Annotated in this window: 48 protein-coding genes and 1 tRNA gene (1 of these 49 running past the window's edge); 21 read left to right on the top strand and 28 right to left on the bottom strand. The window is 39.3% G+C overall.

Going from position 1 to position 57,671, the window contains the following annotated elements; genetic code table 11:
- The 4 genes from HOD97_00990 to HOD97_00975 form a co-directional block, all read right to left on the bottom strand.
- Positions 1 to 544 carry the beginning of a TonB-dependent receptor gene (locus HOD97_00990; GenBank protein ID MBT4280185.1) on the bottom strand. It extends 1,598 nt beyond the left edge of the window, so only the first 544 of its 2,142 coding nucleotides appear in the window; its start codon is at positions 542 to 544; its stop codon lies off the left edge, out of view.
- Positions 541 to 1,140 (bottom strand): TetR/AcrR family transcriptional regulator, encoded by a 600-nt coding sequence (locus HOD97_00985; protein MBT4280184.1) that lies wholly within the window; start codon positions 1,138 to 1,140, stop codon positions 541 to 543. Before HOD97_00985 ends, HOD97_00990 begins: the two co-directional genes overlap by 4 nt.
- A gap of 74 nt (positions 1,141 to 1,214) precedes the next feature.
- Positions 1,215 to 2,075 carry a hypothetical protein gene (locus HOD97_00980; GenBank protein MBT4280183.1) on the bottom strand — a complete coding sequence of 287 codons (861 nt, stop codon included), beginning with the start codon at positions 2,073 to 2,075 and terminating at the stop codon, positions 1,215 to 1,217.
- Positions 2,062 to 2,478: an Rrf2 family transcriptional regulator gene (locus tag HOD97_00975; GenBank protein MBT4280182.1), complete on the bottom strand. Its 417-nt coding sequence runs from the start codon at positions 2,476 to 2,478 to the stop codon at positions 2,062 to 2,064. Before HOD97_00975 ends, HOD97_00980 begins: the two co-directional genes overlap by 14 nt.
- A 572-nt stretch (positions 2,479 to 3,050) precedes the next feature.
- Here HOD97_00975 and HOD97_00970 point away from each other — a divergent pair.
- From HOD97_00970 to HOD97_00940, 7 genes are all read left to right on the top strand, one after another.
- Positions 3,051 to 3,647, top strand: a complete 597-nt coding sequence (locus HOD97_00970; protein ID MBT4280181.1) for a TetR/AcrR family transcriptional regulator — start codon at positions 3,051 to 3,053, stop codon at positions 3,645 to 3,647.
- Positions 3,648 to 3,658: 11 nt separating this feature from the next.
- A complete protein-coding gene (locus HOD97_00965; GenBank protein ID MBT4280180.1) occupies positions 3,659 to 5,440 on the top strand; it encodes an acyl-CoA dehydrogenase in 1,782 nt (593 codons plus the stop codon).
- A gap of 9 nt (positions 5,441 to 5,449) precedes the next feature.
- A complete protein-coding gene (locus HOD97_00960; GenBank protein MBT4280179.1) occupies positions 5,450 to 6,577 on the top strand; it encodes a thiolase family protein in 1,128 nt (375 codons plus the stop codon).
- 7 nt (positions 6,578 to 6,584) lie between these two features.
- A complete protein-coding gene (locus tag HOD97_00955) occupies positions 6,585 to 7,238 on the top strand; it encodes a hemolysin III family protein (protein ID MBT4280178.1) in 654 nt (217 codons plus the stop codon).
- A gap of 38 nt (positions 7,239 to 7,276) precedes the next feature.
- Positions 7,277 to 9,622, top strand: coding sequence for a 3-hydroxyacyl-CoA dehydrogenase/enoyl-CoA hydratase family protein (locus HOD97_00950; protein ID MBT4280177.1), 2,346 nt, complete (start codon positions 7,277 to 7,279; stop codon positions 9,620 to 9,622).
- Between the two features lie 72 nt (positions 9,623 to 9,694).
- Positions 9,695 to 10,843, top strand: coding sequence for a Na/Pi symporter (locus HOD97_00945; GenBank protein MBT4280176.1), 1,149 nt, complete (start codon positions 9,695 to 9,697; stop codon positions 10,841 to 10,843).
- A gap of 3 nt (positions 10,844 to 10,846) precedes the next feature.
- Positions 10,847 to 11,521 (top strand): hypothetical protein, encoded by a 675-nt coding sequence (locus HOD97_00940; protein MBT4280175.1) that lies wholly within the window; start codon positions 10,847 to 10,849, stop codon positions 11,519 to 11,521.
- 54 nt (positions 11,522 to 11,575) lie between these two features.
- On the opposite strand, the gene HOD97_00935 is transcribed toward HOD97_00940, so the two are convergent.
- From HOD97_00935 to HOD97_00920, 4 genes are read right to left on the bottom strand one after another with little or no spacing between them, the layout of a single operon-like run.
- The gene (locus HOD97_00935; GenBank protein MBT4280174.1) at positions 11,576 to 12,862 is read right to left on the bottom strand and encodes a hypothetical protein; all 1,287 of its coding nucleotides are present in this window, start codon (positions 12,860 to 12,862) and stop codon (positions 11,576 to 11,578) included.
- 33 nt (positions 12,863 to 12,895) lie between these two features.
- A complete protein-coding gene (locus tag HOD97_00930; protein MBT4280173.1) occupies positions 12,896 to 13,642 on the bottom strand; it encodes an outer membrane lipoprotein-sorting protein in 747 nt (248 codons plus the stop codon).
- A 1-nt stretch (position 13,643) separates the two neighbouring features.
- Positions 13,644 to 15,962 carry an MMPL family transporter gene (locus HOD97_00925; GenBank protein ID MBT4280172.1) on the bottom strand — a complete coding sequence of 773 codons (2,319 nt, stop codon included), beginning with the start codon at positions 15,960 to 15,962 and terminating at the stop codon, positions 13,644 to 13,646.
- A gap of 3 nt (positions 15,963 to 15,965) precedes the next feature.
- Entirely contained in the window at positions 15,966 to 16,589 is a 624-nt protein-coding gene (locus tag HOD97_00920) for a TetR/AcrR family transcriptional regulator (protein MBT4280171.1), read from the bottom strand.
- Positions 16,590 to 16,705: 116 nt separating this feature from the next.
- Here HOD97_00920 and HOD97_00915 point away from each other — a divergent pair, with 116 nt between their 5' ends.
- From HOD97_00915 to HOD97_00860, 12 genes are all read left to right on the top strand, one after another.
- Positions 16,706 to 17,326 (top strand): thiamine diphosphokinase, encoded by a 621-nt coding sequence (locus HOD97_00915; GenBank protein MBT4280170.1) that lies wholly within the window; start codon positions 16,706 to 16,708, stop codon positions 17,324 to 17,326.
- The gene (locus HOD97_00910) at positions 17,323 to 18,717 is read left to right on the top strand and encodes a sodium:solute symporter family protein (GenBank protein ID MBT4280169.1); all 1,395 of its coding nucleotides are present in this window, start codon (positions 17,323 to 17,325) and stop codon (positions 18,715 to 18,717) included. Before HOD97_00915 ends, HOD97_00910 begins: the two co-directional genes overlap by 4 nt.
- A 160-nt stretch (positions 18,718 to 18,877) precedes the next feature.
- Complete coding sequence (locus tag HOD97_00905; protein ID MBT4280168.1) at positions 18,878 to 19,519, top strand: hypothetical protein; 642 nt, start codon at positions 18,878 to 18,880, stop codon at positions 19,517 to 19,519.
- A gap of 13 nt (positions 19,520 to 19,532) precedes the next feature.
- Positions 19,533 to 20,006 carry a CYTH domain-containing protein gene (locus tag HOD97_00900; GenBank protein ID MBT4280167.1) on the top strand — a complete coding sequence of 158 codons (474 nt, stop codon included), beginning with the start codon at positions 19,533 to 19,535 and terminating at the stop codon, positions 20,004 to 20,006.
- 109 nt (positions 20,007 to 20,115) lie between these two features.
- Positions 20,116 to 21,597 carry a hypothetical protein gene (locus tag HOD97_00895; protein MBT4280166.1) on the top strand — a complete coding sequence of 494 codons (1,482 nt, stop codon included), beginning with the start codon at positions 20,116 to 20,118 and terminating at the stop codon, positions 21,595 to 21,597.
- Positions 21,597 to 23,108, top strand: a complete 1,512-nt coding sequence (locus HOD97_00890) for a C4-dicarboxylate ABC transporter permease (GenBank protein MBT4280165.1) — start codon at positions 21,597 to 21,599, stop codon at positions 23,106 to 23,108. Before HOD97_00895 ends, HOD97_00890 begins: the two co-directional genes overlap by 1 nt.
- A 22-nt stretch (positions 23,109 to 23,130) precedes the next feature.
- Positions 23,131 to 24,927, top strand: coding sequence for a Na/Pi cotransporter family protein (locus HOD97_00885; GenBank protein MBT4280164.1), 1,797 nt, complete (start codon positions 23,131 to 23,133; stop codon positions 24,925 to 24,927).
- Between the two features lie 4 nt (positions 24,928 to 24,931).
- Positions 24,932 to 26,710, top strand: a complete 1,779-nt coding sequence (locus HOD97_00880) for a Na/Pi cotransporter family protein (GenBank protein MBT4280163.1) — start codon at positions 24,932 to 24,934, stop codon at positions 26,708 to 26,710.
- 27 nt (positions 26,711 to 26,737) lie between these two features.
- Positions 26,738 to 28,003, top strand: a complete 1,266-nt coding sequence (locus HOD97_00875; GenBank protein ID MBT4280162.1) for a hypothetical protein — start codon at positions 26,738 to 26,740, stop codon at positions 28,001 to 28,003.
- 24 nt (positions 28,004 to 28,027) lie between these two features.
- Complete coding sequence (locus tag HOD97_00870) at positions 28,028 to 29,380, top strand: lamin tail domain-containing protein (protein MBT4280161.1); 1,353 nt, start codon at positions 28,028 to 28,030, stop codon at positions 29,378 to 29,380.
- Positions 29,381 to 29,492: 112 nt separating this feature from the next.
- Entirely contained in the window at positions 29,493 to 30,146 is a 654-nt protein-coding gene (locus HOD97_00865) for a hypothetical protein (GenBank protein ID MBT4280160.1), read from the top strand.
- A 216-nt stretch (positions 30,147 to 30,362) separates the two neighbouring features.
- On the top strand, positions 30,363 to 31,637 hold the full coding sequence (locus HOD97_00860) for a T9SS type A sorting domain-containing protein (GenBank protein MBT4280159.1): 1,275 nt from the start codon (positions 30,363 to 30,365) through the stop codon (positions 31,635 to 31,637).
- 227 nt (positions 31,638 to 31,864) lie between these two features.
- On the opposite strand, the gene HOD97_00855 is transcribed toward HOD97_00860, so the two are convergent.
- Positions 31,865 to 32,890, bottom strand: coding sequence for a fructose-bisphosphate aldolase class I (locus tag HOD97_00855; GenBank protein ID MBT4280158.1), 1,026 nt, complete (start codon positions 32,888 to 32,890; stop codon positions 31,865 to 31,867).
- A gap of 13 nt (positions 32,891 to 32,903) precedes the next feature.
- Positions 32,904 to 34,103 (bottom strand): pyrophosphate--fructose-6-phosphate 1-phosphotransferase, encoded by a 1,200-nt coding sequence (locus HOD97_00850; GenBank protein MBT4280157.1) that lies wholly within the window; start codon positions 34,101 to 34,103, stop codon positions 32,904 to 32,906.
- Between the two features lie 104 nt (positions 34,104 to 34,207).
- Here HOD97_00850 and HOD97_00845 point away from each other — a divergent pair, with 104 nt between their 5' ends.
- Complete coding sequence (locus tag HOD97_00845) at positions 34,208 to 36,160, top strand: acetoacetate--CoA ligase (protein ID MBT4280156.1); 1,953 nt, start codon at positions 34,208 to 34,210, stop codon at positions 36,158 to 36,160.
- A gap of 121 nt (positions 36,161 to 36,281) precedes the next feature.
- On the opposite strand, the gene gap is transcribed toward HOD97_00845, so the two are convergent.
- The 5 genes from gap to HOD97_00820 all read right to left on the bottom strand — a co-directional run bounded on the left by gap (position 36,282) and on the right by HOD97_00820 (position 43,710).
- A complete protein-coding gene (gap, locus tag HOD97_00840) occupies positions 36,282 to 37,283 on the bottom strand; it encodes a type I glyceraldehyde-3-phosphate dehydrogenase (GenBank protein MBT4280155.1) in 1,002 nt (333 codons plus the stop codon).
- A complete protein-coding gene (locus HOD97_00835; GenBank protein ID MBT4280154.1) occupies positions 37,280 to 38,299 on the bottom strand; it encodes a type I glyceraldehyde-3-phosphate dehydrogenase in 1,020 nt (339 codons plus the stop codon). Before HOD97_00835 ends, gap begins: the two co-directional genes overlap by 4 nt.
- 63 nt (positions 38,300 to 38,362) lie before the next feature.
- Positions 38,363 to 40,012: a Mur ligase gene (locus tag HOD97_00830; protein MBT4280153.1), complete on the bottom strand. Its 1,650-nt coding sequence runs from the start codon at positions 40,010 to 40,012 to the stop codon at positions 38,363 to 38,365.
- A 51-nt stretch (positions 40,013 to 40,063) separates the two neighbouring features.
- Positions 40,064 to 42,859: a cyanophycin synthetase gene (gene cphA, locus HOD97_00825; protein ID MBT4280152.1), complete on the bottom strand. Its 2,796-nt coding sequence runs from the start codon at positions 42,857 to 42,859 to the stop codon at positions 40,064 to 40,066.
- Positions 42,860 to 42,870: 11 nt separating this feature from the next.
- Positions 42,871 to 43,710, bottom strand: coding sequence for a cyanophycinase (locus tag HOD97_00820; GenBank protein MBT4280151.1), 840 nt, complete (start codon positions 43,708 to 43,710; stop codon positions 42,871 to 42,873).
- A 273-nt stretch (positions 43,711 to 43,983) separates the two neighbouring features.
- Between HOD97_00820 and HOD97_00815 the strand changes: the two genes are divergently transcribed.
- The gene (locus HOD97_00815; protein MBT4280150.1) at positions 43,984 to 44,427 is read left to right on the top strand and encodes a hypothetical protein; all 444 of its coding nucleotides are present in this window, start codon (positions 43,984 to 43,986) and stop codon (positions 44,425 to 44,427) included.
- Positions 44,428 to 44,606: 179 nt separating this feature from the next.
- Here HOD97_00815 and HOD97_00810 read toward each other — a convergent pair whose 3' ends face one another.
- From HOD97_00810 to HOD97_00750, 13 genes are all read right to left on the bottom strand, one after another.
- Positions 44,607 to 46,019 (bottom strand): sodium:proton antiporter, encoded by a 1,413-nt coding sequence (locus HOD97_00810; protein ID MBT4280149.1) that lies wholly within the window; start codon positions 46,017 to 46,019, stop codon positions 44,607 to 44,609.
- A gap of 117 nt (positions 46,020 to 46,136) precedes the next feature.
- Positions 46,137 to 46,213: transfer RNA gene (locus HOD97_00805), tRNA-Val, on the bottom strand.
- An 18-nt stretch (positions 46,214 to 46,231) separates the two neighbouring features.
- On the bottom strand, positions 46,232 to 48,625 hold the full coding sequence (lon, locus tag HOD97_00800) for an endopeptidase La (GenBank protein MBT4280148.1): 2,394 nt from the start codon (positions 48,623 to 48,625) through the stop codon (positions 46,232 to 46,234).
- A 132-nt stretch (positions 48,626 to 48,757) separates the two neighbouring features.
- Positions 48,758 to 49,375 carry a hypothetical protein gene (locus HOD97_00795; GenBank protein ID MBT4280147.1) on the bottom strand — a complete coding sequence of 206 codons (618 nt, stop codon included), beginning with the start codon at positions 49,373 to 49,375 and terminating at the stop codon, positions 48,758 to 48,760.
- Positions 49,368 to 50,252: a lipoyl synthase gene (lipA, locus tag HOD97_00790; GenBank protein MBT4280146.1), complete on the bottom strand. Its 885-nt coding sequence runs from the start codon at positions 50,250 to 50,252 to the stop codon at positions 49,368 to 49,370. The genes HOD97_00795 and lipA overlap by 8 nt, the downstream gene beginning before the upstream one ends.
- Positions 50,252 to 51,502 (bottom strand): 2-oxo acid dehydrogenase subunit E2, encoded by a 1,251-nt coding sequence (locus tag HOD97_00785; protein ID MBT4280145.1) that lies wholly within the window; start codon positions 51,500 to 51,502, stop codon positions 50,252 to 50,254. Before HOD97_00785 ends, lipA begins: the two co-directional genes overlap by 1 nt.
- Positions 51,502 to 53,505 (bottom strand): tungsten formylmethanofuran dehydrogenase, encoded by a 2,004-nt coding sequence (locus HOD97_00780; GenBank protein MBT4280144.1) that lies wholly within the window; start codon positions 53,503 to 53,505, stop codon positions 51,502 to 51,504. The genes HOD97_00785 and HOD97_00780 overlap by 1 nt, the downstream gene beginning before the upstream one ends.
- Before the next feature lie 3 nt (positions 53,506 to 53,508).
- Positions 53,509 to 54,144: a lipoyl(octanoyl) transferase LipB gene (gene lipB, locus HOD97_00775; protein MBT4280143.1), complete on the bottom strand. Its 636-nt coding sequence runs from the start codon at positions 54,142 to 54,144 to the stop codon at positions 53,509 to 53,511.
- Positions 54,141 to 55,529, bottom strand: coding sequence for a dihydrolipoyl dehydrogenase (gene lpdA / locus HOD97_00770; protein ID MBT4280142.1), 1,389 nt, complete (start codon positions 55,527 to 55,529; stop codon positions 54,141 to 54,143). The genes lipB and lpdA overlap by 4 nt, the downstream gene beginning before the upstream one ends.
- Before the next feature lies 1 nt (position 55,530).
- Positions 55,531 to 56,088 carry a GTP cyclohydrolase I FolE gene (gene folE, locus HOD97_00765; GenBank protein MBT4280141.1) on the bottom strand — a complete coding sequence of 186 codons (558 nt, stop codon included), beginning with the start codon at positions 56,086 to 56,088 and terminating at the stop codon, positions 55,531 to 55,533.
- Positions 56,085 to 56,744: a queuosine precursor transporter gene (locus HOD97_00760; GenBank protein ID MBT4280140.1), complete on the bottom strand. Its 660-nt coding sequence runs from the start codon at positions 56,742 to 56,744 to the stop codon at positions 56,085 to 56,087. Before HOD97_00760 ends, folE begins: the two co-directional genes overlap by 4 nt.
- Complete coding sequence (locus HOD97_00755) at positions 56,741 to 57,163, bottom strand: 6-carboxytetrahydropterin synthase (protein ID MBT4280139.1); 423 nt, start codon at positions 57,161 to 57,163, stop codon at positions 56,741 to 56,743. The genes HOD97_00760 and HOD97_00755 overlap by 4 nt, the downstream gene beginning before the upstream one ends.
- 398 nt (positions 57,164 to 57,561) lie before the next feature.
- The coding region (locus tag HOD97_00750) for an IS3 family transposase (protein MBT4280138.1) at positions 57,562 to 57,671 on the bottom strand (110 nt) is incomplete at its 5' end.

Here is a 57,671-nt window from a genome sequence, read left to right as displayed (position 1 = left end):
CAAGCAGTACTAGTACGCGGTTATTATAACCTCCTGGCTTGTAATCGGACGACCCCCGGATAGATACATTTACGTTTCGACCATTAGAATGAGCGAATTGAACATCCACGCCTGGCAAAGTCCGTAAAATATCTGAAATGGAATTTTTTTGAGATTCAATAATTTCATTTTTAGAAATGATATCAACCGATTCGTACCCAAGCCGTGTAGAAAAAACACCCTGTACATTTATTTCATCGAATTCAAGAATGGTTGATTCCATATCAATAAGGATATCAGAAATATCAATTTTTAAATCGAATTCTTTAATGATAGGCTTGAAGCCAATCATAGAAAATTCAAGCGCATATAATTTATTATCAAGATTTAGATGAAACTTCCCATATGGATCAGAAACCGCACCTAAGGAAGTGCCGAGAACAGAAATATTCACATTTGGGATTACTTTATTTGTCCCTTTATCTATAATTGTTCCAGAAATTTTTGCAGCATAAATAGAAGATATTATAATAAGTGTTAATAAAATAAAGCGTCGAAAAATCATGATTGATTTGGGTCTGCAATTAATTGGTTCAATAATGTTTCAATATCATCACTGGTGATATTTTTATTTTGTTCACCCATAAAAATGAGTCCTACAAATAGACCACCAATAGCTTTAAACATGAGGTCGGAATCCAATTGCGGAAATTGACCTAACGCTATTCCCTTTTCTAGTAACTCTTTTAGCGAAGTATAAAGCCTTTGCTGGTAAGATTTCCATATTGGTTTTTTTTCCTCAAGGCTCATGATTGTTTTTGGTGCATTGAATAAAAATTCGTATTCATTTCTATTATTTTGTGTTTTCTGTGCAAGTATGGTAAGAATTTTGATAAAAGATTCCCGAGGATTTTTGTCAGAAAGAAAATCGTCTTCCAAGCTTTTCCATAATGCTGTCCACCCTCTATCTAGGATGCTGGAGAATACTTCTTCTTTTGAACGGAAATAATAATATAGTGTCGCTTTTCCAAAATCCGAAACACGGGCAATTTCATCCATAGTTGTTCCATTAAGTCCATTTTCGTGGAAGACAGTTAAGGCGCCGTCTAATATTTGTTTTTTTCGAAATTCCCGTTCTTTTTCTTGTCGCTTTGTTACCATATAAACTCTCTATTTTTAATTTCGACTCACCGGTCGAAATTTAATAATAAGAGTTTATTATCTGCAATTCCTTTTTATACCTTAATTGGTTTTCTACCTTCAGGTGTCATAACCGTAAGGATTGTTACTACTATAAATGCTGAAAATATGAGCCCCATTTCAAGTGCATATTCTCCTGGATGAATCCAAATTTCTTTGAAGAAATTCCAACGACCTAAAATTTCGATAGCATTCCAAAATATTATAACTGTTGGTATGGCATAGCGTATTGCCGGGGCAATCTTTTGAAATTTTAATAATCGAATTATCAGGTACATTGACCAAATTATCGAGCCATAAAAAACAGAAAACGTTACCCAATGCCTATCACCAAAAATCGAATTATCATAAATCAACAATAATACAATATAAAAAAACCAGGTAACATATATGGTTTCCATGGCGGTAATTGTGGCAAAATTTCTTGATTTATTAGGAGTCGCTTTTCCAATGTTCATAGTAAAATTTCGATGAAACCACCTGAAAAAATGGCAGCGTGTTTCTTTGTTAAAAAAGAAATACAATAGCGAGGCTAACAAAACACCGATCGATGAAGGTAAGATTAAATATTCCGGTTTGGTAACAATTTCACCATTTTCAATTATAGGCTGCACTCCAAGGTGATTAGCATAAAATACAAACGAAAACTCCACCCAGCCGGTCCAAATAAAAAGACCGGCAAAAAGCCCAAGCCAGGTTCCTGTATTTTCCTTCTCATTTTTCGCGCCAATAAATAAGATAACGGATCCTAACAATCCAAGTAATATAGCAGCATTATATTGATGATTTTCTCCAAAAATATTTTCCATTAAAATCATAACTGCATGACCAATGGGCATGGTAAGAAATACAATTAAGAATGCCGAAATTCCTACGAAAGGCTTACGATTTATCATGATTGAGTATTTCCTCATTTAATAGTTGTCTTATACTTCTTTTATAAAACTCATTTGCAAAACTAGTTCGGAAACCTCTACAAACAGAGCAAGGTATTATATCAGTACAATTTTTTTTCCCAATCAAACATTCGTGATATTTTTCACTATAACTGCCCACGCTGGTTACAACATCTTTCACTGTAATTTGATTTGCCGGTCTAGCAAGTTTTATTCCACCATTCCGGCCCCTTTGTGTAAGCAATAGCCTTCTTTTTGCCAATTCATTCGCTATTGTTGCTAAAAAGCTACTCGGCATTCCGCTTTTTAGTGCTATATCATTTACAGTTAAATAATCCTCTTCCGATTGATCCAAATGGATCAACATTTGTAAGGCATATTGTACTTGTTTTGAGTAAGTCATTGTTTATTTATTAATTTGGCAATGTTCTATCAATTATTGAATTCAAATTGTAGGGCATTCCTGTAGAACATTTTGTTATCTCTCCCTGGCTTAATAGATATTCCTTCTGCACCATACTTTTTGCTTTAATAAGCAAATTTTTAAGTTCAATAAATTCATTATGTGATATTTTTGTATAAACACTTTTACCGATCAGTGGAATAATAATATACTCATGAAATATCTTTTTTGGTCTCAATCGTTCGATATATTTTATAAATTTCCAAAACTGACAAGTTTCCAATTCAATGATTGTATTCCCGAACTCTATATGTATCCGAGAGCATTTACTGCATTTGACAACTGATCCGTTTTTGCTTTTGATAATAAATGTACCCATGTATTTATGTCTTTTTGCTTCATATTCCTTATTTCTGATAAGTTTAATATTAATCAATCATTAATAATGCAATTGAGATTCATTCGCAATAGAATATTATGAATTAATTTTACAAGTTGCAAACACTTTTTACATTTTGCTTAGGATAATACGCTATCAGTTCTTAATATTGACTGACCGGTCGGTTTAGTATATGAATATTTCATTACAAACTCAACGCAAGGAACAAATTTTAGGCGCAGCATTGACTGTGCTTGTATCCAATGGCTATGAAAAATCCCGAATGGATGACGTGGTCAAATTATCTAAATTGAGTAAAGGTACACTCTACTGGTATTATAAATCCAAAAAGGAAATGTACTTGGATTTGGTTGATTTCTGGGTTCACAGATATAGCGTTACTCTAAACTATATCGTCGAAGAAGACGCTCCCCCCTCTCAACAGCTTAAAGACCTGTTTCAATATTTTATTGATCAATATGAATCAGATCCACAACCCTTTAAAGCGCTAACAGAATTTTGGTCCATGGCGCAGAAGGAAAATGATTTCCGGGAAAAATTGCAAAAAGTCTATACCAATTTTTTGGAATTAATCGAAGATACTATCAATCGCGGAGTCCAATCTGGGGAATTCAAAAACCTAGATGTGCGCATGACCGCCCTGTCAATCATGGTAAATATTGAATCCATCAACTGGTTCACCCTGTTTGAAGTTCATGGTGTTAGTGCAAAAGAATACATACACACAATCACAGATTTTATTCTTTCCGGGATTCTGAAAAAACATTAGGAGATACTCACATGGAAAATTCAAAAACATCATACAAAACGGGCGGCACTTTCCTAGTTGAGCCCATTACCAATGCAACGGTTTTTTCCAGAGAAAATTTTAGCGATGAACATCGTGAAATTTATGAAATGGTTAAAGAATTTGATAGAGATCGCATCCGAGTCCAAAAAGAAGAAATTGAAAAATTCGATAAAAATTTATCCCTCTCATTGATAAAGGAAATGGGTGAACTTGGACTACTTGGGATTGATATACCGGAGAAATACGGTGGTATAGAACTTGATAAGGTCACAACAGCGATTGTTGCCGAAGCATTAGTTTCCAGTCCATCTTTCGCCACTACTTGGGCTGTTCAAACAGGAATAGGTTCATTGCCAATCGTCTGGTTCGGCACGCCGGAACAAAAAGCAAAGTTCCTACCCAAAGTTGGATCTGGAGAAATTATTTGTGCTTATGGTTTAACGGAGTCGTCGGCAGGTTCGGATGCATTGGCCGGAAAAACATCTGCCGTCCTTACCGATGATGGAGAATATTATGTACTAAACGGTGAAAAGATATTCATTTCTAACGGTGGGTGGGCAGACTTATTTATTGTATTCGCCCAAGTTGATGGAGACAAATTCACGGCGTTTATTGTTGAACGAGAAACCGAAGGATTCACCATAGGCGCAGAAGAGAAAAAAATGGGAATGAAAGGTTCTTCAACAACATCTCTCATTTTTCAAAACGCAAAAATCCCGGTAAATAATCTGTTATATAAAGTTGGAAAAGGTGCAACAATTGCTTTTAATGTGCTAAATATAGGCAGGTTTAAGCTGGGATCCGCAGGAGTTGGAGGTGCCAAAATGGCAATTGAGGTTACCGCTCAGTATGCCCGAGACCGACGCGCTTTTGGGAAACCTATTTCCCAATTTGATGCAATTATTAAAAAGATCGCCGATATGACGGTGCGAACTTTCGCCGCTGATAGTATGCTATACCGCACCATTGGACTCCTTCAAAATGAAATTGATTCTTTGGATAAATCAGACCCGGATTATTATATCCATTTTGGAGAAGCTATGGAACAATATGCCATTGAAACATCTATGGCTAAAGTGTATGGTAGCGAAACCAGCCACTTTGCTGTGAATGAAGGATTACAGGTATTTGGAGGATATGGATTTTTAGAAGAATATCCAATGGCATCTGCATATCGAGATGATCGTATTAATCAAATATGGGAAGGGACCAATGAAATTAATCGTCAGATAATCACCGGGTTTATGATGAAAAAAGCACTAATGGAAGAATTGCCCATCCGAGAAGCAATCACCTCAATCGATAGCTTTTTGACAAACGAGAAACTCGAAATGAATAGCGGGCCTCTTTCGCCGGAGTGCGATACGATTGAAACCGGAAAACGCCTTGCACTCTATATTTTCAACGAAGCTTTGAACAAGTTTGGTCAAGATCTGAAACATGAGCAGCAAATAACAGAAATTTTTGCAGATATTTTTATGGATTTATATACGGCCGAGGCTACTGTTGTAAGAGCGCAAAAAATTATGGAAAATGAAAATCATGATAGAACCGTATGTAGTATTGCAAAAATTTTTACCGCAGAAATGGTATTACGCTTGTTGAATATGTCGCTTACAGCATTAAATGGAATCTACGGAGGACATACAACTCCTGAAGTCATTGATCGATTACGTCATTTCCAAGGGCGGATGTTATTGCCAACAGATATTATCAACTTGAAACGTGAAGTAGCAAAACGAATTTATCAATCTAATCAATACCCATTTTAGGAGTAAATCATGAAAAAGTCAGTCATTATCGACGCAGTAAGATCGCCTATTGGAATCAAAAATGGTCAATTAGTTGGCATACGCCCCGATGACCTAACCGCACAAGTCATCAAAGGCTTAATGGCGCGAAATAAAAAAGTGAATCCGGAAGATGTTGAAGATGTTGTGGTAGGTTGTGCCTTCCCTGAAGGACCACAAGGAATGATTATCGGAAGGTCAGTAGCCATATTGGCTGGAATCCCAAAAGAAGCCGGAGGAAAGGTGGTAAACCGATTTTGCGGTTCAGCCATGGATGCAATTCACCAACTTAGTACAGCTATTGAATGCGGTGATATTGATGTCGGAATGGCCGCTGGTGTAGAAGATATGTTTTCGGTCCCTATGGGCGGTTTTGCCCCAGATTTCCATCCTGAACTCGCAGAACAAGAATTTTACATTGGAATGGGAGAAACTGCAGAAAATCTTGCAAAAGATGGAAATATTTCCCGTGAGGATCAGGATGCTTTTGCCATCGCTTCACACGATAAGACGTTAAAGGCTTATGCTGAAGGAAATTTTGATAATGAATTAATTCCGATTGACGTTTACGGAGAAACCACAGTTGAAAAAGACGAGGGTCCGCGCGAACCGGATGTAGAAAAAATTAAAAGCTTAAACCCGGCATTTATGGAAAATGGAACCGTCACCGCTGCTACAAGCAGTCCTATTTCTATTGGCGCATCGGCAGTGCTCATCACAAGTGAATCCTTTGCGGAAAAAGCAGGGCTTACTCCTAGGGCGGAAATTGTAGCTAGAGCCATTGCAGGAGTAGATTGGACGCGCATGGGCGCCGGTCCCCTTCCGGCTACAGAAAAGGTTTTGAGCAATGTCGGTATGACTATGGACGATATTGAAACCATCGAATTAAATGAAGCATTTGCAGCCCAATCTCTTTATGTGATCCGTGAAGGCGGATGGGACATTAATAAAATTAACCTTAATGGAGGAGCCATTGCTTTGGGACATCCTTTGGGTTGTTCAGGTGCTCGCATAATTACTACACTAATCAATGTCATGGAACAAAATGATACTCATGTCGGTCTTGCGACTATGTGCATCGGCAGTGGCCAAGGTATTGCAACAATCATTAAACGATAATAAAAGCATGATCAAATATTTAAAAGATCCTATGAGCGGGTTAACTCATTTCATTGGTGCAATCCTGTCGGTTGTCGCTTTGATATTGTTGATTTTAAAAGCTGTTAATCCGATAGATCCATGGAAATTAGTTTCTTTTTCAGTGTTTGGTGCCGGATTATTTTTAGTCTACACGGCAAGTACCCTATATCATTGGATTCCCGTATCCGGACGGGCTGAATCCATCCTAAAGCGATTGGATCACATGATGATTTATGTTTTAATCGCTGCCACTTACACACCCATTTGTCTTATTCCCTTACGAGGACCTTGGGGATGGAGTTTGTTTGGTATTATTTGGGGATTAGCCACATTTGGAATCTTTTGGAAATTATTTCAATTCAAATTTCCGGAATGGTTTTCTACCGTTTATTATGTCTTTATGGGGTGGTTAGCGATTATAGCGATTTGGCCTCTTTTTACACGCCTTCAAGTTGGTGCTTTAATATGGTTATTTCTGGGTGGAATTTTCTATTCCGTTGGAGTCCTATTTTATACTTTTGATCGACACCAGTCGCCACGCAAAGGGTTCGGATATCATGAAATTTGGCACGTGATGGTTTTAGCAGGGAGCTTCAGCCATTTTTGGGTCATGTATCATTATGTAACACAATTTGTTTAGTATGAAAAATATAAATCCTAAAAAGAATTGAGGAAATTATGAGTCATCATATAGAAAAAGTAGCTGTTCTGGGTGCAGGTGTTATGGGGTCGCAAATTGCCGGACATTTGGCAAATGCCGGAATTCCATCTTTCCTTTTTGATATCAACCAGAATTTGTCCGAAAAAGGAATTGAAACATTAACTAAACTGAAACCGGCACCGCTTTTTAAACCAAAGAATGTAGAATTAATTACGCCCTGCAATTACGATAATCATATAGAGAAAATTAATGAAGTAGATTGGGTTTTGGAGGCCGTTTCTGAACGTCTGGACATCAAGCATTCGGTTTACAAAAATATTACACCTCAATTAAAGTCTACGGCGATTGTTACCTCCAATACTTCCGGAATTCCACTGCTAGAATTAATCACTGTTTTTCCTAATGATGTCAAATCCCGTTTCATGATAACTCATTTTTTCAATCCACCCCGATATATGCATTTATTAGAATTAGTGAGAAGTGAATTCACATCAGAAAATGTCTATAATTCAATGGCAGAATTCGGTGAAGATGTAATGGGCAAAGGGATCGTCCATGCAAAAGATACACCGAATTTCATTGGGAATAGAATCGGTGTTTTCAACATGGGTGTAACTATTCATACTGCCTTACAACAAGGCTTGACAGTTGAAGAGGTGGATAAACTAACCGGTACTATTGTCGGCCGCCCCAAAAGTGCCACATTCCGAACAGCTGACGTAGTTGGCTTGGACACAATGGCGCATGTAACAAATACAACGTACGAAAAAGTAGTGGATGACAATGAAAGAGAGATTTTTAAAATCCCTGAAATTCTTCAAACCCTTGTAGACGATGGCCGATTGGGTCAAAAAACAAAAGCTGGTTTTTACAAAAAAACTGACGAAGGAATTTTATCAATTGACCTTAAAACAGGTGAATATAGCCCACAAAAAAGAGTCCGATTTGATGGCTTTCGATTGGCGAAAGACCACACTGTTACAGGCGGAAAAATTAAAGCACTAGCTTTTAGTGAAGATAAAGCCGGAAAGTTTTTCTGGGAAACATTGGCAAGAGGTTTGATTTATAGCGCCAATCGCATCCCGGAAATCAGTGATGATATTGTCAATATTGACAATGCCATAAAGTGGGGTTTTGGCTGGGAACTAGGTCCCTTTGAGGGTTGGGATGCCATCGGTGTTCAGGATTCCGTTGACAAAATGCAGGCAGAAAAAAGAGACGTTCCAAAATGGATCTTGGATATGTTGGCTAGCGGAAGAACCTGTTTTTACGAAACGAAAGATGGTGTTAAAACGTACTGGGATGTTTTATCAGGAAAAGCAATTCCAATACCTACTGCTGAAAAGGAAATCAATCTTAATCTGCGAAAATCCGGCGGAAACTTGATAAAACAAAACTGGAGTGCTAGCCTGATTGATCTGGGCGAGGGAGTATTAAATGTAGAATTCCATTCTATTCTACAACCAACTCTAAATCCAATTGACGGTTCGCTTGCTATGACTATCAATGAAGGAATGGATCTTCTAGAAGCAGGTAAATTCAAGGCTATGGTTATTGGACATACCAATCAGAATTTTTGTGCGGGGGCAAATCTGGCCAGTATTCTTGAAGTATGTGAAGCAAAAGAGTGGGATACATTAGAAGGTGTTGTAAAAGATCTTCAAGACTTAACTCAACGTATTCGTTTTTCCAAGGCACCGGTTGTGGCAGCGCCCTTTAACTTGGCCTTAGGTGGCGGTTTTGAACTCATTGGACCTGCCGCACATCGAGTGGCTGCAGCTGAATTGTATGTAGGTCTCGTCGAAGTTGGCGTAGGGTTAATACCTGGTGCTGGTGGAAACCTGCGACTGCTTTTAAATATGATGGAAAACGGCGGAAAAAGCCGAATAAATACTTTTCAAATCGCCCAAAAGGCATTTGAAACCATTGGGTTTGCTAAGGTGGCAACAAGTGCGGATGAAGCAAAATATATCGGCTATTTATTGAAGACAGACACGATTGTTCTCAATAACGATCACCGCATTTGGAAAGCCAAACAAAAAGCTCTCGAACTGGCAAAAGGATATGAACCACCGCAATACAGGGATGATTTGAAATTACCGGGAACCGGTGGACGAACCGCCATGGCTATAGCACTAAAAGGATTTAAAGCGCAGGGGAAAATATCCGATCATGATGAATTCATTGCTAAAAAATTAGCGTATGTCCTTACCGGTGGCGATAAGGGCGGACTGACAAAAGCAGTTGATGAACAATATCTATTGGATATAGAGCGGGAAGCATTTGTTTCTTTAGCCGGGGAAAAACTGACCCAAAATCGTATTCGATTTATGTTAAAAAAGGGGAAGCCACTTCGGAATTAATACCTTTAAAATTTATTTACGCACTTTTTACTGATATTTCTCTTTAATCTCTCAGTCTAAATTCATTCTTTTATGGATAAAATTCGAGAGCTGAAAACAACTTCGCGCTGGATTGACTGGGCTAAAACACTTACAATCTTTGCTATTCTCTATTGCTTTTTAGTTTCAATTGGTATGATTGGCTCAGCCTTTAAGGGCCTTGGAGGAGGCTTTGCCAAAGAATTGATCCAGAGTGAGGCAGGACCGCTCATTGGTTTATTCATCGGAATCCTTGTTACTAGCTTGGTTCAAAGTTCATCTACAACCACATCCCTCGTTGTTGGCATGGTTGCCGCAGGTACCTTCGGGCAAGATCCGAAAATCGCCGTTGCTGCGGCGATTCCATATATTATGGGAGCAAACATCGGAACTAGCATTACGAACACTATTGTTGCTCTAGGACATATTGTAAACAAAAATGAATTCCGCCGCGCTTTCGCCGCCTCTATTATCCATGATTTTTTCAATGTAATTGCAGTAATAATTCTGTTTCCGCTTCAACTTAAGTTTGGTTTTATCAGCAAAAGCGCAAATTGGTTGGCAGAAATGGTGGTAGGTTCTGGGACTCTCACTTTTAAAAGTCCTGTAAAAATGGTCACAAAACCTACAGTGAGTGCCATTGAGGACTTTTTTAAACTGCAGAATATTATGGATTACAACTGGCTGTTGCTGATTGTGGCATTTGGCATTCTATTCTTTTCCCTCAAATATCTGACAAAATTAATTCGAAGTCTGATTATGGAACGATTGGAAGCTTTCTTTGACACACATATTTTTAAGACAGCAGCGCGGGCGATGTTTTTTGGAGTATTCATCACAATTATGGTACAAAGCAGTTCCATTACCACTTCTCTAATCATTCCGCTGGCAGGTGCGGGTGTACTTCATCTTAGACAGATTTTCCCCTATACACTTGGAGCAAATATCGGAACAACCGTCACTGCGCTTTTGGCTAGCTTAGTTTCAGGGACACTTGCGCCCTTAGCCGTTGCTTTTGGGCATCTTGTGTTTAATATTTACGGAATTCTAATTATTTGGCCCGTTAAAAAAATTCGGGATATTCCCTTAAGGCTTTCGCAGTGGTTTGCGGAATTGGCTATTCAAAACAGAATTATTCCAATCATTTACATTTTGGTAGTGTTTTTCATCATCCCCTTGGGGTTAATTTTCTTAGTGAGGTAAATCATGACAATATTCAGAGACGTCATCAACTTATGGAAAAAAGAAGATCTGCTTTCTCAAGCATGGAACCAGTCTTTCGAAATGCTGGGACTTTCGCATGAAATTTTCCAGCAGGCGGTACAATATCTTCGTAGCGGCGAAAACATAGATACACTGAAAGCGCTTAAAAAGCGCGACCAGGAAATCAATGAATTCCAGAGAGAAGTCCGGCGGAAAGTGCTAACTCACTATGCTGTAGATCAAAACACAACCGATATGGCTGATGGATTAATTTTAATCAACATGGTGGTGGATATTGAGCGGATCGGCGATTATTGTAAAAATATTCTAGACCTTGCCATCAATCATTCATCCTCAATTGTCGCCGAAGAAGTTTCGGATGATCTCAAAATGATTGAGAATGAAGTACAGAAACGATTTCAAAAAACATTGCAGGCATTAACTACACAGGATGCAGATATTGCTGTATCGCTCAAGGATGGCTATCGTGAACAAATGGCAGGTAAATCAGATAATATCGTAAATGGTGTGTTGAGAGGTGAACTGGAATTTGGCAGGCATTCTAGGACTGCCGCAATTACACTTTACGCACGTTACTTAAAGCGAATCGGCGCTCACCTAAAAAATATTACCACAACTTTGGTAAACCCATTCGACGCCATCGGTTATAAAGAGTAGCCGTCCGCATCGCCTATTAACTAAAATAAATTTATCAGAAGTAGATAATATAAGCTAAAAGTTATACTCCAATGACACTTGGACATGTGAAAAATCTTCCAGGTCGTTGAAACTATCCTCAAGTTCGTCTTCATTTCCGAAAAATTGGGTAAGACCAAATTGAACCTTCCAGGTCTTAACAAGTGAATATTCAATTATTCCACCCAAAAAATAACTGTTCATTTCAAGATTGTAAAAGGTGCTCCCACTCAACTCAAGATCATCATCCATGAATGATCGTGAAAGTGCAAACATTAGCCCTTGGTCCGCTAACATGGCAAAGGGTGTTCCCATCCCAGGCGAGAAATTGTCTTCATCCAATTCCAATGGAATATTAGTTGTTAGATTAATTGTGGTCCCATTCGCCCAAAATACTTCATTCCCGATAAACTGGGTTGAGACAGAAATGTCAGATGGAAGTGTAAATTCGACCTGCACCACATACTGGATGTATTCCGCCTCCGCATCCATTACATGAGTATAATTCGCATTTAAATCATTCCATGTTTTGAAAAACGCCGTTTCGCCGCGAAAGGTGATACCACGAAAAAAGGTGACTCCGTCAAGCCCCAGCATCCGCGTTTTTCGGTAACCAAAATGTGGGTCGTACACCGGTATTATTTCCCAATCTAATTCTGTCATACCAAACAATGAAAAAGATCGATCCCGAGCTTCCAGGGTACTGATGGAAATATCAGCATTATCAAGGTTAATCTGCCACCTTGCACCAAACTCCAGCTGCTGACCAATTTCCACGTACTCTTCAGGTTCGAATGGTGGTTTGATCGGAAAATCTTTTTCACCAAACGTCATGCGGTTTGAATGATGTTCGGGAATTACTACTGCTTCAAGATTCCACCAATCTGAATAATATTTCACGCTGGCTGAAAGTACACCGATCTTACGGTCTGTGCCGGGCAAGAACATGAAATAATAATCATACGGATTCAAGTTATCAGTCGGATTATTTCCATCCACCGATCCCCAAGCATGAATCTGTTTCCCGAATCTGACTTCACCCCAACTTGGAAACCACATTAAATAAGCTTCACGCACGTCCGGCGTTAATTCAGAGTTGACCCAGCGGGCCTCCAAGGCTGTATTTGTAATCAGGTCTATACCACCTCTGGAATATCTCAATTGGTATTCAATCAACCTGAATGGAAGTGAAATTTCCGATTGATCCGATAATCGAATCATCGTGGATGGTGTAATTTTTCCGGAATAACTGATTTGTCCGGATAGTGAATTAACCGATAATATCAAAAAAAACAATGGTAATCTAAAAATGGTTTTTATCATTATTCTTTTGGTTTAGAATTATTCCTAACAAAATTAATCTCTAGGTAATCGTTTCAAATTCTTTTCCTGAAAAAGCTTATCTTGAATTTCAGAATCAACTTTAATATCAAGAAATGTTACTTCCGTAGAATGATTTTTTTGGACATTTTTTACAAACACTCTATCAATGATATAATAATCTTTCAATTTTTGAAATGTGAATTCTTTTTCTTTGACCAATTCACCTCGTTTGTCGAAAGATTCTTCTTTAACACCAAAAATTCCTTCCTTAGCAATCCATGATATATGTTTGGTATAACTGGACTTTGCCTCTTTTTTGGGAATGATTTCCAAAACAAAGCAATCTACATCGTTTACTATTTCGTCAGGGAGACGACGATATGAATTTTCATGTATATCTCGGCTAGTTAAATCTTCAAAACTCATATCGGACCCCATAAAAGAATCACCTTTTTTCGATGAAGCAATTCGCCTGATTTTGTTAAATGCAGGAAGCCACATTCGCATTTCGTCATCTTTCTCCTCATGCTCTATTTTTAAAAACGCTACTCCTCTATCATCTTTGGGTTCTACAAACCAAATGATTTGTTTTTTATTTCCGTCCATGGATTTGGAAATCATTTCATTTGTATGTGACTTCCCTTTAGAATTCGTTAACACCATTTTTGTTCTGTTTGACATATCTTTTGGAGTCGGTTTATCCTCTAACATTTTTGCAATATCTATTCCGGTTTGTCCAAACAATATTGATGCAAATGCAAATATTATTATTCTTTTCATGTCAGTGTCCTTTTTCTATCAATTTATTCTTTAATATTTCTGCCAGCGCAGATAAAACAGTGAGCGTTCCCAGCGATGTGGATACCATAGCAAATACCATGAGTCCACCGATATATTGAATTGGTAAAAATGCGGAAAATAATAATGCGCCAAAGCCCATATTTGATCCTGCATCCAAAAGGATGGGATAACCCACATCGTCAACCACTTCACGGCTTAATTTAGACTCGTCTATGGTACGTGATAATCGACGAAATTGCGCAATATAATGAATAGCAAAATCCACTCCGACACCAATAATTATAGATGATAAAATTGCAGTAATATGTGATAACTCAACTCCAAAATACCCCATAAATCCAAAATTGATTATAACTGCAGATGTTAAAGGAATTACAGCTAATAGTCCCCACAATCCACGCTTGAAAAAATACCCTGCAATTACGCCGATCACTAACAAAGAGAAAATGATACTAAAAAGTGATGATTTTACCACTAAAATGACTAAATCTCGAAAAACTACAATCATCCCTGTGACTGTCGTTTCAATGTTCGGACCGAATTTTTGGTCAATAAATTGACTTAATTCTGTGACGAAGGAAAAAATTTCATCCGTGGACATTACCTTACTCATAGAAGTAATTAATCCTACTTCATAATCATAGTCCACCATACCTGAGAAATCATCAATATCTCCGGACATGGAATACAACGTGAATAAATTATTCACTTTATCGCGTGTATCCGGGATAGTTTCATATTCCGGGTTGTCATCCATGACCGTCCGATGCATCTGTTCCACCACATTTGCTATTGAGTAACTCGTAAGTATTTTTGGATGACTTTTCATATAATCCTGAACGTGAATCATGTGAGATAAGATCTCGGGTTCCTTCATATCGCCTTCAAGTCTAACGCGAATATCCACAGTACCGCTCATTTCGTTATCCATAAAATCAAGACTATTTCGAATTTCTGTCCCGGGTTTAAAAAAGTTAGAGATATTCGCATCAACAGTCACTTTCAATAATCCCATCAAACCAATTAGAACAAAAAAAGCTCCAACAGAAAAAACATATTTGGGGTGAGTCAATACAATTTTTCCCAATTTATCAATGATTTTTTCAAATACGCTTGGTTTTGCGATTGCGTTTGAATCCACATTCCAGCGCTTAAGACTTATAACGGCCGGCAACATCAAAGAGCTTAAAAACCACGCCCACAAAATTCCACATCCTATAGAAATACCATAACCAATCATAGGTTCTAAAGGAGATGAAATCATCGTCAAAAATGCTGCAATGGTTGTTATGCTAGTGAGAAATATCGGGATCAATAAAGAATCCATTGTTGAAGCGATAGAGGACCTAACTTCTTTTTTCTGTCTTAATTCCTTAAAAAATTTCGTAATAACATGAACACCATCTGAATTAGCGATCGTTAGTAAAATAATAGGCATCGATGTATTCGCCATGGTAAACAAAAATCTTTCTGATCCTGTCATTTTAAAAATCCAACCCATAAAACCCATCATAGACAAAAGGGATAAACCTATTACCATCAATACCATGGCAACACCGGGAACACTTCGCAAATTTAATAGAAGAATAAAAACCATAATTAAAATGCCTGCCTTCATTAGGCTTTCAACATCTTCACGAATCAATGTTGGCATGGTTCCTGTAATGTAGGCTTGTCCACCATAATGAATTTCAAAATCCTGCAAAATGGGATTCGTAATTTTAACAACTTCATTTCTAAATGAATCCATACCTTCGCTATTATAAGGTTGTGCTAGAATTAAAAAATAATCTTCATTTTCACTAATAAACCGTTTTTTAATGGTTGAATTCCTGCTCAGATAATTTTGAATACTTTCAATATCATTTTCCGTTAAACTTCTCTCAATTTGAAGATCACCCACTTCCATAAATCCATCTACATTATCCATTCGGACGGAATTTGAAATACACAGTACTTCTTCCACCCTATTTGAAGCTTCAAGTCCCTCCATCAAATCCCAAAGTGCTTCGAAAGCTTTTGGATTGAATATGGATTTTCCTTTCTTGCCAAATGCGATAAATATCACATCGGTACTTCCAAATTCTTCCTGAACAGCATCCCAAGCAATTCTGGAATCCATATTCTTGGGAAGAATTTTCATTATATCATCATCGATAGTAAAAAATCGGATGCCCGATCCCATTATAATGGTGGCAATTAATGATAATATAATTGTCCGCCAAGAATGTTCTATACTTTGCATAATAAACCATCTGCGAATAGGGTGGTCGGAATATTTAAGGTGATTTCTATTCATTTTTTATTCTTTATCACAATTAAATAATTCATTCGTGTATTTAATCCCATCTTCCGTAAAAAGTCCGCCGGTTACCATTTTCAAAAAATTGTGAATGGTGTCAGATGGTGTCAAATTGTTTTTAAGAAAAAATTCCGGTTGAAATGTTGAATTAATAATATTCATATATAATGTCGATATGATCTGAATATCTACATCTTCTCTTACAAATCCTTGTTTTTGGGCTTTCGATAAAATTTCATGAAAATCATCCCTTCGAGCCAATCGAAATGATTCCATTTTTTTCCAAACACGTGGAAACCGACTTTTTAAATCAGCGAGCCTTTCAATGGATATATTGGATACATGTCCCATAATAAATTCCATTACCTTTACAAATTGGATGACAGGATTTGGTTCTGTTGCAATAAGTCGTTTTAATTTCTTCTCAATTAATTCAAGAAAAAACCCTACGCTTTTATCCACTAAATCTTCTTTTGTTGGGAAAAACTTATAAATTGTTTTTTTACTCATCCCCAATTTCCGAGAAAGAGAATCAACGGTAAAAGAACGTACGCCATCTCGCGTCAAAGCTTCAAAACTTTGTTCAAGGATATATTCTGCTTGCTGTTCTTGGGGACTATTCATTGGAAACGTATTTCGTGTATTTCGTTTCCGAGTTTAAAATATATCTTGAATATACTGCAAATCCTTTTTTATGATTTCATTCCTGAAATCTCATAACTTACCAGCCCTACACGACTATGAAAAATTCATTTAATCATCCGGTTGTCATTCTCGCGAATGGTGCATTTCCAACCCACGCCATCCCGTTAAGTATTATTGATAACGCTTGTACATTAATTTGTACCGATGGTAGCGCAGACATCATTTTACGATCAGGGAATCAACCACACGTGATCATTGGTGATCAAGATTCAACACAATTTACCCCAGACTCTTTCCAAGGATTGTGGATTCCTGTACAGAATCAAGATAAAACCGATCTGCATAAAGCTCTCGATTGGTGCAACCTTAACCATATAGATGCATTAACAATCGTCGGAGCAACGGGAAAACGAGAGGATCATAGTTTAGCGAATATCAATTTGATTCAACCATTCAGCGCAAAAATTAACCTCTCAATCGTCACTGATTTTTTTACCATTACCTGTCACAAAGGGGCTCAATCTTTTTCATCCTTTAAAGGACAGATTGTATCCCTATTTGGGTCTGGAACAATTTCAACCTATAATCTAACATTTGAATTATCCGACAAAACAATTCAGAATGAATCCCATGGAGTCAGCAACGAATCTCTAGGTAAAAGTTTTAAGGTAAAATCATCTGAGCCGGTTTTAGTTTTCCGATCTCACCCCGAATGAAAGGGACACTTCATCTTTTAGACTGGGTAGTGATTTTGGCATATGTTATTGCATTAATAACATTGGGGGTATTTCGGAGTAAAAATAGTCGCAAATCACCCGAAGAATACATTCTTGCCGGAAGGCGATTATCTTTGCCCGGTTTTGTAGTAACTTTGGTTGCAACGTGGTATGGTGGAATCCTGGGAATTGGTGAAAATACGTATTTGAATGGAGTACAAACGTGGTTCATCTTTGGGTTGCCTTATTACTTTTTCGCCATATTATTCTCGCTTTTTTTATCCTCTAAAATTCATGCAGAAAAACGCCTATCAATCCCGGATCATTTTCATCATCATTATGGACGAAATGCAGGACTTATTAGTGCCGTATTTATTCTGATTTTAGCAAGTCCTGCACCTTATATACTGAGCCTAGGAATTTTGGTGCAGTATTTTTCTGGGATACCATTTGAATGGGCACTCATTTCAGCTGCTTCCATCAGCATGATTTACATTTGGTATGGCGGTTTTGGCGCAGTCGTTCGCACTGATTATCTTCAAATGGCGCTCATGTTTTTTGGATTTGGGTTTCTACTTTTATTTGCTTGGCATGAATTGGGTTCGCCGATCCAAATGTTCTCAACAATTCCTACAAAACATTTAAATCCACAAGGTGGCATGGGAATAACTTACATTTTAGTTTGGTTTTTTATTGCTCTATGGACGTTTATTGACCCGGGATTTCATCAGAGAACTTCCGCTGCTAAAAATTCAAAAACTGCCAGAAATGGCATTCTAATTGCAGTGGCATTTTGGTTCATTTTTGATATGCTTACATTGTTCACCGGTCTGTACGCACGCTCCCTAATTATAACATCAGAACCCATGTTTGTCTATCCCATGCTGGCTTCAAAAATCCTTCCGCCATTTTTATTTGGAATTTTTTTGACGGGATTGCTGGCAACCATTATGTCCACCATCGATTCGCTGGGCTTGATTAGCGCAGTAACGTTCGGTAGAGATATTCTATGGCGGATTAATCCACCGCAAGATACCTCAGAAAAAGCTAAAGATAATTCTGCCCTAGAGTTCACAAGAAGCAGTTTAATTGTCATCGGATTTATCGCAATTATTCTTGCTCTAAGTATTCCATCTGTAGTGCAACTTTGGTATGTGATTGGCTCTATAACCGTACCGGGTATTCTTCTGCCATTTTTACTAACATTTACAAAAATTAAGTTAAATAAAAATCATATTATTATGTCAATGCTTGTGCCAGTTCTATTCTCGATATTTTGGTTTATTGTCGGCAATTTATTAGGGGATTACCCCTTTGGGATTGAACCTTTTTATCCTGGTTTGGCTGCATCACTCATTCTGATATTTTTTCAATACCATTTTCATAAATAAAGTCAAAATTCGACCAAGATTACTAATGGTTTAAATTTCAATTCAGTTGTATATTTTTTAACTATTCTGTTGAAATAAAAAACAATACTGGTTAAAATAAGACTTGTATATCTACTTATAACTGCAAATTCGAAATAATTAACTAAACTGAGGAATAAATATGTCTAAAGAAAAAATGAAAGTTGGGGAAATATCCAAACCCAGATTTGAGTTTAGAGCATTTGGTCAGAATTTCATCAAACAAGCAAAACGGATGTCCAGATTATCTGTACCAATTCCGGAAAAACTTTGGGTTCGCAACTCACCCGAGACCTATATCATGTCACGAACAAATGATATAAATAATACAAAAATTCGTGACGGGAAAATGGATATCAAAACCTATGTTCAAACAGTAGATGGACTGGAGCAATGGAATCCACTAACAAAAACAGAATTTCCCGTTACCGTTGATTTTTTGAAAAGTGATATTTTCCCTGCATTCCAAGTTGAGATTCCAACTTTCGACAAGACTGAATACACGCACGATGAATTCCTGGCGATGGTAAAAAGTCATCCAGATTTGCAAGCCGTCAGTGTTATTAAAGAACGATTTGGCTACATGGTGAATGACACAATTTGCGAAGTAGGAAATGTGAAAATCAACGGTGCAAAAGTCATGTCTATCAATTCTGAATCAACCGAACTGGATGATATTAAAAAAACTATGTCAGACGTTGGACTCGACGGTATCGAAAACATCAATTACCTTCAGGCAATCAAGCGTGTCATCGGCTGGATTGACAAACCATTAGCAAATTAATAGAGGATAAATTATGGCGAATGAAATTGAAAGAAAGTTTTTAATCACATCATTACCCGACGGCATGAGCGGAACCACTATGCGACAAGGCTATTTACAGCCGGAAAAAGAACGAGCTGTCCGAATTCGAACTGTTGAAAAAGACGGATCAAAAAAAGGGGTTCTGACCATCAAAGGAATGGGGAGCGCAAGTGGAATGAGTCGTTATGAATTCGAAACGGAAATCCCCGTTCCGGATGCAGACCATCTACTCTCTCTTTGCGATCAACCACTCATTGAAAAAACACGGTATAAATATGAACATGGCGGATTGATTTGGGAAGTGGATGAATTTCACGGCGTAAACGACGGCTTGGTTGTAGCAGAGGTCGAATTGGAAAGTGAAGAACAGGAATTCGACAAGCCGGATTTTATTGGTGAAGAAGTCACGGGGCAAACAAAATATTACAACATGATGCTGCTGAAAAATCCCTATACAACATGGTAAAAATAATGAATTAGTAGATTGATGGATAATCAATAATCTATTCGTCCAGCAATACAAATATTTCAGCAAAGGAACTATTTTTGAAAAAAAATCATCATTTTTACCATTTATGTTTAATCGTGTCATTTATATATTAGTTTTCAGCTTATTGATTTTCAGTTTTGTATCAGCTGAATATCCAAATAAACCCGTAAAAATCATCGTCCACACAAAACCCGGCGGCGCTGTGGACTTGATGGCACGGCAATTCGCTCAAATTGCAGGACAAATCTCTGACCAATCTTTTGTGGTAGTAAATAAACCGGGCGGTTCCGGATTACTTGCTTTGGCAAATGTATATAATGAAAAAGCTGACGGATATTCAATCCTCGCCTTCCCTGCTGCTTACCTTGCTCCAATCCAAACCACCGATATCGGTTTCGGCTTAGACGATTTTGATTATCTTGCCTGTCTCACCATTTCACCCGAAGCGATCATCACCAATAAACATTCTGATATTAAAACTTTGGATCAAATTTTAGCACATGCTAAAGCCAGTCCAAATGAACAGAAATGGTGCGGCCCCGGAAGCGGTTCATTAGATCACCTGATGGCAGTGAAAATATGGGATAAGGCAGGAATCAGTGCGAAATGGATTCCTTACGGTGGTGGAGGTCCTGCCATTGCGTCCGTGATGGGAAAACATAATCATGTGTACGTGGGAAATCCTGAAGATATTATTGGGCGTACCGAAAATTTAACAATTGCTGCAATCGCGAGTCCAGAAAGGCATCCAACTTTTCCTGATGCACCCACATTTAAAGAATATGGAATTGACCTAACAACCGATGTGATGTGGCGTGGTTTCGCCGTTAAAAAAGGGACAGATCCGCAAATTATATCTTATCTCGAAGAATTATTGGGAAAAGTCAGCAACGATCCCGCTTGGAAACAATTTATTCAAACCACCGGGGTTCAAAGTGTTTTTATCAAAAATAGAGCTTTCAAAAACATGGTTACTCAAGATGCAGAATCAGCAAAATCGTATTTAACAAAAGCGGGGTTTTCCGTTGGAAAAGAGCCTCAAACAGCCCCGATGCCAATTCTCTTTTTTATAGCAACCATTGTTATTATTTCATCAATCATTTATTTTTATACACAAAAAAAAGAAATTGAAAAATCAAATGTTCCCTTCATCGCTGGTATTGGTCTTTCAATCGCAATCTCTTTCACATATATCAGTCAATATTTCCCAAATCCTCGTACAGGAACATCCGTAGGTGCTGCAACCGTGCCACAAGTTTGGGCGCTCTTTTTAGCAATTGTTTCGTTATTAATTTTAACCCAATTGAAATCTATATCAAAAAAACCAAAACCCGGGCAAGTTCGGTTGGTATTGACATTAACAAGCATCCTGATTGGGTATGTTATCATTATTCCATTTATCGGATTTTTACCTGCAACCGCTTTCATGCTGATTGCCGGAATGATGGTTCTCAAGCACAAAGAAATGAAAACGATATTATTAACAAGTGCTGTCGTTATTTTATTTATGTATGGCATTTTTTATAAAGTACTTCAAGTTCCATTGCCAGCGGGGAATTTATTCTAATGGAATTATTAGCAAATCTTCTTTCCGGATTTTCTGCCCTTTTAGGAACAGAAACAATTCCATGGTGGCAGCCGGGCACCGTCATAATGATTGGGATTACTATCGGAATTTTTGTAGGTGTTATGCCGGGACTTTCTGCTTCCACTGGACTTGCACTCATGGTCCCATTTACGTTTGGTATGGATCCTCTAATTGCGATTGTATTCCTCGTCTCGATTTATACGTCTTGTGCCTACGGCGGAACAATCACAGCCATTGCAATTAATACGCCGGGAACGCCTGCCGCAGTGGCCGTTGCTATGGATGGTTATGCGCTAACTCAACAGGGTCAACCGGGCAGAGCACTTGGCACAAGTTTGCTTGCCAATGTTATGGGTGGGATTACCGGTTCGCTCATTTTGATTTTCTTTTCCTTTCCAATTTCAAAAATAGCATTAAAATTTGGACCTCCGGCTTTCTTTTCACTTGCTATTTTCGGGCTCACAATTGTGGCATCTATGGAATCAAAGAATCGGACAAAAGCATTTTTTAGTACTGCATTAGGTTTATTATTTATGACCGTTGGGTTAGACATTATAAATGCTCATCCTCGATTTACTTTTGGGCGCACAGAGCTTTTTGACGGATTTTCTTTTATTCCGGCTCTCATTGGTCTTTTTGCTCTTGGGGAAATTTTTTTGAATATTGAAAAAGACACCGGTATAAAAACAGCCGTAAAAACATTCTCAAGCAAATTACCAAAGATTAGTGAAATATGGGCAATTCGTAAAAATATATTTAAAGGTGGAGCGATCGGAGCATTGGTTGGAGCAGTCCCCGGTGCAGGTGCAACCATCGCGGCATTTGTGGCCTATGGCGAAGCAAAAAGAACCAGCAAAGACCCTGATAAATTTGGAACTGGCTCATTGGAAGGAATTGCGGCACCATCGGCAGCTGCCGGAGCAAGTGAAGGCGGTGCGCTTGTGCCATTATTAACATTGGGAATCCCCGGTTCTGCGGCAACCGCTGTCATGATCGGTGCGCTTACACTTCATAATATCACTCCCGGACCGGAATTATTTAGCAACAACGCTCAATTGGTTTACGCGTTATTTGCGAGCCTTCCGCTTGGAATTGGTTTCATGCTCATCATTGGATATTTGGGCACAAAGATTTGGGTGAAACTTATTGCAGCGCCCAAGGCCATTTTACTTCCGGTTATCATCGCCATTGCCTTCATTGGAAGCTATGCGGTAAAAAATACCATGTTTGATGTGTATGTCTGTTTAGCGTTTGGTATTTTAGGATGGATTTTACGAAGGAATAGCTTTCCCACCGCTCCCATGGTTCTTGCTATGATTCTCGGAAAAATGGCTGAAACAAATTTTAGACAAGCATTATTGGCTGAAGATTCTTGGACAATATTTTTTACAAATCCCTTAAGTTTGGGCTTACTAATTCTTGCTTTTTTATCTCTTTTTATTCCTCTTTACAAAGAGCGAAAAATGAAAAAAATCAAATCGAATATATAACTGTAATGATAGGAACCTCTCAATGACTCGCGCTCAATCTTCCCTCCTCAAAATAGTTGCATTGTTTGGTCTTCTATTGTTAAACCCAATGTTTGCCGGTGCATCAGGTGCATCTGATACGATTTCATGGGCCGGGCTCATAATGACTCTCGCAGGTGGGTTGGCCTTTTTCCTTTATGGGATGGAAAAAATGAGTGAAGGCATGAAAAAGTCTGCCGGAGACCGAATGCGGAATATCCTTTCTGCACTAACGAGCAATCGCTTTATTGCCATGTTCGTTGGCGCGTTTGTAACTATGGTAATTCAAAGCTCCAGTGCAACAACTGTCATGCTTGTGAGTTTTGTACAGGCGCAGTTAATGACATTTGTCCAATCTCTCGGCGTGATTCTAGGTGCAGATATCGGAACAACGATTACAGCACAATTGGTCGCATTTAAACTGACCGATTACGCATTACTCATGATAGCCGTTGGCTTTGGTATGACCATGCTTTCAAAAAAAGATTCTACAAAATATATTGGCGAAGCAATTCTTGGATTTGGAATTTTATTTTTTGGTATGAAGCTCATGTCAGACGCTATGAAGCCCTTGCGCACCTTCCAACCTTTTATCGATTTATTAAAAGGACTCGAAAACCCAGTCTTGGGACTTTTGGTCGGAACGCTATTTACTGCGTTGGTCCAAAGCAGTAGCGCTTTTACCGGGATTGTTATTGTTCTAGCACAGCAAGGCCTCCTTTCGCTTGAGGCGGGAATTCCTCTTGTCATGGGTGCCAATATTGGAACATGCATTACCGCAGGGTTAGCAAGTATTGGCACATCCAGGGAAGCGAAGCGCGTTGCTATCGCCCATGTTATGTTCAAAGTTGGTGGCGTCCTTCTTTTTATTTTTTGGATACCCACTTTCGCAGACATTATTCGTTCCATATCGCCTACGTCAGTTGGGTTGGATGGCATGGACAAACTTGCTTCCGAAACCCCCCGGCAAATCGCGAATGCTCACACAATATTTAATGTGAGTTTGGCATTGTTTTTTCTACCTTTTACGACCATGTTCGCAAATTTAATTATGAAAATTTACCCAGAGAGAGAGCAGGAAAAGGGCATCCAACCTGCAACGTGGCACTTGGATGATAAAGCTATTTCAACACCAGCCATGGCTATAGATTTAGCTCGTAATGAAATTTCCAGAATGTCTAAAATTTTTGGACGTATGTTAGAAGCGATCATTGAACCGTTTAAATCTAATGAACTAAAGCAGGATGAAAAATACCCACAACTCTCTTTGGTGGAAGGCATCGAAATGCGTGAGGAAAAACTGGATTTCCTTGAAGAACATATTGTCCTTTATTTGCGAAAAATAGGTCGGCAAGAATTATCTGATCATCAAATTCAGGAAGTGTATGGGATGATGTCGATCGTAAATGATATTGAAAGCATTGGAGACATTATCGAAAAAAATATGATTCCACTTATTGCGAAAAAATCAGCATTGAACACTGATTTTTCTGAAGAAGGGAAAGAAGAACTGGATATTTTTCATACTAAAATATGTAAACAAGTCAGTCGGTTAAAAGATGCCTTTTCTGAATTGGATCCTGAATTGGCCAAACGTATCATGGCAAAAGAGGAAAAATATACTGATTTAGAAACTGAATATCGAACAAGGCACTTAGAACGGCTTCATGAAGAAAGAGAAGAATCCATTGAAACCCACGAAATTCATATGGAACTTATGGACCTGTTAAAACAAATCAATGTTTATACAGGCGATATTGCCAAAACAATTCATTCAATTGGCGAAACGAGTCCAGAGTAATTTTATGAACAAAATATCACAGTCAAATATGCTCATTATCGGGATGTTTTGTCTAGGAACAAGTTTATTATTCGCCGGAGGAAATTCCGACGGAACGATAAGCTGGGGATTTTTAACCATCAGTTTATTCGGCGGGTTGTCCCTGTTCCTATATGGCATGGCAAAAATGAGTGAAGGCATGAAAAAGGCTGCCGGAAACAAAATGAGAAATATCCTGGCCGTCCTTACAAAAAACCGAGTTATTGCACTTATTGTCGGCGCCTTTGTGACTATGGTGATCCAGAGTTCCAGCGCAACAACAGTGATGCTGGTTAGTTTTGTTCAAGCTGAACTAATGACATACGCCCAATCTATTGGAATAATTCTTGGGGCGAATATCGGGACAACCGTCACGGCTCAATTGGTAGCCTTTAAATTGACAGACTATGCCCTTCTCATGATTACCGTTGGATTCGCTATGACAATGTTTGGGAAAAAAGAATCGGTAAAACATATTGGGGAAGCAATTCTCGGATTTGGAATTCTATTTTTTGGAATGAAAATTATGTCCGATGCCATGAAACCATTACGATCATTCCAACCCTTTATTGATCTTATGAAAGGATTGGAAAACCCATTATTTGGAATTTTAATTGGTGCAGCATTTACAGCTTTAATTCAAAGTTCTAGTGCTTTTACCGGAATTGTTATTGTATTAGCTCAGCAGGGATTGCTCACTTTAGAGGCTGGCATACCACTCATTCTTGGTGCAAATATTGGAACGTGTATTACGGCAGCCTTAGCGAGTATTGGCACAATCAGGGAAGCTAAACGCGTCGCCATCGCCCACGTCCTTTTTAACATAGGCGGTGTACTTATATTTGTTTGGCTTATACCTCCATTGGCGGAATTGGTCCGATCTTTATCTACATCAAGTGGACTTGAAGGGATGGATAAGCTGGCGGCAGAAACACCGCGGCAAATTGCAAATGCACATACAATTTTCAATGTGAGCGTTGGGTTAATTTTCCTCCCTTTTACAGCTGTATTAGCAACACAGGTTTACCGGATTTTACCCAAACGGGATAAAGTTAAAGGAATAGAACCCGCAATCTGGCACATTGATGATTCTCAGATATTTCATCCCGCTGTTGCGATTAAACTCGCGCAAACAGAAATGTCTAGAATGCTTAAAATTTTAGGACGAATGCTGGACGCATGTTTTTATCCCTTTAATGGCGAGGAAGAAAAACAGGATGAAATATATCCTCAGCTTTCCTTGATCGAAGGCATTGATATGCGAGAAGAAAAAATTGATTTTATCGAAGAACACATCACGAATTACTTATTTCAAATTAGTCGAGGGGAATTAAACGATTTGCAGGCTGAGGAGGTCTTTGCAATGGTATCCATGACAGATGATCTAGAAAGCATCGGAGATGTTATTCACAGAAACATTGTTCCTTTAATTTACAAGAAACAAGCCTTAAAGGAATCTTTTTCTTCTGAAGGAGAAAAAGAACTGGTAGAATTTCATATTAAAACCATGAAACAGGTGTCACGATTAACCGATGCCTTTAGTGAACTCAATTTTGATATGGCACAGAAAGTCATTAAAAAGGAATTGAAATATCAAAGTCTTGGTGAAGAATACAAACAAGCACACCTTAAGCGGGTACAAAAAGAAACAACGGAGTCTGTCGCAACTCATGAAGTTCATATGGAACTCATGGACATGTTAAAACAGATTAATGTCTATTTGGCAAATATTGCAAAAACCATTTCAGATGCAGAAAAGCTCTGAACAACCAACATAAGAAAGAGGAATATCATGAAAATAAAAGAAGTAATTATCGCAACATTATCCACATTGGGGATTTTGTTTGCGCAGGGATTCAATTCTCCTGGTAGAACAGAATGGGACGATGGGATTATTAAATTCAAATCTGAGGATGGAAAATTTCAAACACGATTTGACGTAAGACTATTCCTAGATGGCGCTTACTTCCCTAATGATTCGCTTGAAATGCTCAGCAATGGCACGCATCTTCGAAAAGGTCGTTTCGCCGTAAAAGTAAGAATGTGGGATGTGTGGAAAGCGGAATGGGATATTGATATAGGTGATGCAACAGTCGAGATAAAGGATATGTGGGTCAGCTATAATGGCTTTCACAATGCTTTTATCAAAATTGGACATTTTAAGGTACCTTTTGGTCATGAGATTTTAACCAGTTCTCGCTACCAATCCTTTATGGAGAGAGCCATGCCTAACCTTGCTTTCAAAGTAGGGAGACGATCATCTATTGGCTATACAAAATGGGGTAGAAACTGGAATTTTAGTGCTTCACTTTTCGGGCAGGAGCTTCTCGTGAATGATAAAAACAAAACACAGGATGAAACAGGTGGTGGATTTGGTGCTCGATTTGCTATGGCGCCAATTCTAACAAACACTTTTTTAATTCATGCCGGAGCATCTTATGTGCAACACGCGCCTAATGATGCTGGAAGCGTTGCAGATTTCACCAGTGAGCCGGAAACAAAATTGGGTGATATTGAAATGCTAGATACAGATAATATCTTCAACGTCGATAAAATCAATAGAATTGGGTTTGAGGGTGCGTTAGGATTCAAAAATATCAGCTTGCAGGGAGAATATATGCAGGCAGGATTAACAAGATTCGATGATACAGACACAACAAGTAGTTATTATGGAACTTATAACGATGTTTCATTTAACGGTGGATATGTTTACCTGAGTTGGATTTTAACAGGTGAATCACGACCTTGGGATAACAAACAAGGTGAATTCAGCCAGGTCATTCCTAACAATAATAAAGTAGGAGCTTGGGAAGTGTTGGCCCGGTTCAGTAATTTAAATTTGTCTGATCCAAACGCAACTGATCCGAGAAATCCGAATGGAATTTTGGGAGGAAAAGCAAATAACATCACATTGGGTTTAACATGGTATGCAAATCCAAATGTCAAGTTTTTGTTCAACTACATCATAGTGGATAATTCCACCAATGCTACCGGTGACGGCGCCCCAGGAGATTATGATTTTCACGCAATGAATTTCAGGGCACTTATTAATTTCTAATTAAAATAATAAAGGAGTAATATAATGAAATTATCAAAATGGTTAATTCTACCAGTAGCAGGTCTACTGTTTATAACAAGCTGTGACCTTGGTGAAGAAACTGACGGCGGTGGCGGATCAAATGCTAGTCTTTTAAAACTCTATATTAATGAGTTTTTGGCAAGCAATGATGCGGCTACAATTGATCCTGATGATGATGGTGATCCGTACGATGACTGGGTAGAAATCTATAATGGAGACACCCAGACAATTGATATTGGAGGAATGTATGTTTCTGACAGTAAAGATAACATTACCGCCTATCAAATCCCGACAACGGACCCATCTCTAACAACAATCCAGCCCGGTGGCTTTTTGGTTATTTGGTTTGATGATGTGACTGAAATGACCCAGGGAATTTTACATGTTGGACAGAAATTGGGAAGCGGTGGAGAAGATATTGTTCTCGCTGAATCAGATGGCTTAACAATTATTGACCAAATTACCTATGAAGCCCAAATAACAGATATTTCCTACGGGCGCATTCCTGACGGAAGTGACACTTGGGAATATTTCAGCACACCAACTCCTGGAGCAACAAACAGTTCCGCTCAACCCAATGTGGCACCTGTAATAGTATCTGTTTCACGTTCTCCACAGTCACCATCCCCCATTGACGATGTTGCAATCACAGCAGTGGTCACGGATGATTATGGGCTTGATTCGGTTTTCATGTACTACAAAATCCATCAAGATAGCAGTTTTGTACAACTATCAATGAATGTTGCAACGACTGATACGTTTACCGTAACTATCGGAGCTCAAAGTGATAGCACTACGGTTTATTATTACATCAAAGCTGTAGATGAGTCTGATTTGGTTTCTCTCGAACCAAGTGATGCTCCAACTACAACTTCGTCTTATACCGTTTCTGCAGAAGCTTATGTTCCACCGGCATTGGTCATTAATGAATTTCTTGCCAGTAACGATACCTGTTGCACGGATGAACATGGAAATTTTGATGATTTCATTGAAATATTTAATAATGGGACAGAAGCAGTTGATATCGGCGGTATGTACCTAACCGATGATTTATCTGCTCCTACTACCTGGCAGATTCCTACGAGGGCACCTGATTCAACAACCATTAATCCAGGTGGATTTCTTCTGCTTTGGGCTGATAAAGAATCTGAACAAGGGATTTTGCATATTGAACTGAAACTCGGTAGCGGTGGTGAACAAATCGGCTTGTTCAGTTCTGACGCAACCAACACTGTACCAATTGATACGTTAACTTACCCCGCGCAAACAACGGATATTTCAAGGGGTCGCAACCCTGACGGAAGCGACACTTGGGAGTTTTTCAACATACCAACGCCCGGAGAGTCTAATAACTAATCATATCTCTAGAATCTGGATCATCAGTTTTTTCATTATTACTAATTCATGCAATTTAGATGAAGAAAATGTTGATCCAGATTCAAAATTAGGATTGATTGGGATCTACTCTTTGGATATCCCAGAACCATCCGGTCTTACACTTAATGCAGATGGAACGGCTCTTTACACCGTAAGCGATCCACCTGATAATTCAATATATAAACTGGATTTGTTCGGGAACACAAAATTGGCGCTATCTTACGTCGGGGACGATCTTGAAGGAATTACATTCGATTACCGTGATTCTACTTTGTGGATTGCCGAAGAAAGACTACGGGAAGTTGTACATCTTGATACTCTTGGAAACGAGTTAGCTCGTTATGCAATTCCTTTTGATGGTACTTCAAATACTAATGGTTTTGAGGGTATCGTGTATAATCCGGAAACCAGTAGGATTTCTGTAGTAAATGAAAAGAATCCTGGCACTTTTATAGAATTGGATTTACCAACAAATACTAGTGAATCAATAGCGCTGAATTTTGCACAGGATTACTCAGGTATTTGTTACAATTATGCAGATAGCAATTATATCATAGTTAGTGATGAATCTCAACAACTAATCGTTTGGAATCCTGATGCCAATGTGATTCAATCATTTTCACTTGACATCCAAAAAGCAGAAGGTGTGGTATACAATGCTATTAACAATCGTATTTATATTGTAAGTGATTCTGAGCAGAAATTATATATTTATGCCTTTCCCTCGATTAATACTGGATTCTAAAAATGAAACAAATTCTAATCGTTAATAAAAATGTTTCCCGTCCGTAATTTTCCCAAACATTGTATATTCTAGCAACAAAAATTTCTATTAATGGTTGAAATTCTTACAAAATTTTACGTAATATTCAAACATGACAATTAAGTCCGAATTAATAATTCTAACAATTTCTTTACAAAAGGATTTTCACAACAAACAAAACAAACGAGGAGGATCGTTATGAAACGAATGCTAACAATGATAATGGTGTTACCTGTTCTGCTACTTGCTCAGGCGCCAACGCTGTACATCAATGAGTTTATGGCCAGTAATGATAGTTTCTGGGCAGATGATTCGGGTGGATTCGATGATTGGATTGAAATCTATAATCCCGGTACTGATTCAGTAGATATTGGCGGGTTGTGGATCACAGATGATCTGACAGACCCGGCATCCCATCAATTACCGGACACCGTGTCGGCAATTACAACCATCCCTCCCGGCGGATTCCTAATCCTCTGGGCCGATAAGGAATCGGAACAGGGTCCGCTACACGTAGAAGAAAAACTTGGTGGTGGTGGCGAGCAAATCGGGCTGGTATATATTTCCGGGACAGATACAACATTTGTGGATTCACTAACGTTTGGTGCACAAGCCGGGGATACTAGTTATGCACGTATTGACGATGGTGGCGCAACATGGGCATCTTTTCCGGATCCCAATCCAGGCGCTTCAAACTCTTGGACTCCAGCAAATCTTGCAGGAATAATGGTTAATGAATTCCTGGCAAGCAATGATTCCTGCTGCACGGATGAAAATGGAGAATATGATGACTTCATTGAACTGTACAACGGAGGATCGAATTCGATCAATATTAGCGGAATGTACGTAACAGATGATCTTACTGACCCTGCCTCATTCCAGATCCCCACCAGTGATGCCAGTGCTACTACAATAGCACCCGGCGGTTTTCTCCTGCTCTGGGCTGACAAAGAATCTGAACAGGGTGTACTTCATGTAGAAGAAAAACTCGGCAGCAGTGGTGAACAAATCGGAATTATTACAATCATGGCGAGTGATACTGGTTTTGTGGATTCACTGACGTTTGGTGCGCAAGTTGCAGATACTTCCTATGGAAGATATCCGGATGGATCATCCACATGGAGCACATTAACTCCAACACCCGGTGCAGCAAATGCTGAACTGAGTATTATTGATGGAGGTAACGTACCAATGCGGTTTTCACTAAGTGAAAACTATCCAAACCCATTTAATCCAATTACATCATTCCAATTCACGATTCCAATTGGAGTTGACGTCACAGTTTCGATTTACAATCTACTGGGACAAAAAATGACCACCGTACATAACCAGTACACCAAACCAGGAACTTATAAGTTTTCCTGGAATGGTCTGGATATGAATGGTCAACCTGTAGCTAGTGGTATTTATTTGTATGAACTTGATGCAGGATCTCACTTTCGTCAGGTGAAAAAAATGACAATGCTGAAATAATCCTGCTGACCTAATACCTAAAAAAAAGGGGGCTCATTTGAGCCCCCTTTTTTTATTCATGACCTATTAGATAATATCTGGAATCCTACGAATTTCATTTGCTTGTAATTTTAGTTTTAATTCAAACTAACTGAGAATCAAAATGATGAACTAGTAAATCATTTCAAGACAAATGTTTGGCAATAATTCGCTTAGCTAATTATTGTAACCTACTAAAAAAATGCACATTATTCCATTTCCTTTGAATATGCACCCGTAGATGCCAGTCCATTCAATCCCGCACGTTTCATCAAGGCATCCTGTGCGGCACCGATATTTGCATCACTTCCTCCCCAAGCCTTAAGCGCCGGCTGTTGGAGAGCACGACCATAAGAAAATGTCAAGTTCCAGGGGTTTTTGGAACCGGCTAATAAATTCATCGCATTGAGGTGCGTAGTGGCAAGTTCGTCACTTTGTCCACCTGATAAAAACGCAATCCCCGGAACGGCAGCCGGAACGGTGCGCTTAAGACAAGCTAATGTCATTTCTGCAACAGTGTCCACATCAGCCTGATCAGCAGAATCATAACCAGATAAAACCATATTTGGCTTCAAAATCATTTCTTCGAGACCAACACCCTGAGAATACAGTTCAGCAAACACCGATTCTAAAACCAATTCGGTAACCTCCAAACTATCTTCTATGGTATGATTGCCATCCATTAAAATTTCCGGTTCCACAATCGGAACAATGTCAGATTCTTGACAAAGAGCTGCATATCGTGCTAGTGCGTGCGTATTTGTGCCGATAGAGGTAAAACTGGGCATTGCATCGCCAATTTTAATTACGGCTCTCCACTTCGCGAATCGAGCGCCTAATGATCGGTATTCTTCCAATCGTTGACGCAAACCATCCAATCCTTCAGTTACAGTTTCATCAGGAAATCCGGCCAACGGTTTTGCGCCCTTATCAACCTTAATCCCCGGAATGATACCCAAATTTGTCAAATGTTCAGGATAAGGTGTTCCATCGTTAATTGTAGATTGCCGAAGTGTTTCGTCAAAAAGGATTACTCCGCTAATGTGATTTTCAATTCCGTCAGCGGTAAACAGTAAATCCCGATAAGCATTTCGGGTTTTTTTTGTTGATTCCGCTCCGATTAAATCAAATCGTTTCCCGATGGTAGGCGTACTTTCATCCGCTGCTAAAATTCCCTTCCCGGATGCGACCATTCCTTTGGCAACGTCGTTCAAAGTTTTTAAATCAAGTCCCATTTCAATATCCATTCTACAGTGTTTGTCCAATTTCTTTTAGCATTTCCTGAAACCATTCCTGGTTTATATTGAATGGCTTGCCTCCTCTTATCCTCTCAAAAGGAATTAAACTAATTTCATTATTATTTTCTTCATCCAACCCAACTACACCACTTTTCCCAGCCATCGCAGATTTTGTAGCGCATACAGCGGATCGTCCTATTAAATCTAAATCTTCCCTGTTAGGAGAAGCGGAACGGGCAAAATATCCACTTTTTTGAACCAATACTTTGTCAGCATTTAGGTTTTTCTGAAATTGTTTGGCAAACCATTCTCCAGGATTGAGTGTATCCAACGCCACATGCCCAAAAGCGTCCCGAACCACTTCCTGTCCGGATGCTTCTATTTCCCTTACGATTGTTTCTGTTCCGGCGCCTTCACTTAAGAAAATATTGATACTGTCTTTTTCATCCATCCGTTCTAATAATCGTTCGCATTCCGATTTAAAATTCATGTCCATTTCAGGGATATAAATAGCATCAATATCCCAACGATTTTTTTCAAGCAACAGTTCGGGAAGAAATTCCTTTTTATCCAACCTCACCCTGTATTTATTTGCAGCTGCCGCAGTCAGCCAACCACAATTCCTACCCATGATTTCGTGAATAATTAAATGCCGACTGCTGGTAGTATTTTCATTGGCTATATTTTCAAAATAGACTGCTGTTTGTTCAGCAGCGGTGGCAGCGCCCAAAGTTTGATGAATCGGGTAAACATCATTGTCTACTGTTTTCGGCATTCCTACGATAGTTAATTCAATTCCCTGATTCGATAAATAGTCTGCAAGCTCTCCTGCCATTTTATTGGTATCATCTCCACCAATCGTGTGCAGGATTTTCACGTCATCCTTTTTTAGTTGTTCCGCAGCGACTGCAACAGGATTATCGCCCTTCGGTACATATCCTTTTTGAATACAATCTTCTGTATTGGTCAATTTGACGCGACTGTTTCCGATTGGACTTCCTCCATAAGAAAGTAATACATCGGTAGAGTATAAAGTATCTGGTGGAAAAGGAATTGAAGTTCCCGTTAACAATCCTCTATACCCATGAAGGTACCCAATAAATTCGGTGTTTGCGTTTGGATTCAACATTCGGTATTCCTTAATCAGAAATCCGATAGATGCAGAAAGACACGGTGCAATTCCGCCGGCAGTTAAGAATGCTATTTTCATATATTAAATGTTTTCAAGCTGGAATTTAAACTGAATTGTTTATATCGAATAATATAAATCAACTTTGTAGGTGCAGATTCCATGTTTTTCATCTAATTTTTTCTATGGCAAAAATACTCTGGGAGCCCACCGACAAGCAGATTAATGATTCGCAAATGGATAAATTCCGACAAATCATAAATTCGGATCATAATCTTGATTTGACTGATTATTCTGATTTATATGCTTGGTCGGTTCAACATGTTTCGACATTTTGGAACGCTGCCTGGAAACACTTTAATATAATTCATTCCACATCAGCGACAGAAATAGTTGATGACCCTGGTAAAATGCCCGGTGCGAAATGGTTTTCAGGTGCACAACTTAATTATGCCGAAAATCTTTTGCGATTTCGGGATAATAATATAGCCATCTGTTTCAAAGGCGAAGGGCAACCTGTACGAAAAATAACATATGCAGAACTTTTTAAGAAGGTAAGTAAACTAGCGGCAGCCCTAAAAAAGACTGGCGTGAAAAAAGGTGATCGAGTGGTCGGATTCATACCCAATGTGCCCGAAGCAGTGATTGCGATGCTTGCCACAGCTTCCATCGGCGCCATTTGGTCTTCCTCTTCACCGGACTTTGGAATTAAGGGTGTGTTGGATCGATTCTCACAAATTGAGCCAAAAATTCTATTTTCCGCAAATGGATATTTCTACAATGGGAAAACTTTCGATTCACTAGATAAATTATCAATTATTTTGAAAAAACTTCCAAGTGTGGAAAAAGTAATAGTCGTTCCCTATTCTGAAAAAGATCCTGATATATCATCTATTCCTACTGGCATTTTATATGATGATTTTATTTCAACTGAAGGCGAAGGTACAATGGAATTTGAACAGTTTCCTTTTGATCATCCTTTGTATATCATGTATTCGTCCGGCACCACGGGGTTACCGAAAAGTATCGTTCATGGCGCCGGCGGAACATTAATCCAGCACTTAAAAGAATTGCAGTTGCATACAAACTTGTCACGAAATGACACTATTTTTTATTTTACTACCACCGGCTGGATGATGTGGAATTGGCTCGTGTCGTCTCTTGCAGTAGGAGCAACAGTTGTATTGTACGATGGATCGCCCTTCTATCCTGACTCTAGTGCAATGTGGAGGTTAGCCGAAGAACTTCGAATTTCGATCTTTGGAACCAGCGCAAAATTCATTGACGCTAGCGAATCCGCAGGAGAAGTTCCCTTTAAAAATTATGATCTAAAGAAACTTCGAACTATTTTATCCACCGGTTCACCGTTGATAGAAGAAAATTTTGATTATGTTTATCGAGAGGTTAAAAAAGACGTTCAGTTGTCGTCCATTTCAGGAGGAACAGATATTATTTCCTGCTTTGCCTTGGGAAATCCCACACTACCGGTTTATCGCGGTGAACTGCAGTGCCGGGGTTTGGGTATGAAAGTAGAATCCTTTAATGAAGGCGGAAACGCAATCCAATCAGAAAAAGGTGAGCTTGTTTGTACAGCGGCTTTCCCTTCCATGCCGATCTATTTTTGGAATGATGAAGATGGATCAAAATATTCTAACGCCTATTTTGATACCTATCCAAACATTTGGCATCATGGCGATTATATTGAAATCAATGAACACGGCGGTGTAACAATTTATGGACGAAGTGATGCCACTTTAAATCCGGGTGGGGTGAGAATCGGAACAGCGGAAATTTATCGAGTAGTTGAAAACCTTCCTGAAATCGAGGACAGTCTTGTCATCGGCCAGGACTGGAACGACGATCAGCGGATTATTTTATTCGTAAAATTGAACGAAAATAAATCGCTGACTAAAGAATTGATAAAAACCATTAATTCTACAATCAGGAAGAACTGCTCACCGCGACATGTACCAGCCAAAATTCTATCTATAGCCGATATTCCTTATACAATTAATCTAAAGAAAGTGGAAATTGCAGTGCGGAAAATAATTCACGGGGAAAAAGTCAAAAATAAGGATGCTTTGGTAAACCCTGAATCTCTGGAACTATACCGCGATTTAATTGAATTGAAAAAGTAGCATTATTTTTTTGCCTCTAAGATTACCAAGAAATTATTCAGTTTAAAAAATGTGTTTACTTAATCCTATTAGCTTTGAGTCCTTCGCGACAATTGCGAGATCTCTATAATTCAGTTTTATTCTAAATAAATTTCTGCAGTAACCGCAATAAATCCACAACCCTGTTTGAATATCCCCATTCATTGTCATACCAGTTCAAAGTTTTTACCAAATTACCCCCGACTACTTTTGTAAATGGCGCATCGAAAATTGAAGAATGCGGATTGCCGATTATATCTGTCGAAACTACCGGCAGTGTAGAGTATTCGATAATTGATTTTAAAGAATCTGTTTCCGATGCTTCATACACAGCATCATTAATCTTGTCCGTTGTCACGTCGTCTCTCAATCTAAACACAGCATCTACAACTGAACCATCGGGAACCGGGACACGCATGGCAATCCCGTCTAGTTTTCCTTTTAATTCCGGCAACACTTTACCAACAGCACGTGCGGCGCCTGTTGTAGTCGGAATGATATTTTCAGCTGCCGCTCTGCTGCGACGCCAATCCGTGTGTGGGACATCCGCAAGCCGCTGATCATTGGTGTAAGCGTGCACCGTATTGATAACACCATATTCAATTACAAATGAATCATTGAGAATTTTCGCTAGCGGTGCGAGACAATTTGTTGTGCAACTTGCATTTGAAACAATGTGATGCCCAGGTCCAAGTTCATTGTCATTCACTCCAATGACAACCATGAAATCAATATCGTCTTTTGCAGGCACAGTCAAGACAACTTTTTTCGCGCCGGCTTTTATATGGGATTCTAGTTTTTCTTTGGTACGAAATACACCTGTCGCTTCTACAACAATATCCACGCCAAGATTATCCCAAGGTGCATCCTCCGGGTTTGGTTCTGCGAGCATTTTTATATTATGCCTACTGGTTTTAAGTATATCCCCTTCTAAAGAAACTTCATCTTTTAAGCGACCCATAACCGTGTCGTACTTCAGAAGATAAGTCAATGCTTTAGGATCGGATAAATCATTGATTGCTACGACGGAAATATCATCCTGATTATTGAGGATTCGTAACACTGAACGTCCAATCCTGCCAAATCCGTTAATTGCAATTTTCATGATGCGTTATCCAATTGATGGTAGGCTTCTGCTAATTCAAGGATACGTTTGGCAAACCCCCAGCCATTATCAAACCATGCTACTGTTTTGAGTAAATGATTGGATGCTATCATGGTAGCCTGACTGTCAAAAACCATTGTTTCTCCGCTTCCGATTACATCACTGGAAACTACAGGATCATTAGTAAATCCTATAATATCTTTGAAATTATTTACACTCGCCGATAAAAAAGCATCATTGACTTCATCAATGGATGGCATAGATTTCATCTCAGTTGTTAAATCAACACAGGAACCATTAGCCACAGGAACATTCATTGCGATTCCATCTACTTTATCCTTGAATTCAGGCATGATTTTCTGTACATAATGTGGCGCCCATGTTTCATTCGGAATAATATTCTCAACCGCCGATCTGCTTCGGCGCAGATCAGATTTAACCGCATCTGCCAAAGGTTGATCTGATGTATATGCATGAACCGTCGTCATCATTGCCCTTTCAATTCCAAAAGAACTATCAAGAATTTTTAACATGAGGGCCAAAACCTGAGTTGTAGCGGATGTGGTTGAAATTATTTTATCTGAAGTATGAATTTTATCATGATTAATACCTTTAATCACAATTCTGTCAATTTCATCTGTTGGCGGTTTAGAAACAAGTACGCGTTTTGATCCGGCATCTATATGCGGTTGTAATTCTTCTCTTAAACGAAACGATCCGGTTGAATCAATTACCAAATCAATATCATAAGCATCCCACGGAATTGATCCCGGAGATCCGCCAGTTAATAATCTTGTTTTGTTTCCATTATAATTGAGCGACTGACCATCAAGCTGAATGTCATCCTCCATTGCTCCATGAATTGAATCCCGCATCAATAAATAATGCATGGCTTCCACATCACCGAGATCACTGATCGCCATAAATCTGAATGCAGGATTTTTAAATCCTTGGCGAAATATATTTCGACCGATACGACCGAATCCGAAAAGACCTATTTTTATGGGGTGAATCATACTAAGAATTTAGGCATCATTTCATCAATTGAATAAATCAATTCCACAATTACTTTAAGTAAATCAAGCTTCGCAGAAATTCTGAATCGCCTCAATACATTCTTCTTTTTGATCCAATGCCAAAAGTAATAGTAAATCACCGGGTTCCATCCATTTCAACGCTGACAACACCCCGGTATAAATACTTTTTTCAATTATAATGGAAGATTCCTGAATGCCCTGATCCATGAAATAAGACTTTATCAGATTGGGTATTTCACCCTCTTCCCTACCGCGTATGTATTTAGGAATTTCACACACCACTACATGGTGAGGATTCAATCCAAGAGCAACATCGACGAGGTCACCAATATCTTCGTTGCTGCGGTCTCCAGCCTGACCCAAAAGGATGAGTTTCCTTTTGCCTTCCATCTGTGATACCATATCTATAATGGCGCTAAGTCCATGCGGATTATGAGCGAAATCAACGACGATTGTAGAGCCATCCTTTTTAAAAATATTTCCTCTCGCAGGATTATCTTGGTAGGATGTTCCAAAAGTTGAAAGAGCATTGAAAATAACAGATTTCTTAATCTTCAAAGATTTCGCTAAAAGAATCGCGCCGAGGCAGTTTAAAATATTGTGCCGAGACAGTCCATTCATTGCGATGGGAAAGTCGTTTACGTGCCCGATGGTTTCTTCTTCAGTACCATTCGCATATATGATTTGACCTCTGTCCAAATAGGCGCTTCGCCCTCCGCATTTTTTATGGCGATTCACCATAGGATTTTGCGGATCAAGACTGAACCAGCAAACAGTTTCAGAAACATTTTTTCCAAAATCTACACATCCCTGATCATCGGCATTCAAAATCAACAGGCCGTCGTTTTTCAACGCCTTTCGGACTACAAATTTAGTCTCAACCATTTCGGGTAAAGAGTTTACCCCCCATTCTCCAAAATGATCTTCAGCAACGTTTGTTACGATTGCTGCCTGCACATCTTCCACCGGCATTCCACGCCTTAAGATTCCTCCGCGTGCGATTTCTAACACTGCCGATGAAATGTTTTCATTTCTCAAAGTCGCTCGTGCGCCTTCCGGACCGGAATAATCGTCTGCTTCAATAGTTTTCTTGTTCACTCTGATTCCATCCGTAGATGATGCCCCGGGTGTTAATCCTGCTTCGGATAGAATAGACTCCAACAGCCTGACAGTTGTTGATTTTCCGTTTGTTCCGGTAATCAAAATAACGGGTACATCATGGATTTTTTCCCAATCCAACTCGGATGGATCCGGTATTTTATCAACGTCAAAGGTTTGCGATCCAGTGCCAGTCCCTACCGATACCATTTCATCGGCTTGCAGAAAGCGAACGCTGTTAGTTTGAGCAGCTTCTTTAAGCGCTAGTATAGACGGATTCAATTCTGCGGTAATTTCATTTTTTAATCGTGCTACATCATCGCCGAAAGAACCTGATGGTGTGTCGTTCATATCGGATACAGTTAGGTGCCACGCAGCCTCATTAACCTCACACGCCGCATAGAGCGCATCAATAGGTGCTGTAAAATAAAGAGAAATGCCATTTTCATATTTCCGATGCAAAGTCGTGGCGTTTTTCCATCCAACAGCATTCAAGTATCGCCTAACGTTTGTTTCCCAAACCTGCACAGCTTCATCTTGTCGTGCGGTAGGAACATCTACTTCAAGTATAGCGCCCGGAAGTTCTGTAAACAAACTCGGACCTGTTATTCGCCGGGTGTTCAGGATTTCCATTTTTGAGATCTATTAGTCAGATTCTTCTTTAGCCAAGCGGACACCACGTTCATCCTGAATTAATTTCTGACCTTCTTCTATAGTGAACGGCGTTTCTTCCAAACCTGTATCGGGTGTTTCGAAGCTGGTAGATTTTTCAGCGGGTATATTGGTTTTGCTTTCAAAATGAATAATTTGTTTCCACGATCGTGTAATCTCATCTCCCAATATCAGGACACAATCATCTTCTTCTGCTATTTTTAGGGAAGTATTTATGGCATCCTGTTCATCTGGAATAACTTGAATATTTTCTTTATTTATCCCTTTTCCCAGCAATGCGCTTTTCATGATTTTGGGCACTTCGTCGTCGTCTCTTCCACGGCGGTGATCGTCTGCTTTACAAATGAAAACATCAAAATGCTCAGAAGCAATTTCCGCAACTTTACGAATATCTTCATCACGCCGATCTCCCGGCGCTGAAAGAACAGCAATTCGTTTTCCGTTTACTTCCAATTTACTGACCAAGGAAGAAATTGCCCGAACAGCTGCAGGATTATGTGCATAGTCCAAAATAACTTTAAAAGGATGCTCATCAAATATATTCATTTTCCCAGGTGCTTGGAAAAATGTTTGGTTAAATGTTCTAAGTCCGTGGCTGATATCTTCCAGAGTTTTATTTAAACTATATGCCATCGCAGACGCAAACATTGCATTTTGGACATTGTGCAGCGCTTTTCCTTCAAGCGTTGCCGGAATCAAATGAGTCCATAACAGCGGAATATGCGCACCTTTATCATAAAAGGTTATCATTTCACCATTGATGCCCTTTTCAAGAACTACAGCCCTTCCTCCGGCGCGAATATGTTGTTTTACCAATTCATGTTCAGGATTCATGGTAACATAACATACATGCTCGGCTTTGGTGTAATCAGCCATCTTCAAACAGTATTCGTCATCCGCATTCAGAACGGCTGTATCGGTGGCAGTTTCAACTACCACGCGCTTGGCTTCCGCGAGTTGGTCAAGAGTTTCTACACCGCGAAGACCAAGATGGTCCGCTGAAATATTCAGGCAAGCCGCTACATCACTTTTTTCATATCCGAGACCGCTTCTTAATATGCCGCCTCTTGCTGTCTCCAAAACAGCCATATCTACATCCGGATCTCTCAACACCATTTGCGCGCTTTTGGGGCCGGTCATGTCGCCTTTTACCGTCAGGTGTCCATCAATATAGACACCATCTGTCGTTGTAAACCCAACTGTATGTCCTGCTGTTTTCATGATGTGCGCCAGCATACGGGTTGTGGTCGTTTTTCCATTTGTCCCCGTGATTCCTGCAATTGGAATTACGGATGGTGTTCCCTGCGGAAACAGCATATCCATCACGGGACCGGCAACATCCCTCGGTTCGCCTTCACTTGGCGCAACATGCATCCGAAATCCCGGTGCGGCATTCACTTCTACAATGGCACCTCCAACCACTTTGTGCGATTGTGTAATGTCATCCGTCAGAAAGTCTACTCCGCCAACGTCAAGGCCGATGGCTTTCACAGCACGTTCTGCCATGGATTTATTATCGGGATGAACAAGATCGGTCATATCTATGGATGTTCCGCCTGTGGACAAATTTGCAGTGGATCTCAGATACAGTATTTCATCCTTTTTCAAGACAGAATCCAACGTGTATTCCTTAGCTTTCATCAGCCGCTCCGCTTGATGGTCAATCTGAATTTGAGTCAGAACTTTTTCATGACCTATACCTCGCCGAGGATCTTCATTAACGATATCCAGCAATTCTTGAATTGTATGTTTTCCATTTCCAACAACACGTCCCGGTACTCGCTTTGCAACTGCAATCAGTTTACCATCCACTACAAGCATGCGATGATCAAAACCAGTGATAAAACTTTCAACCAGCACGCCCCGTGAAGATCCCCGTTCTCTGGCAATTTTGAACGCTTTTACCACTTGCGAATCTTCCGTAAGGTTTATAGAAACACCGCGGCCGTGATTTGCATTGAGCGGTTTCAAAACGACAGGATATCCAATTCTGCGTGCACGATGCACCGCTTCCTTATCTGTATAAACCAATTTTTGAATCGGAACCGGCAAGCCCAAATCGCTTAATAGAGAATTAGTATCATCCTTATCGCTGGCAATTTCAACAGAAATGTGGCGCGTCTGATTTGTAATGGTTGCTTGAATGCGTTTCTGGTATTTCCCGTGCCCAAATTGAACAAGGCTGTATCGGTTTAGTCTGAGCCATGGTATTTCTCGCGCTATCGCCGCATCTACGAGAGATGCCGTACTCGGTCCGAACTCAAATTTTTGGGCAAACCGAATGAACATATCTCTTTCTTCTTCAAAATCAAATTTTCCCGGGACAACATCCAGCTGATTTTTTACTTTTTCAGGAAGCAGGTCTAGTATAACTGTCTGCGCAAGCCGGCTGGCTTCTAAACCAACATCCCGCTGAAGATATTGGAAGACCATGTTATACTGTCCCTTTTCTTCCAAAGAACGGGTTTTGCCAAAGGTTACCTTAGATCCGGCAACATTTTGCAATTCAATGGCAACGTGCTCCATCACATGGCCAAGCCACGTTCCCTCATCTTCTTTCATCCTACGTAAAAATCCACCTTCTTCGCGATAAGAACATCCGTGATTTTTGAGATCCGGTAAATAATGTACCAATCCATCAATGAATTTTTTACCCAGTTTGGCAGTGGGCCAGTCCTCGAGAACACCCAAATCTAGAATATGCCGAATGACGGGAAACCGGGCGTAAACATTTGGTCCTACATAAACATTTGTTTCAAGAATTTTCATTTGTTTCCTCTTTACTTCTTTTCCGGCGAAATCGTTATGATTGCCTCTTTTGAATGCAAATTGTATTTGGCGCCATCTGCGAGTATGTGGAGTTTCACATCAACAATATTTATTGCATCTCCTCTGCGCGCAGTACTCATGGATGAATGCTGAATATTACTCGGATCCACAACTGTTACCGCGCCGCTACCAGCAACTTCAAATATGTTTTTATAATCAATAAAAATTGCCGTGTCCTCATCAATTCCAATCCCAATTAAGAAGGGATTGTATGCCACAGCAGATAGCAAACGCCCAAGACGGTTTCGCTGGCGAAAATGTTGATCAATTACTACGCTATTGGTTAGCCCCAACCCCGGGCTCAAAGATACGCTCCGTGGAGTCGGCGTACTTCCACTGCGACCGCCCGCAATCATGTGCTCCGGAATAATTGCAGCACCAGCAGATGTGCCGGCAAAATGAAGACCGTCTGCATTCATTTTACGGATAAGCTGGGCAACCGGCGTTCCGCCGATTATTGTTGATAACCGAAGCTGATTTCCACCGGTCATAAAAATTCCAGTGGCTTCATTAAATTGAGACAAAATTTCATCTTTTTGGCAATCTGCACGAGTCTGAATATCTAAAAAAGGAACTTTTTTCGCCCCCATTTCCGAAAACAATTGAACGTATTCCGCGCCAACGTCGGGTTCCTTTGTTGCGGTGGCAATCACTGGGATGACTGCTTTTTTTCCACCGCACAATTCCACAAATTTTTCCAATATAATTGGATTTTTTCGTTTCCTCACCGCACCGCCGATCGGTATAATAAATCCTCGGTTTTTTAATCTACTCCCTCTTGATGGGACCATGTTCGTCTTTCTTATTTATCTTAGCTATTTTGTCAATCAGGATCGTTTGAATCGAAACACCCTGGAAAATGCCGGCGAATATACATAAAAAGGACCAGTCTCAAACCGAGAAAAGGTATATTCTTCTTTTTTACAGAGTGTTGTAAGAGTATTACGACCACTGTCCTTTTTCACCATTAGTGATAATCATGACCATTATTGCTGACTGGAACAATTTCATTTTTGATTCCGTACAAACATTCGATCGTAACACTAAAGAGAAAGGAACTCATAATGAATAAAATCGATAAAGAAAAAGCCCTTACAACAGGTCTGACCCTTGCAGTGATTGCAATACTTATTGGTGCAATTGTTTATCAGAACACACCAATAGAAGAATCGGCGTCCACCCTAAGCATGAAATTGGAATCTGATGAATTCAGTTTAGTAAATATCGCTGAACTCGCACCTGCCTTAGAGGAAATCGAAGAAATGGAAATTGTAGAAATTCCGGTAGTAAGCGAGCCGATAGGTATTCCGAGTTTTGTAGATGCATTTGCGGATGCGCGCAATCGGCTTGGTCCCGGACAGACATTTTTCTGGAACGGAAATGAATATTCAACCAATAAGGCTGAAGATCTTTACACTACCTCGCAGCCAGATTCGGAATCGACTGAATCCAACTTTGCCGTTGAAGACAGCTCCGGTGAAATTCTAACACTTTCCGAAACTCCATAAGAACATTCAACAAAATCCAAGTAAGGTAAGGGGAAATTATTCCCTCACTTGCCGACCTCCGAGCCTCACCTAATCGTGGGGCTCGTTGGTTTTTGGTTTAATCAAGGAATTGATTGTTTCAGTATTATCTTAAATTAAATTGAATAAAACAGAAAAATAATCTGTCCTGAGATTACGTGTTAAAAGAATATATAACTTACTAAAATAAATAGAGGAATTAAAATTGGTAATGACCATTTGAATAAATATCCAAAAAAGGATGGCATTTCAATTCCTGATGATTCGGAAATTGATTTCACCATAAAATTGGGTGCATTTCCAATATATGTATTGGCACCCATAAAAACAGCTCCGGCAGATATAGCCAATAATGTTTGACTTAAATCTCCCATGAGCTCAGATGCATTTCCCCCGGCTGTATTGAAGAAAACGAGATAAGTTGGTGCATTGTCCAGAAAACTTGATAGAATTCCCGTGGCCCAAAAATACATATAATTAATGGGACCTGTTTCGTTGGATACTGAATTAATCACAGATGAAAGGGCGCCTCCTGTACCCGCTTTTAATATGGCAATTGCAGGGATAATTGTAATGAAAATACCAGCGAATAGTTTGCCAACTTCTACGATAGGGAACCAAGTATATTCGTTCGCTTCTCGAATTGTTTGGGATGTGATTTTCCAGCTCGCCATGGTGAGAAGTATGAGTAAAACGTCTCGCGCGATATTTTGCAGTTCAATTTCTACATAATAAATTGTAAAACTAATATGAGGATGCCAAAATCCACTCAAAAGCACCGAACCAATTACACCCACAAGCAAAAAAAGATTTACTCCGCCCTTTATTCCAAATTTTTCAGAAGTTTCTGGAACAGGGATACTAACTTCTTCTTTATTATACAAATAGGTATCCAAACCAAAAAAGATAATCAACAAACAAACTGCCATGAAGACCATGGGTGGAAACATTGCTGATGTAGTCCAGAAAAAATCCACACCTTTGAGAAAGCCCAAAAATAAAGGCGGATCTCCCAATGGGGTTAACGAACCCCCTATATTGGCCACAAGAAAAATAAAGAATACAATCACATGCACTTTATTTTTACGGTCTTTATTGGCACGAATAAGAGGGCGAATCAATAGCATGGCAGCACCGGTGGTTCCCATCCAACTGGCCAATACGGTTCCTAAAAATATAACGCCTGTATTGATAATCGGTTTTCCCACCAGTGAGCCGGTTAACTGTACACCGCCGGAAATAGTAAATAATGCCAATAAAAGAATAATAAACGGAATGTATTCCAATAGGCCCACGTGGAGTATTTCATAGAGCGTAATTGAGAATCCCTCAACCCATAAAAAAGGTACAATAAGCAGTATTGCCCAAAAAGCAGACACCTTTCCAAAATGATGGTGCCAAAACAGGGGTGCTATTAATGGGAACCCAGCTATGGATAATAAAATTCCAGCAAATGGAATTACCCATATAATAGATAGATCAGCGCCATCCAAATGAGGAGAAAGACCATGGGCATTGCCACTCGCAAATAATGTTTCATTTACAAGGATTAAAACTGGTATTAAGTATTTCATTCCATATCATTTATAAAGTTGGATTTTTTAACTCAAATATTTATACCGCGAGCTTCCAATCTTTGGTTTTATGTCAACACTGGTTCCATTTCATCCTGGTGTTGTACGAAATTGTAATGGTGGGCGCTACAAGACTCGAACTTGTGACTTCTGCCTTGTAAGGGCAGCGCTCTGACCAACTGAGCTAAGCGCCCAAAAATTCGCTTGCGAAATTAGCGTGATTTTTTTGCTTTTGAATTCGTTTTCTTACCGGATTCCTTTTTCTTCTTTCCGTTTAGGCCAGGAAGCGCAATATCAATCACATCCATCATTTCTTTCGCAAAATGAATCTTTAAATCTTTTAAAATATGTTTTGGTATTTCTTCCAAATCCTTCCGATTATGATCCGGAAGAATAATGGTCCTGATACCCGATCGGTGAGCAGCCGTTACTTTTTCTTTCACCCCACCAATGGGAAGAACATTCCCTCGTAGAGTAATTTCACCGGTCATCGCAACATTAGAAGCTACAGGTTTATCAGTCAATAGAGAAACCATCGCTGTAAACATTCCGACACCTGCAGAAGGTCCATCCTTTGGAATGGCACCCGCAGGAACATGGACGTGAATATCGGTTATTTCATTAAAATTTTCAGGTAACCCGATAATGTCCGTATGTGATCGAACGTATGTCAAAGCTGCAGTGGCAGATTCTTTCATTACATCACCCAACTGTCCGGTAAGAGTGAGTTTTCCCTTACCCTTCATTTTACTAGCCTCAATAAAAAGAATATCGCCACCGGCAGCAGTCCAAGCCAGCCCAGTTACAACACCCGGTTTTGTTGTTCGCTCAGCAATATCTGAGTAAAATCTGGGTGCGCCTAAATATTCATTTATTTTATTTTTGTTAAGTTTGATTTTTCCATTTGATTTTTCCAACTTGTCACGGGCCACTTTCCGGAGCACATTGGCAATTTCACGTTCAAGATTCCTAACTCCTGCCTCCCTCGTATAAGATCGGATGAGTTCCCGGATTGCATTTTTATCAAAAGAAACATCGGATTTAGTGAGAGCGTTCTCTTTGACCTGTTTGGGAATAAGATGTCGCTTGGCAATATGAATTTTTTCATCCTCAATATATCCGGAAAAATCAAGAATTTCCATACGGTCTCTGAGAGCTGGAGGAATTGGGTCTTGGTAATTTGCGGTTGAAATAAACATAACCTTACTCAGATCAAAATTCACATCTAAATAATGATCAGAAAATGTTGAATTCTGTTCCGGATCAAGTACTTCCAACAGTGCAGATGATGGATCCCCTCGGAAATCCGATCCAAGCTTATCTATTTCATCTAACATAAAAACGGGATTATTGGTACCGGCCTTTTTCAGGGATTGAATGATCCGACCTGGCAAAGCGCCAATGTACGTTCGCCTATGACCTCTTATTTCAGCTTCGTCGCGAACACCGCCAAGCGAAAGCCGAACAAACTCACGTCCCATTGATTTTGCGATGGATCTTCCCAGCGACGTTTTTCCAACCCCTGGAGGTCCCGCAAAACATAGGATAGGTCCGCGCATTCCACTACCCGGATCCTTTTCCTCTTTAAGAGCTCGGACAGCCAAATATTCAAGAATTCTTTCTTTAACTTTTTCTAAACCATAATGATCATCATCAAGAATTTTTTCAGCATCGGCTATATTCACCGTGTCCTTACTCGATTCACTCCATGGTAATTCAACAAGCCATTCAATATACGTACGAGACACCGTGTATTCCGGAGATTGGGTTGGAATTGCCTCCAAACGATTGAGTTCTTTTTTTGCAACTTTTTCAGCTTCCTCGGACATTTTTGCTTTAGTAATTTTTTCTTCAAGTTCGGTAAATTCTGCTGCTCCCTCATCTTCACCTAATTCCTTTTTTATCGCTTTTAATTGTTCCCGCAAATAATATTCACGCTGAGTTTTGGATATTTCATCTTGAACTTCACTTTGGATTTCTTCTCCAAGTCTAATTCTCTGCATTTCCCGATTAAGAATATCAATCGCCCTCTCAACTCTTTTTTTAACGGATAATTCTTCAAGGACTTCTTGTTTTTCATGGTTTACAATATTCAACAAACTGATTGACTTATCTGCAAGCCGAGCGGGTTTCTGAATATTTGATAGCATACCGGAATGTTCTTCAGTCAAATAGGGCGCTACTTGGATTAATTCAGCGAAAACTGTGCGGAGATTGGTCATTAATGCATCCAGTTCAATATCTTTTTCCTCTCCTTCGTCATTGACTGTCTGGATCACAGCTTTGTAATAAGGATCATGTTCTGGATATGAGAGAATTTTCACACGATCTAATCCTTGCACAATTGCTGACTTACTGTTGTCAGGCATATCAAATACTTTTAGCACTTGAGCAAGGGTTCCAAACGCATACAAATCTTCCGGCTTAGGTTCTTCAATTGAACCATCTTCCTGAGCAACTACAACAATATATTTTGCATCAGTAGGTAAATCATCTATTAATTTTAAAGATTTATCCCGGCCAATGTAGATCGGAATGACTTGCTGGGGGAATAAAACAGTATTCCTCAATGGCATAACTGGATATTGACGCGATTCTTCGTTCATAATTTCTCCGTAAAATAGGTTGAATTTATTATCATGTATGCATTCTCAATTATTGTACCAATTAAACATATACGCCTATTTGGCAACTATTTAGTTGATAAAACTTTAGTCTCACCCTATAAGGCAGAATTATCATTTTGAGTACTTAAAACTTTCTATTAATGTATCAAATGAGTTTGACCATTCTCGGATCGTATTCTTGGGTCCTATGGCTTTAAAATAGTATGGTCCTTCCGGTGTGATCGCGATGGCAGCTAACAGGCTGAATCCCGGTTTTTCTATCACCGGCCCTGTCATACTCGTGCCACGGCTCGCATAAATCCCATCCAAATACACCAAAGTAATTTCCAAACCATTCCTATTAAATTCTCGGGTACTTTCTAGCCCTTCAGAGGATTTTTCACCTGCTTGCGTGAATTGATTTATCCATCTATTAATATTTTGATCAACCGATCCTCCGATATTATTAAAGACTACAACTTCTGCATCTTCATGATCTCCTGATACACGCGGTAATCGAAACTGAGCACTGCGCATAGATGATTTTGGCTCTTCTTGCAACCAACCTTTTGGCACCGATAATTCCAGTGACCCAACTTGAATAATTCGTCCAATTGAATTGGCGGGTGCCTCAGAATGAGGTGATGAGGTTTTCTGAGACTCATCAACTCGTTGTTGATCAATTTCAGTTAACCAAGCTAGAATAATTCCAGCAAATATTGTTAATCCATAAACGAGGTTTTTATTCATTTATCCATCCTTTTAATTTTGCAAAGCGAGCCTGCTCATCGGCGTGGTAAGAACTTCGGACCAATGCGCCGGATTCCACAATCTGAAACCCAAAACTCATACCAATCTCTTTGTATTCTTTAAATTCTAAATCGTCCAGATAACGGATAACAGGCAAATGGTTTTGAGTAGGTTGAAGGTATTGTCCAATCGTAAAAACAGTTACTCCGAGATTAGAAACTTCGCGCATGGTTTCAATGACTTCATCTTTTGTTTCTCCCAATCCAACCATGATTCCTGTTTTGGTTACCAATCCAAAATCCACTGATTGTTTTAGGACGCGCATACTTCGTTTCCAATTCGCCTGTGCACGAACGCGTTTGCTAATTCGTTTCACAGTTTCAATGTTATGACTGAAAATTTCCGGGCCAGCTTCAAATATTTTTAGAAGTGCAGGTTTGTAATTCTGAAAATCTGGCGTCAATACTTCTACCGTACATTCCGGTACTCTACCATGAATTTGTCGAATCGTCTCTGCCCAAATTTCTGATCCATAATCACCCTTTAAATCATCTCTATCAACTGACGTTATAACCACATGTTTTAATTTCATTTGCCCGACTGCAATTGCAGTGCGAATCGGTTCTAACGAATCATTCCAAATTGGTTTTCCGGTTTTTACCGAACAAAATCCGCATGCTCGTGTGCATGTATCTCCAAGAATCATTATGGTTGCTGTTCCACGATCCCAACATTCAAATAGGTTTGGGCAACGCGCTTCTTCGCATACTGTCGTAAGTTTATTATTATTTATAGTTTCTTTTACAAATTGATAACCATCCCCAAATCGAAGGCGAATTTTTGGTTTTTGGGCTTTAATTTGCACAAATGATTCCATCAAAACAGTTTATCCAATTCCATTGATTTTAGATTTTTTTGCACAGTTTCAATAAACCTTGCACCTCCAGCGCCATCAATTAATCGATGATCAATTCCCAAAGTCAAACCCATTATACTTCTAATTCCAATACTATCACCTGTTGTTGATTCCAACACAACCGGACGCTTTTTGATAGTTCCTACACCAAGAATACCAACATTAGGCTGGTTTATAATTGATGTCCCCATCGTCACATCAAAAATGCCATAATTTGTAATTGAAAAAGTCGAACCTTGAAGCTCACTCGGATTGATTTTTTTATCTCTTGTACGAACAGCGATATCTCGGATTTTTCTACATAATCCTAAAAAATTCAATTCTTCACAATGCGAAATGACAGGAACCATCAACCCTTTCTCAACAGCAACAGCAAGTCCGATATTGATATTCTTATTTCGAATAATAGTTGTTTCTTCCAGGGAACTATTCATATCCGGAAAATCAATCAATGCCTGAACCGTTGCCAGCACAATAAAAGGTGTATAGGTGAGCGGAAATCCTTCACGCCGAGCAAATGATTCATTTTGTTTAGCTACAAATTCAACGATAGAAGTCATATCAACTTCTGACATAAGATAGGCGTGTGCTGATGTATCAAGACTTTTTCGCATATGATCCGCGATGAGTTTGCGCATGTGCCCCATCTCAGTCCTTTCGCCAATAACATCCGGTGACGCAGTAGAAATACCTTTATTTTCAATGTACGAGAGGATATCTTTTTTAGTTACACGACCATTTTTCCCCGAACCGGAAATCGCGGATAAATCAACATTGGATATTCCTTTTTCTTGTGCAATTTTTTGCACGACAGGTGTATAAAATCTACCATCATTCTTTTCCAGTGAATGGCTGCTATCAGGTGCAACATTAATCGGTTTTCGATCGAGTTTTTCAGGATCATTTTTTCTTTTCACCTCAGATTTTTTAACTTCCACAATCGGTAGTTCAATATCTTCAGAATCAGCTTCAGTATCAGTTTTAATCCGCGCAATGACAGCACCCACTTCTATAACATCGTTTGGTTCCGCAAGCAGTTCCACCACTGTTCCTGCAATTGCTGAGGGGATTTCAGAATCAACTTTATCTGTTCCTATCTCCAATAAAATTTCATCAAGCGCAATTGGATCTCCGAGATTTTTTTTCCACTCAATAATTGTACCCTCGGTAATGGATTCCCCCATTTTCGGCATAACAATATCTACAATCATTAATACTCCATCAATTCGTTTACTGCGGTGGATATATCAGAAGTTTGCGGTAAAACTTGTTCTTCTAAAAACCAGTTGTAAGGAATAGGAGAATCTTTGGATGCGACTCGCTTAACGGGACCATCCAATAATTCAAAAAACCTATCCGCTATGATTGCGGATATTTCTGCACCGGGGCCATTCGTTAAGGTGTCTTCGTAAACAACCATTGCTTTGGATGTTTTTTCTAGCGATTTACCAACAGTATCCATATCCAAAGGATTCAACGTCCTAAGATCGATAATTTCAACGCTGCCGTCCAAATCCGATTCCTTCACAGCTTCTATAGATTTCTGAACCATCGCGCCCCAGGTTACAATTGTCAAATCATTTCCTGGTTCAACGATCCGAGCTTTTCCAAATGGAAGCAAAAAATGGTCATCCGGTTCCGGCGTTGCAGCATACCCTTGACGATACAACCCTTTATGCTCTAAAAACAAAACCGGATCATTCATTCTGCAAGCTGCTTTCAACAACCCTTTTGCATCTGCAGCATTTGATGGATATGCAATGCGAATACCGGGCAAATGCAGAAAAAAACCATCGATGGACTGACTATGGCAAAGAGCACCATGGATATATCCGCCAACGGGAACACGAATTACCATCGGACAACTCCATGCATTGTTAGACCGGTATCGCATTGTTGCCACCTCATTTCGGATTTGCATCATCGCCGTCCAGATATAATCACCAAATTGAATTTCCACAACAGGTTTATATCCTGCAAGGCTCAGCCCGATCGCAGTTCCAATGATAGAAGATTCAGCCAACGGCGAATTGAAAACTCTCGATTTTCCGAATGAATCTGAAAGTCCACGTGTTGCAGTGAATACTCCGCCTTTGGGGTCGGCAATATCTTGCCCGTAAACCACCATTTTTTCATTTTGTTCTAATTCTTCAGATAGGGCATGATTGATTGCATCAACCAAAACAATTTTTTCATTGATCTCTTTAAAAGGATGTTCTTCAATTTTTCTATCCGATGCATAAATATGGTCTAACGCAGTCGATGCATCCGGGAATGTTTGCGCATCGGCCCATTTCGCATCACGATCAACCTTTGTAATAATTTTTTTACGAATGACGGAAAATTCTTTTTTAGATATCACCTTCGTTTTGATGCATTCCTTTTCAAATTCAATGATAGGATCTTTCTCTTTATCTTTCTTCAAATCCTTTTCTGTTCTGTATTTTCGCTGATCATCAGATGAAGAATGTGGTAAAAGCCTTACGACATGAGATACAATTACAGATGGGCCTTTCCCCTTTCTCGCCCGTTCAGTTGCTTTTTGAAACGCAAGATTTGTTTCGAAAAAATCTGATCCATTCACATCAAATCGGGCAAGATTTTGATATCCCGATACCATAGAAAACACGGAACTTCCCGAAGTCTGCTCAGAAATATGAACACTTATTGCGTATTCATTGTCTTCAATATGAAATATTACGGGTAATTTCTCCCGACTAGCCCAATTGAGCGCTTCATGAAAATCGCCTTGACTTGTGGTTCCTTCGCCGGATGAAACATATACAATTTCTTTCGTTTTATCTTTTTTTATTCCCATAGCACACCCAACAGCCTGTAGGAATTGAGTTCCAGTTGCGCTAGACTGGCTGACAATTCTGAGATCTTTATGCCCATAATGCTGGGGCATCTGGCGACCGCCTGAGTTTGGATCTTCTTTCTTAGAAAGAAAGCATAAAAGTTGTTCCCGTGCCGTCATGCCTAGCCCAAGACAAAATGCGCCATCTCTGTAATACGGAAAAGCCCAATCTTCGCCGGGGCGCAGGGTTTTTGCGGCTGCCATTTGAGCCGCCTCATGACCGGAACAGCCGATATGGAAAAAGCTTTTTCCCTGCTTTAACATAATTAACATTTTATCATCCAACTGACGAGCTAATACTAATTTTTCATATATGGATAGCAATTCTTTTTTCTGAAAACCATGAAGTTTAGGCATGGGTTAATTCCAACATTTCTTAGGGATGATAATCCGATTGAATTCTTTAATGATAACTGCTTTAACATCCTCAATTTCAACGGAACAATTCATCACTTTATTGATCGAAGTAACACCATATTCAAAAATTCCACAGGGAATAATGTCATCATAATAAGAAAGATCTGTATTCACATTTAATGAAAACCCATGCATCGTAACCCACCGTGATATCCGAACTCCCAAAGCTGCAATTTTTTCATCATTTACCCAAACACCCGTCAGCCCTTCTTTTACATCGGCTTTAATTCCAAATGATTCCAAAGTTTGAATTATAACACTTTCAAGACTGCGCATATACCAAGTGATGCTTTTGCAATATAAATTCAAATCAAGAATGGGATATCCCACAAGTTGGCCGGGGCCATGAAACGTAATATCGCCGCCGCGCTCGATATGAAAAACCTTCACATCATGAGACATATGCTCAAGCAAATGATTTTCATCGGCGTTTTTCCCAAAGGTATAAACAGGCTCATGCTCAACTAGCAGCAGCGTGTCTTCACCTTTTCCGGCCATGACCCTTTTCTGAAGTGCTTTTTGCAGATTCCATGCGGAATTATAATCCATTTTGCCGAGGTCTTGTATTTTTATACTCATTGATGCACTCCCTGCCCCATCGCATCTAATGCAGCTTCCATGACTGCTTCGGACAAAGTTGGATGTGCATGTGTAGTCGTTGCTAATTCGTCCCAAGTTGATTCTAATGCTTTTGCCATTCCCAATTCGGCAATCAATTCTGTTGCTTCTGAGCCAATAATATGAGCACCTAACAATTCACCGTACTTTGCATCAAATATTAATTTAACAAAACCATCTGTGTGTCCGGACGCCAACGCTTTTCCACTGGCTTTGAAATCAAACTTTCCAACTTTCACATCATAATTTTTTTCTTTGGCTTCCACTTCTGTCAGTCCAATTGAAGCAACTTGTGGTTGGCAATAGGTGCACCCGGGAATATTTGTATAATCAACTGGTACAGGTTTTCGACCAGCTGCATGTTCTGCCGCAACATGCCCTTGCGCCGATGCTACATGAGCCAGCCATGGCGGACCGGTTACATCGCCAATGGCATAAATATTTTCCACATTTGTTTGGTTGAATTTATTGATTACAATGGAACCTTTCTTAACCTTAACACCCAAATCATCAAGACCGATATTCTCAACATTTCCCGTCACACCAACCGCAACCAATGCTAAATCACCTTCCAAAATATTTTGTTTCCCTTTTTTATCTAGGTAAACCTTCACTTTGGATTTTAATGAGTCAATTTTTGAAACCTTTGTTTCTGTATATATTTTTATTTTCGATTTTTTAAAATTGCGCGCAAGCTCTTTTGATACTGCTTCATCTTCAACAGGAAGAATTCGTGGGAGCATTTCTATTAAGTGCACTTCTGATCCATATTCATTGAAAAAATAAGCAAATTCAACCCCAATCGCTCCAGATCCAATAACAATTAATTTTTTAGGGATTTTATTCAACACCATGGCTTCTTTTGATGATATAATTCTTTTTCCATCCAATTTCATTCCCGGAAATGATTGCGGTCGACCGCCAGTTGCAATAATAATCTTTTTTGCAGTTATATTTTGTTTCTTTTTTCCCTTAACCACTTCCAATATTTTAGGGGTGATAAGTTTTCCCGTCCCTTCGTAATGCGTAATTTTATTTTTTTTTATTAAATAAGCAATACCCTTTGAAAGTCTGTCTGCAACATCTCTGCTGCGTTTAATTGTTGAGGGAAAATCCACTGAATATTTCGGGATATTGATCCCGAATTTCTTGCTTGTTTTCACAATATGAAGTGCTTCGGCATTTTTTAACAGAGTCTTTGTTGGAATACAGCCCCAGTTAAGACAAATGCCACCCAATTTTGCTTTTTCTATAATGACAGTATTTAACCCAAGCTGAGCAGATCTTATGGCAGCCACATAACCTCCAGGACCACCACCAAGTACAGCAACATCAAAAGAATTCATCCTAAGTTCTCATTCCAACGATACTCATAAATTCTGATCTAGTTTCAGAAGATTCCCGGAATTGTCCCAGCATTGCAGACGTTGTTGCAAAACTATTCTGCTTTTCCACACCGCGCATCTGCATACACAAGTGTCTGCCTTCCATCACAATACCAACCCCGACAGGGTTCAATATTTTCTCAATCGTTTCAGCAATCTGCCCCGTTAATCTTTCCTGTACTTGAAGCCGCCTCGCGAAAGCATTCACGATACGTGGAATCTTGGAAAGCCCAATCACCTTTTTATCCGGGATGTAACCCACGTGGCAGCGTCCGAAAAAAGGAATCATATGATGTTCACACATACTGAAAAATTCAATATCCCGTACAACTATCATTTCGCTGCAATCTTCATCAAAAATAGCATCATTTACTAATTCGTCTATATTAGTGAGGTATCCGCTGGAAAAATAATTCCATGATTTTGCAACTCTTTTTGGCGTTTTTTTAAGACCCTCGCGACTTGGGTCTTCACCAATTTCGGTTAGTAAAGTTTTAATCGTTTTTTCTATATTATTCATGACAATTTTTCTTCCTTTACTTTATCTTTTAAGGCATAAACGCCTAGATAAAATAATGGTGTATCTGCTAATGCAACCAATACTTTAAAAAGAAAACCGGCCTGTAAAAGTGTTAAGAATTTAGACCATTCAATAGTCCCGGAAGCACATAACAATACTAAGACAGCAGATGTATCAATAAGTTGAGAAAATATTGTAGAGCCATTATTCCGCAGCCAGAGATGTTTTCCGTTAGTAAGTTTTTTCCAAAAATGGAATAACCGGATATCAATAAATTGTGCCGATAAATAAGCTACCATGGATGCAAATACTGCCGGGCCAAATAATCCGAATACTGAATGAAAAGTATCTGATCCAACCGGAGACCAATCTGTTTGGGGTACCCTATCCGCTATTCCAACCACCAACAATACAAATAGGCTCGCGGCGAAACCTGCTATCACAACCTGATCAGCTTTTTTCTTTCCATAGAGTTCTGAAATAAGGTCTGTACACAAAAATGTGATGGGATACGGTAGAATACCAACAGACATCTCAAATGTATAAAGCCCAAATGGCGTCCATGTAAAAAATTTTTGAAATATCAAATTCGCGCTCACAAGGGATGCGATAAATATTCCTGCCAAAACTAAATACAAGGTGGATCTAAAGTTCATTTACAGCATTCTCCGGGACCGTAATAATCCGTATAAATTGTGTTTGTTTCTTTTAGTCTTATTCGATGAAGTGCGCAACCCTTGATATGTGGTTCTATTTCCTGCCAAATATATTGAGCTAAATTCTCAGAACTTGGTTGTTTATTTTTAAACCAGTTAATAGTTTTTTCAAACTGCGTGTGATCAATTCGTTTTACAATTTTTTCATTCACAACATCCTTCAGATGAGCAAGATCAACAATAAATCCAGTCTCTGGGTTGATATCGCCCGTAACGGTTACTTCAAGAGTGTAATTGTGTCCGTGCAATTCCGCATCTGGGCCGAATACTTCTGCATTCTTTTCATCAGACCAATCTTCGTGCCCGTATTTATGGGCCGCCGAGAATGAAAAGATTTTTGTGACAAAGGGATAGCTCATTTATTTGTATGGTACAAACTTAATTATGTCTATAATTTAGGTTTACATATTATAGTGGCAAAATGAAACCGAATAATTAAAAAACCTGACTTAACAGGTAAATATAATTATTTGTCTTTCCTTATTATTTCATCTGCCGCAGATTTACGCCGATAAACACTGATATTATTGGAATTGAAAAAAACTGAATAATAAAGGTTGTCTTAAAAAATAGTGCTATTCGACAAAATTTGTTTCATTCTTTTCTAATGGAAAATCCAAAAAAAATTCGGCTGTTAATTTTTTAAATTACCAGGCAGGTAAAATGATTGAAAGTGGAATACTCAAACCAATAGCATACCCGACACTTTTTTATACTAAGTCCATGATGGACTTCATACGAAAAAGTTGACATAAAGTTAAGCAACATTTGTTAGTTTTCCATATTCAATAGGTGTTTTGTAGCCTAAGGCTGAATGAAGCCTTTGGCGGTTGTAAAACACCTCTATGTATTCAAATATGTCCTGTT

This window comes from Candidatus Neomarinimicrobiota bacterium (assembly GCA_018651745.1).
Classification (GTDB): Bacteria; Fidelibacterota; Marinisomatia; order Marinisomatales; family TCS55; genus JAAZYX01.
This window is presented reverse-complemented; position numbering and strand designations above follow the sequence as displayed.

Coding starts and splice junctions, on each gene's coding strand:
- lon (MBT4280148.1), bottom strand. CDS start 48,625: ATGAACGAAGAATCGCGTCAATATCCAGTTATGCCATTGAGGAATACT.
- lipA (MBT4280146.1), bottom strand. CDS start 50,252: ATGGAATCATTTGTGCAAATTAAAGCCCAAAAACCAAAAATTCGCCTT.
- lipB (MBT4280143.1), bottom strand. CDS start 54,144: ATGAGTATAAAAATACAAGACCTCGGCAAAATGGATTATAATTCCGCA.
- HOD97_00980 (MBT4280183.1), bottom strand. CDS start 2,075: ATGATAAATCGTAAGCCTTTCGTAGGAATTTCGGCATTCTTAATTGTA.
- HOD97_00975 (MBT4280182.1), bottom strand. CDS start 2,478: ATGACTTACTCAAAACAAGTACAATATGCCTTACAAATGTTGATCCAT.
- HOD97_00900 (MBT4280167.1), top strand. CDS start 19,533: ATGGCGAATGAAATTGAAAGAAAGTTTTTAATCACATCATTACCCGAC.
- lpdA (MBT4280142.1), bottom strand. CDS start 55,529: ATGAATTCTTTTGATGTTGCTGTACTTGGTGGTGGTCCTGGAGGTTAT.
- HOD97_00970 (MBT4280181.1), top strand. CDS start 3,051: ATGAATATTTCATTACAAACTCAACGCAAGGAACAAATTTTAGGCGCA.
- HOD97_00820 (MBT4280151.1), bottom strand. CDS start 43,710: ATGGTCCCATCAAGAGGGAGTAGATTAAAAAACCGAGGATTTATTATA.
- HOD97_00925 (MBT4280172.1), bottom strand. CDS start 15,962: ATGAATAGAAATCACCTTAAATATTCCGACCACCCTATTCGCAGATGG.
- HOD97_00950 (MBT4280177.1), top strand. CDS start 7,277: ATGAGTCATCATATAGAAAAAGTAGCTGTTCTGGGTGCAGGTGTTATG.
- HOD97_00955 (MBT4280178.1), top strand. CDS start 6,585: ATGATCAAATATTTAAAAGATCCTATGAGCGGGTTAACTCATTTCATT.
- HOD97_00945 (MBT4280176.1), top strand. CDS start 9,695: ATGGATAAAATTCGAGAGCTGAAAACAACTTCGCGCTGGATTGACTGG.
- HOD97_00895 (MBT4280166.1), top strand. CDS start 20,116: ATGTTTAATCGTGTCATTTATATATTAGTTTTCAGCTTATTGATTTTC.
- HOD97_00960 (MBT4280179.1), top strand. CDS start 5,450: ATGAAAAAGTCAGTCATTATCGACGCAGTAAGATCGCCTATTGGAATC.
- HOD97_00760 (MBT4280140.1), bottom strand. CDS start 56,744: ATGAACTTTAGATCCACCTTGTATTTAGTTTTGGCAGGAATATTTATC.
- cphA (MBT4280152.1), bottom strand. CDS start 42,859: ATGAAAATTCTTGAAACAAATGTTTATGTAGGACCAAATGTTTACGCC.
- HOD97_00905 (MBT4280168.1), top strand. CDS start 18,878: ATGTCTAAAGAAAAAATGAAAGTTGGGGAAATATCCAAACCCAGATTT.
- HOD97_00855 (MBT4280158.1), bottom strand. CDS start 32,890: ATGGGACTTGATTTAAAAACTTTGAACGACGTTGCCAAAGGAATGGTC.
- HOD97_00935 (MBT4280174.1), bottom strand. CDS start 12,862: ATGATAAAAACCATTTTTAGATTACCATTGTTTTTTTTGATATTATCG.
- HOD97_00795 (MBT4280147.1), bottom strand. CDS start 49,375: ATGAATAAAAACCTCGTTTATGGATTAACAATATTTGCTGGAATTATT.
- gap (MBT4280155.1), bottom strand. CDS start 37,283: ATGAAAATTGCAATTAACGGATTTGGCAGGATTGGACGTTCAGTGTTA.
- HOD97_00860 (MBT4280159.1), top strand. CDS start 30,363: ATGAAACGAATGCTAACAATGATAATGGTGTTACCTGTTCTGCTACTT.
- HOD97_00920 (MBT4280171.1), bottom strand. CDS start 16,589: ATGAATAGTCCCCAAGAACAGCAAGCAGAATATATCCTTGAACAAAGT.
- folE (MBT4280141.1), bottom strand. CDS start 56,088: ATGAATAATATAGAAAAAACGATTAAAACTTTACTAACCGAAATTGGT.
- HOD97_00965 (MBT4280180.1), top strand. CDS start 3,659: ATGGAAAATTCAAAAACATCATACAAAACGGGCGGCACTTTCCTAGTT.
- HOD97_00780 (MBT4280144.1), bottom strand. CDS start 53,505: ATGCCTAAACTTCATGGTTTTCAGAAAAAAGAATTGCTATCCATATAT.
- HOD97_00910 (MBT4280169.1), top strand. CDS start 17,323: ATGAAAGGGACACTTCATCTTTTAGACTGGGTAGTGATTTTGGCATAT.
- HOD97_00815 (MBT4280150.1), top strand. CDS start 43,984: ATGAATAAAATCGATAAAGAAAAAGCCCTTACAACAGGTCTGACCCTT.
- HOD97_00985 (MBT4280184.1), bottom strand. CDS start 1,140: ATGGTAACAAAGCGACAAGAAAAAGAACGGGAATTTCGAAAAAAACAA.
- HOD97_00890 (MBT4280165.1), top strand. CDS start 21,597: ATGGAATTATTAGCAAATCTTCTTTCCGGATTTTCTGCCCTTTTAGGA.
- HOD97_00785 (MBT4280145.1), bottom strand. CDS start 51,502: ATGATTGTAGATATTGTTATGCCGAAAATGGGGGAATCCATTACCGAG.
- HOD97_00755 (MBT4280139.1), bottom strand. CDS start 57,163: ATGAGCTATCCCTTTGTCACAAAAATCTTTTCATTCTCGGCGGCCCAT.
- HOD97_00875 (MBT4280162.1), top strand. CDS start 26,738: ATGAAAATAAAAGAAGTAATTATCGCAACATTATCCACATTGGGGATT.
- HOD97_00930 (MBT4280173.1), bottom strand. CDS start 13,642: ATGAAAAGAATAATAATATTTGCATTTGCATCAATATTGTTTGGACAA.
- HOD97_00870 (MBT4280161.1), top strand. CDS start 28,028: ATGAAATTATCAAAATGGTTAATTCTACCAGTAGCAGGTCTACTGTTT.
- HOD97_00940 (MBT4280175.1), top strand. CDS start 10,847: ATGACAATATTCAGAGACGTCATCAACTTATGGAAAAAAGAAGATCTG.
- HOD97_00835 (MBT4280154.1), bottom strand. CDS start 38,299: ATGATTCACCCCATAAAAATAGGTCTTTTCGGATTCGGTCGTATCGGT.
- HOD97_00810 (MBT4280149.1), bottom strand. CDS start 46,019: ATGAAATACTTAATACCAGTTTTAATCCTTGTAAATGAAACATTATTT.
- HOD97_00845 (MBT4280156.1), top strand. CDS start 34,208: ATGGCAAAAATACTCTGGGAGCCCACCGACAAGCAGATTAATGATTCG.
- HOD97_00850 (MBT4280157.1), bottom strand. CDS start 34,103: ATGAAAATAGCATTCTTAACTGCCGGCGGAATTGCACCGTGTCTTTCT.
- HOD97_00885 (MBT4280164.1), top strand. CDS start 23,131: ATGACTCGCGCTCAATCTTCCCTCCTCAAAATAGTTGCATTGTTTGGT.
- HOD97_00915 (MBT4280170.1), top strand. CDS start 16,706: ATGAAAAATTCATTTAATCATCCGGTTGTCATTCTCGCGAATGGTGCA.
- HOD97_00880 (MBT4280163.1), top strand. CDS start 24,932: ATGAACAAAATATCACAGTCAAATATGCTCATTATCGGGATGTTTTGT.